Origin of the sequence: Proteus sp. FZP2095 (assembly GCF_023701425.1) — a bacterium.
GTDB classification, from domain to species: domain Bacteria; phylum Pseudomonadota; class Gammaproteobacteria; order Enterobacterales; family Enterobacteriaceae; genus Proteus; species Proteus cibarius.
Genome location: NZ_JAMQBJ010000001.1, coordinates 1,672,214 through 1,729,884, shown reverse-complemented (window position 1 = coordinate 1,729,884; position 57,671 = coordinate 1,672,214). Strand labels below are relative to the sequence as shown.

Genomic DNA, 57,671 nt, shown 5'->3' with positions numbered 1-57,671 from the left:
AGTGGCAAGGTAACGGTCAATATTTTGGGCATTGCCGCTTCCGCTGCGTCCATTATTGCGATGGCAGGGGATGAAATAAAAATGGGGCGCGGTGCCTTTTTGATGATCCATAACTGTTGGGCAATGGGGGTAGGAAATCGTCACGACTTTGCAAAACTTGCTCATGATCTCGCCCCTTTTGATGCCTCGATGACCGATATCTATGTTGCACGCAGTGGGCTATCGAGTGACGTGGTGAGTCAGATGATGGATAACGAAACATATATCAGTGCGAGTGAAGCGATAGAAAAGGGATTTGCGGACAGCCTACTTTCTGCCGATGTGATTGACGAAGGTGATGAAAGCCCCCAAGCCGCGATCCGAAAACTGGATGCGCTACTTGCCAAAACCAACACACCTCGTGCTGAACGACGAAAACTAATTAGTGCATTAACCCGAAGTACGCCGAGCGCTACTTCCCAATCTAATGGTATGCCAAGCGCTACCTGCGATATTAATCCTGAAATCCTGTCAAAATTGGAGGAGGCGGTGACCGCCTTTGCCTGCGTTAAGTAATTGGAGTGACTATGTCAGAGACAAATGAATTATTAAAAAACCTATCGGCAAAAATTGAAGAAGCCAATCAACATTTTAATGCCAAAGCTGAAGAAGCGTTAAAAGAAGCGCAGAAAGTGGGTGGATTAAATGAAGAAACGAAACATGCCGTAGACAAAATGGCAACCGAGCTAAATGCGCTACGCGAATCTGAAAAAACACTGAAAGCCGCATTAGGGGATTTAGAACAACATGTTGCGCAAATGCCACTCAATAATGCGGTGCAGGTTGTAAAAAGTGTTGGTCAACAAGTGATTTCGGCTGAAGTATTAAAAGAGATCAATTCCAGCATTCAAGGGGGCAAACGTGTTTCAATTCCTGTTCAAGCAGCATTAACATCTACGGGCGTTGCCGAAGGCGTGGTTGAACCACAACGTTTGTCGGGTATCGATGTTGCACCGAAACAACGACTTTTTATTCGTGACTTAATTGCATCAGGTAAAACGCAATCTCCCGCCATTTTCTGGGTTCAGCAAACGGGGTTTACCAACAAGGCGGCGGTTGCGCCTGAAAATACCACTAAGCCGTATAGTGACATTGCCTTTGCGACCAAAATCACGCCAGTGACGACGATTGCTCATATGTTTAAAGCGTCTAAACAAATCTTAGATGATTTTGCGCAGTTGCAGTCGTTGATTGATGCGGAAATGCGTTATGGATTGAAGTTTGTTGAAGAGCAAGAAATTTTATTTGGTGATGGCTCTGGGGCTCATTTGCACGGCATTATCCCACAAGCCACTCAATATAAAGCCTCCTTTACGGTTGAAAAACAAAACGGTATCGATGATTTACGGCTTGCCATGCTTCAAGCTCAATTGGCGCGTTTCCCTGCTTCTGGTCACGTTTTACACTTTATTGACTGGGCGAAAATTGAACTAACCAAAGACGCTTTGGGGCGCTATATTTTGGCTAATCCTTCCGCATTAACAGGGCCGACTTTATGGGGATTACCAGTTGTGGCAACAGAAACCCCCGCGTTTAAAGGGAAATTCTTAACAGGGGCATTTAATGCGGGTGCACAGCTCTTTGATCGCGAAGAAACGAATGTGGTGATTTCAACGGAAAACGCCGATGATTTTGAGAAAAACATGATCTCTATCCGTTGTGAAGAGCGTCTTGCTTTGGCGATCAAACGCCCAGAAGCCTTTGTTTACGGTGATTTTACGGTAGCAACGTCAAGTGATTAATGTAACTAAGGCGGTCTTTATGGCCGCTTTTTCTTTGGAGGTGATATGAAATTAGTCATCTTACGAGCCATTTATTTTGAGGGACGAGTGGTGCTTGAAGGTGAGCAGATTGATACCTTAGAGCAACATGGACGGGAGTTAATTCAAAAAGGCTATGCCAAAGAACAGGAAGAAGCACATCTTGTTATTGAACCTGAACCGAAAAGAAATATTAAGGCGAAAAAGGAGAAATAATGCTTTCTCTCGAATTGGTGAAGCAGCATTGCAATATCGATCCTGATTTTACGGATGACGATAATTTATTGACGCTGTATATCGGTTCCGCCGTGAAATATGTTGAAAATTACACGCGTCGAACATTACATAAAACTCAGGAGATGGATAAAGCACAAGAAGATCCTGAAGCCTTGTTCTTAACGGATGATGTGATTGCGGCAATGCTCTTATTAATTGCGCAATGGTATGAAAATCGTGAGGGGGTAATTTCGGGGCAAGCTTTTTCTACACAACCTTTTGCGGTCACCGCACTACTTCAACCTTACCGGATTTATGGGTTGTAGGAGGTTTTATGCGTGCAGGACGATTACGCCACACTATTCATATTCAAAAATCAGTATTAGCGCCCGATGCCATCAGTGGCAGTGATGTGATTTGGACGGATCATGCGACAAAAGTACGTGCAGCGATCATGCCTTATCAAGGGCGAGAATATTTTCAAGCTCAGCAAGTACAAAGTGAGGCCACAACGCGAATTCTTATTCGCTATATTGCTGATATTGATACCTCGATGCGTATTGTATGGGGTAAGCGACTATTTAATATTATTTCGATTATTGACCCTTATGAGCGTCATCGTGAGCTTCAATTAATGTGCAAAGAGGGCGTGAATGATGGGTGAGATTAAAATCAGTGGATTGTCTGAACTCGCTCAACGAATGCAAGATATCGCCCGTAAAACCAGAAATCAAAGTGCGCGTAAGGCGATGAATGCAGGGGCTTCGGCGTTAAAGCAGGAAATCAAACATCGAGTGCCTATCCTTAAGGAAACGGTGCCGCATCGACGCAAAGGCACTATCAAGCGCAATATTCGTTCTAAAACGAAAGTACAACGCAATGGACAAGTTAAAACGCGTATTTGGGTGAAATCATTATCGGGTAAAAAGGTGTCTGCCTTTAAACAGGTAACGGGAAAAAGTGCGGCATTGAACCCGAATGATCCGTTTTATTGGTGGTTTGTCGAGTTTGGTACCGCCAAGATGCCCGCACAACCGTTTATGCGCCCCAGCTTTGAAGCAAAAAAGGAAGCGACGGCCAAAGTGATTGTTCAAACACTCAAAGAGGATATTGAAAAAGCAAGGTAGAGATCATGATACAGCAATTAAAAGAGACCCTTTCACCGCTGGTCGATGGAAGGGTTTTTTTTCAGGTATTACCTGAAGGCAAAGGGCATTATCCCGCCATTGTGATCCAGTTTGCCAGCATCACGCCTAACAGTGCGCTGGAGGATGCGGATTTAGATAACTATCGCGTGCAACTCGATGTGTATGCGCCCCAGCCACAATCCCTGATGGTCTTGCGTAAAAAAATAGAGGCTCAGATTATCGAGGCAATCCCATTTGCACAACGGGTGAATACTGTCTTTGGGTATGAAGCGGATGTCAAATTACATCGGCTTGTTCTTGAATTGATGATTTCATCAGATAAATAAGGAATGGATATGACAAAGCCAAAGAACCATAAAGCGACGCCTTTCCTCGGCACGAAGATCTTTGTGCAAACAGGCTTAGGAGAGGCGATGACGGTGACGGAAGTGACGTTATCACCCGCAACCATTACTATCGCCAATAATAAGCTGAAAGCCGATGACATGATTATGTTATCGGGACTCGGGGAGTTAGATGGGCGTTTTCCTGTTGCACAGGTTGATGGCAATAAAGTGACCCTGTGCGACGAAGTGGATTGGAGTGATAAAACGCTACCCACGGATTTTGTAAACGCCAAAGCACAACGTATTCAATGGTCTAATAATTTCTGTGCGGTAAAAAGTTTCAGCAAAGACGGTTCGACGACTGAACAAATTGATGTCACCACCATTTGCAGTGATGGCAAGGAATATGAATCCGGTGATACGGAATACGGTTCAATTAAATTGACCTTTTTCTTACGGTATAGCTCCAGTGAGGTGCAACGACTCTTGCGTAAATATGAAAACAGCAAAGAAAAATTTGCGGTGAAAATGGTATTAACACGAGATGAAGGTTCCATGTTTTATTACGGCTCCGTCGAAACGGGCATGAACATTGATGGCAGTGTGGGACAAATGATGGATTCGGGGATCTCGATTAAATTGTCTGGCCGTGATTATTTGAATACGAAGAAATAACCCTTAACTCATCTCTTTCATTATTTCTCTTCTCCCTTTTCGATAAAAATTTTAGGAGTGATTATGTCTAACGCGTTATTGCGTGAATTAGTGTTAAACCAAGCACTAAAAGTGACGCCTTTTACCTATTTAGACAACACCTTTTATGTCAAAGAGCTGGATGTTGGCACCATGAATTACATTCAGCGCAAACTTCGTCAAATTAAAATCAAGCTCGCCGAAGCGCAAGACATTTATTTAGACGAAGACGATCCTGAACAATTTAATGAGGCGATAAATCGTGTCTACGATGAATATGATGTCGCCAGAATGTTGGCCTTTAAGTTGTGTGATGAAAAAGGGGAACTGCTTTTTGATGCTGAAAATGAAGAAGACTTAAAAGGTCTTAATCGTTTAGGACAAGGGTTTTCTAATGCGGTGTTTACGGCCGAAGCGGGGAACAGCGAAAAAAACTTGGAGAACGACGACAATTCCAACTGATATTGTCGTTGGCACTGGGAAAAACGCTCGCAGAAATCGAGCAAATGCCTGAAAGCCACTTGTGTGAATATGAGGCCTTTTATCGCAAACAGCCCTTTGGTTTATGGCGAGAGGATTATCGGATGGCACAAGTGGCACATCTTTTAGCGATGATAAATCGTGATCCGAAAACGTCTCCGCCTGAATTGGTGGATTTTATGCCGATGTGGCAGAAAAAGCCCACAGAAGCTGAAGAGTGGGATAGTGTTACTCAGAATGTATTGGCTCATCGATAGCCCCTTTGTTGGGGCTTTTTTATTGTTTTAAGGAGTTTTTATGGCTGGCGCATTAGGTAGATTAAATATTGATTTGACGCTGAATACGGCAAATTTCACAAATGCGATCAACCGTAGCCAGCGCCAAACAGAACAATTTGGGCAAAGTATTCGCGTCAGCCTTCAAGCTATCACCGTACAACAAGAGCGAATGGTATCGCAAACCGCAAAATCCTCGGCGCTTTTTGCCCGTTTTGCGAGTGTCACCGCAAGTGCATTATCCATTCATCAAGTCATTAATTATGCTGATAGTTGGACGGAATTACAGAACCGCTTAAAACTGGTGACAGAAAGTTCTGTCGAGTTAAATAAAGCCACACAAGCGGTCTATGATATTGCCCAAAAAACCTATCAATCATTGGATGCGACAGCACAGGTTTATCAGCGTTTTGCGGATAATGCCGATCGTCTAGGATTAAGTCAGCAGAAAGCCGCTGAACTTACGGAAACCGTCTCTAAAGCGGTTTCTCTTTCAGGAGCCAGTGCTGCCTCTGCTGCAATGGGGTTAACTCAGTTTGGACAAGCATTAGCAGCAGGTCAGTTACGTGGGCAAGATTTAAATTCTGTTATCGAGCAAATCCCTGGTTTAGCACAGGCCATCGCAGAAGGCATGGGGATCTCCATGGGGGATTTAAAAAAGAAAGCCCAAGACGGTGAAATGGCGATTGATAAAATCATTCAGGCATTGGAGAAAGTCAAAAATTCTGTTGATCAGAAGTTTGCTTCCAGTGTGACAACCGTTAGTCAAGGTTTTACTAATTTACAATCAGCAATGACGAGGTTTGTTGGTGAAGCCAATCAAGGTACAGGTGCGACTCAGCTTTTAACGTCGGGTTTAGCGGGACTTTCTAATCACTTATCGACGGTGGCTAAAATCGCAGAAGGACTTGCGGTTACAGCTTTAGTCGCCAAGCTCTCTCAATGGACAAAAGCCACTTACTTAAAAAATCAAGCCACATTGAATGAAGCCAAAGCCACATTACAGAGTGCAGAGGCAAACAGTGTGGCAGCAACCAGTGCCGTGAGGAAGGCATGGGCGGATAAAGAGGCGGCATTATCGGCATTGAATTCTGCAAAAATGAGTTATCAAGTGGCGAAAGGAACCGTGGCAGAAGGTTATGCCTTAGAGAAAGTGATTGCGACAAAATCGTTAGCGACGGAAGCCTCTTTAAGATACAAAAAAGCACTGATAGCAGAAACGGCGACACAGCGGGCATTAACGACGGCACGCCGTCAAGCCACGGTCGCAGGAAGAGCGTTAAGTGGGACATTGGCATTAGTTGGTGGCCCTGTTGGACTGGCGTTAACGGCAATAACGGCTGTTGGAATGGGCGTCTATGAATATAGCGAACATATCAAACAAGCTAAAAGAGAATCGATCGAATTTGCCAATGCTCTAGATACATCAACAGAAGCCTTAAAAGCAATGAATAATCAAGTATTGCTGACGAATATAGGCAAATTATCTGAAGGTATTGATGCTCAGATTGAAAAATTCGAAGGATCGTTAGAAAAAGCTAAAAAATTGGCAGCAGACTCGAAGTCCGGTTGGAGCTTAAATGCCTCGAGTTACTTGAGTTTTACGGGTGACCATGAAGGTTATAAAGAGATAATCGCGCAAAATCAAAGAGAAGCAAAAATCGGACTTGATGCAGCGATGGGGGAGGTGGCTTCACAGTTGACGATATTAGAGCGTCAGCGAGCCAGTATGCGACAAATGCTGGCATTGGTTGAAGAAAAACACGGTAAGCAAAGTGATGAATATCAGCGTTATGCATCGAAAGTAAAGGAGGCTGAGAGTGTCATTAACCAATTTAGGGTGACATTAAAAAACTTGGGTTATGATTTCGATGCGTTAATTAATAAGACAGATGAAGCGGCAAATAGTCAAGCCAATATGAGCGAGGTCATCGCAAAAAAAATAGAGGATTCTATTGCTGAATCTCGGCGTACTATCATGAAAGCTAAGGCTTCTCCTGCTGAGCTGGCTAAGTTGAATGCGGAAGATGTGCTGAAAAGACGGGGAATTAAACCTGAAGAAAAAGGTTATGAAGACGCTTTGACCGAAGAAATTAAAGCACAAAATGCGTTATTGGCTCAAAGAAATAAGCCAAAGAAATCCACCATTGATTATGCCAAGCAATACACCAAAATCTTAACGGAATTAGAGGAAAAACAAGCCTCACTGATTGCGGATGGACAAAGTATTCAGCTGTATGGTACTACCTCTTCCTTTAATGAATACACATCCGCCTTAGCCGATATCAAACAGAATAAAGATAAGTTTGATGCCATCTTAAAAATCGATCCCAAAGCGATTGAGACGATCAAAGAAAAAGCGAAAGCCATTGATGATCTAGCGCGTGCCAACTCGGTTGCGCAATTTGCTTATGATCGCGGTAAAGAAATTGAGCAGATGCAATTTGAAACTTCCTTAATAGGAAAATCACGCGCAGAGCAAGAAAAGCTTAATGCCCTTCGTCAGATTGATGTGCTGTATCAGCAAGCCAGTGTGGATTTAGGCGAGAAAGAGCTGGCGAACTTACAACGCAATGTCGAACTCACTAAACAGCAGATTGAGGAAGAGCTGAGGAAGCGAGAGGCCATGAAAGGTGATCCGATGGCGGGATTAAAACAAGGCTTATCGGATTTCAGTGAGTCAGCCATGGATGTGATGGAGAACGTCAGAAATGTTACCACCAATGCGCTTAATAATATGTCTGATGCATTAGCCGATTTTGCTTTAACGGGTAAAGGAAGCTTTAAAGATTTTGCTAATGCGGTGATCTCCGATATTACTCGAATGGTGATGAAAATGCTGGTTTTCAAAGCCATTGAAGCAGGTGGGCAGGCAATGGGCTTTGATATGGGATGGATGAGCAAAGGACATGCTTACGGTGGTTATACGGGGCACGGCGGGAAATTTGAGCCTAAAGGGATTGTGCATGGTGGTGAGTTTGTTTTTACCAAAGAAGCGACGGCTAAATTGGGTGTCGGCAATCTCTATCGCTTAATGCATGCGGCGCAAGGTTATGCTTCAGGTGGCTTTGTGGGGGCGGTCGCAGGGCGAATACCGGTTACACCGCAACCGACGTTAGCCCGTGCGAGTGGTGTACAAATGACGGTCGTTAATCATATTACGGTGACGGGAAATGGTGACGCTGTACTTGCGCAGGCAATGAAGGAAGCCGCACAACAAGGGACAGAAGCCGGCGCACAGAAAGCTCACGCGATGATGTTACAAGACTTTCAAAGTAATGGTGCAGCACGCAGAACATTAGGAGTTTAAATGTCTATTCTTGAATGGCCAAAAGAGGTGAGCCCCACGCAGGAAAACTGGCAATTATTGAGTAACAGCAAAACCTTTACCTCACCATTTAATGGAAGTAGTCAAACGGTACGCTTTCCGGGAAGTCGTTGGCGTTGCGAGCTGACATTTAATAATTTAAATGAAGCAAAATCGCGCCAGTTAGAAGCGCTGGTGGCTTCATTGGATGGCATGTCAGGAAGAGTGAGAATATCGAGTTGGATCAGAAAAGGGCGTTATGGGTATGGTTCGCCTCGCATTGCAATACCGAGCCAATTGGGTAATCAGTTAGAAACAAAGGACTGGAAGCGCAATATGCGCGTGTTACAGCAAGGGGATCGCTTAACTGTGGGCAATGAACTCAAAATGGTGGTGGCAGATGTGGTCAGTGACAATAATGGGCGTGCAAATATTCCTATTTCACCGATGTTAAGAACGTCGCCTACTGTTAATGAAGTGCTCGAGGTTGAGCGTCCTTTTGGAGTTTTTCGGCTCGTTGATAATGAACAGGGTAAATTTCAGCATCGTCGCTTGGGGTATACCCATATCACGTTATCTTTTGAGGAGGTGTTGTACTAATGCAATATCATCCATTTTCTGATGCCATGGTCAATGCGATTAATGAGGGGGCTTATATTGTCTTAGCCGCCAGACTCGATTTGAAATCAGGCGTCACTTGTGCGCATACCGGTGTTGGGCAACTGATTATTGCGGGGGAAACTTATTTGGGTGTGGGTAGTTTAGGCGAAATCAGTCAGCTGAAAGAAAATAAGACAACCAGCCCTCCACAATTACAGCTTAAATTAGCGGGTTTTGATAAATCGCTGGTGGGAATGGTGATGAATGAGCAAAGTCGAGGACGAGAAGTGCGGTTGATGATGGTTGCCATCGGTGAAGAGGGAAAACCGCTTCTTGCTGAGGTCTTATTTGTCGGACAAATCACATCGATTAATGTGGTGTCTGGCGAAGAAAATGCCGTATGTGTTAATGTTTCTAATCGATTCGAGCGATGGTCAATCGGGTTACCCGATAGATTCACCGATGAATCTTGGTCGTCAAGAAGGCAAGGGGATCGCATCTTTCGTTATGTCGCTCAAATGGCTGAACGGGCGATTTATTGGGGCAGTAAGAAAGATGCACCTGCATTTATTTATAAGTAATTGCGAAGGGGATAACATGGCTAAATCGTTATTCATAATCTGTTTTTCAATAATCTTATCTGGTTGCTCAGTGAAAAAAGAAATAGTACCTATCGGTGGTAGTAAAGCTGATGGTACGGTTCGTATGGGGTATACATATGGTGATAAATTCGGTGCTTTTGAAGTTCCTGTTGTTGATATAGAACGTGCAAACGAATTAGCAACAAAAAAATGTAAAACTTGGGGATATGAAGGCGCTGAAGCATTTGGTGGGAAAACTGAAAATTGTGGTATGAGTAATGGATTTGCATGTACAAGAATGAATGTTGCTATTGAATATCAATGCATCGGTGGTAAATCAGCACAATATTAGATAATACAATTAGTTAATGATTTTTGCTTGATGTGAGAAGTAGATGATAGTTCATATTATAAGCGAAAAGGATGGTGAATGAAACAACAAAACTGGACACTCCAGTTACCAGAAACGATAAGGGCGGCGATGAGTCGCCCTTTTTCATGGGGTGAATTTGATTGTTGTATTTTTGCCTCTGAATGTATTTACGCACAATGCGGTTTCTCTCCAATAAAGCCTTATCTCAATCACTATAAAACCAAAGCCGAAGCCTTCAACCTGCTCAAATCTAAATTTGGCTCCTTAGAGAAAGCCGTATCACGCTATTTCAAATCCATTGAGATTGAGCGCGTTCAGCGTGGCGACCTTGTACTGTTCAAAGGTGAGGACGGTGACAGTTTAGCGGTGGTCTGGGCGAGGCATTATTGGGGCGTAACCCCACAAGGCGTGAAGCCGGTGCAGATTAACCCAATCAAAGCGTGGAGAGTGGAATAATGGGTGGGAGTGGTGGATTAATTTCAAAAGTCGTGGGTGCGGGCTTAATGATTGCGGGGCTATTTACCGGAGGCGTCACCTCAGCGATAGGCATGGCGCTGATGGCAGCAGGCGTCGCGGTTCAAGTCGCAGGTTCGCTTATCTTTAAGCCAAAACTTCCGTCAATGAATTATCGAGATACCGGTGAACGCAAACAGATGTTACGTTCATCGTCTGCCCCTGAAACCGTGATCGTCGGAAAAACAGTGATATCGGGTTTGCTTTTCTTCGCCGAAGAAGAAGCGGGGGAGCAAGATGAAAATGAAAAAATCACACTGGCATTGGCGCTGGCAGGGCACCCCATAGAAAAAATCGGGAAGATTTGGTTAGGGGACGATTTAATTGAGACGTTTGGTGAATATACCGTTCATGAAGTTAAACACCTTTGGTTGAGGAGTTTAAAAATCACGGCACCTGTTGTTGAAGTGGAGTTACATAATAGCAGAGAAGATGTCGATCCCTTTATGCTAAAAAATTGCCCGTCATGGAAAGAGGATATGATTGGTCGAGGTCTGGCGTGGTTACGTGTGACACTCACGTTTGACCAAGAAAAATTCCCTTATGGATTACCCAATGTGAAATGTGAAGTTTGGGGAAAACATCTGTTTGATCCTCGCACTGGGCAAACCGAGTGGAGTAATAATGGGGCTTTAGTCATTTTGGATTATTACCGCCATTATTTAAAAGTACCTGATACAGATATTGATTTTGACAGCTTTAAACAGGCGGCCGATTTATGTGATGAAAAAGTGAGTCTACCAGAAGGTGGATTTGAGTCGCGATATACCCTTAATGGTGCCTATGACTTAAATGAGAGTCCATCGAGTGTCTTGGAAGCGATGCACAAATGCATCAACGCGGAACCGACATTCACCGCAGGAAAACACGGTATTCAAATCGGTGCTTATTATGGGCCGGCAATAAAAACTATCACCGAATCACAATTGATTGGCACTGTCACGTGTACCCCTGAAACAGGTTTAAAAGACGCGACCAATGCGGTGTATGGCACGTTTATTGATGCTGAACAGTTATACACAAAAACGGATTTCACGCCTGTGATTGTAGACGAATGGGTGAAAGAGGATGGCTTAGAAATTCGGGAGAATATCGACTATCGTTTTGTCACCAGCCCTTATCAAGCCCAACGATTAGCTCGCCAATATCTCCGTAAAAAGAAAGCGGGAAGACGGGTTCAACTCACGATGAACTTAGACGGCTATGCTTATCGTCCGGGGGAAGTTGTGCTTTTAGCATTACCTTCTTTGGGGATTAGTGGGCTGGAATTCCGTATTGCCGAATGGTCTTTCCATGCATTAGACGGTGTGGCTTTAACGTTGGAAGAGGATGGTGCCTATTTATATGAAGATGTGATTGGTAAACCGTTTGAGCGTCCGCCGTTTGTGAGTTTACCCACTGGCGGTGTTGCTTCCCCTATTAATCTTGCTTTTGTTCCACTTGCCGTCAGTGACATTGTTCAAGGTATGCTTTCTTGGCAGAATGTGGCGTCTGATGTGCGCTACAACACGGTTAATATCCTTCAAAACGGTAGAGTGATTCAATCTATTCAGGTGCCGGGTGAGCGCGTTGATATTAACGGATTAGCACGAGGAACTTATCGTGTTGAAGTTAGAGCGACGAATATGGCGGGGGCAATGTCGGCACCCGCTATCAGTGATTTTGCTATCCAAGCACCGCCAGCTCCCATTAAGGTTGATGTTACTTCGGGAATGTTCAGCCTCACCGTCTCGCCAAAACAAGGTGATAGTGCTGTCTTGGGTTATACCTTTGAGTTTTGGTTTAGTGAGGAAAAACTCGCTAATCTTTCTGAAAATGAAGTGATCACCAAAACAAACAAAGTTGGCCAAGGGAATTTCTGGACGCAAGAGAATTTAAAAGCAGGACATACGTATTATTTTTATGTTCGAACAATCAACAGCTATGGCAAATCACCTTTTGTGGAGGCTTCTGGTGTTTGCTCAGCTCAAACGGAGTTGCTTCTTGATGAATTAGCGGGGCAAATTAGTCGAGAGCAACTTGCACAAGACTTATTGGGTGAGATAAATAGCAAAGCTGACCTATCAGCCGTTGTTGAGTTAAACACGCAAGTGAAAGCAAACCATGATGCGATTTTAGCGGAGCAAGTTGCACGAGGAGCAGTAATTAACCAAGAACAACAAGCTCGCGCTGAAGCTGATAAAGCGGAGGCTCAACAACGCCAATTCTTAGCCACTCAACTTCGTGGTGATTATACCGGTAATGATTTATCTAAAGTCACCGCAGGGCTCATTTCCGCCGAGAAACAAGCGCGGGTCTCGGGTGACCAAGCGGAAGCGAAAGCCAGACAATCATTGGAAACACGGATGAATGGGAATGTTTCCGCGATTAATAAATCATTAGAAACCCTCACCTCGAAACAGCAAGCCCAAACGCAAGAGATTTCAACGCTCAATTCAAATCTTAAGGGGAAAGCTGATAGCAGTGTGGTGAATGCGTTAAATACGCGAGTATCTAATATTGATGGCAAAGTGACGTCTGCAACCTCTCAGGTACAAACGTTATCCAGCAAATTAGAGACGGTAAAAGCTGATTTAACTGAATCAGTCGTGGTGGATTTAGATTTATCTAAACTCAATGAAAACACCTATTATCCGGTTATTTTGCCTTTAGTAACCTCTCGACGTTATGCCTTTAAGGTTTTTAGAACCTTAGGGCAATATTCAGATAATAAACCCAGTTATGCGACTCACAGCACTAAAGGCTTTGCCATGATTGTGGAGTGGCAAGTGAGTGGTTCTGGATGGGGAACACAATCTGAAAACCGCATCATTGATAATTTTGATTGGAAATGGACAAATCAATCTCCTGTGATGGGACCAGCTCAATTAACGAATGGCTCTGTGGAATATATCTATTTACGGGGAGGCGCTAAATACCAACTCACTAAGCATAAAAGTGTTAACCATCAAATCATCACCAGCACTTACACTAATAACAAACAATCGGTGGCACCAAAAGGATTTGTGATGAATGAAGTGCCTAAGTCCAGCGAACAGAAAGCCAATGCAACGGCGAATGCGGTAAACCAACTTGAAACTAAGGTAACTGAGGTCTCAGGAAAGGTGACCTCGACCGCCCAACAAGTGACTCGTTTAGAAAGCCAAGTGGGTACAAGTTCAGCCAAAATCGAACAAACGTCTAAAGTGGTCACTGATTTAAATGGCAAAATCTCCGCATCATGGACAATGAAAGTCCAGCAGGATAGCAAAGGGAATAAAGTCATTACCGGCATTGGCTTAGGATTTAATGCGCAAGGAAATAGCCAATTTCTGGTTAATGCCCAAAACTTTGCGGTGATATCGTCATTAAATGGCAAAGTGGTGACACCGTTTGTCGTGAAGAATGGACAGGTGGTTATTCATGAAGCCTTAATGGATAAAGCGTGGATACAGAAACTAGTGGTACTCAATTATTTTAAATCATCGGGATTTGATAAAGGGAATGGCTTTTTATTGGATGCAAAAAACAATATTTTCCGCTTTACGGGTGGTAATGGGGCATTAAATATCACCAATAATCAATTGGTCGTCAAAGATGAGAAAAAACGCCTTGTGATGAAAATCGGTTACCTAGGGAATTGATTTATGTATGGTCTTGAAATTTTTCCTGTTGAAGGCGGTAAACCTTACCGTTTAACGCGTGATACGCAAATTCTCTGTTATTTAACCTCTTATCCGATAGGGCCAGAAGATTGGCCCCATTATCGACAACCGAAAAAAACACGGAGCAAAGTCATTCATGAAGCCATGGGGTATGAGGCGTTCGCCATCCCGAGAGTGGCTTCTGTGTATATGGCGGTGAATGATTATGCGTATTTTCAGGGAATAACGCATATCCGAATGGAAGGGCCTGTATTACGTTATGAGTATGTTTATGACAATGTTCAGGTTCAAGACCCACAGATGGCCAAAAGAGCCAATATGGTGGTCGATATTTATGGTATCCCGTTACCGGATAGTACAAAACCAACGTATGGTGTGGAGTGGTATGGGGCCTTTCAGGGATTTCGAAGTGCGATTACACGTAATACACAAATGACTTATTGTGTGTCTCGACAAAAAATCCACCTTGAAGGCGGGCGCTATTGGTCTTTGCCAACAACATTACCGCATTTAGATAAGTGTGTTGTGTTTTATCATGCCACCAACCCTCAAGCGGAAGTGAGCTATTTAGCGCATAAAAAGCAATTATACAGTTCAGCCCAAACAGACATTTATGTGTGTGTTTTCGTTTCAGGAATGGTTTTGACCCCGAAGAGACGTTGGGGGTTATCACTGTACAGTGAAGATGGAACACTGGTCTTTAATACGGACTATCTGCCTTTTACCCGAGGACAATCAATGGCATTGTTATTACGGGAGGGGAGTGTAGAGACTCCATATAGCTTGCCTTTAGTCTGTGCAACCAGTCAGTTTGTGAATGCGTCTTATCAGGATGATAATATTGATTGGGCCAAGCGCAATACAGGGATACGTTTTCGGGGAAAACAGATTTTTGTGAGTGAACGGATACGTGATGCTCATCGGCAACATCATGTAGAGCAACGTATCCCCTTTTATGTCCTTAATGGTTCACATTATTTTTAGTCAAAAAATGCAATATTTGTGTGTGATCATCCATCTGTAGATCTCTGTACACCTATATGCTATCGATTTAGCCTTGGGATGGCAGCCTTACCTATACAGAATGATGTATGTACTTGGTATTATAAACAAAATGAACATATACAGAATGCTTGTAAAGTACACTGATAATAATTGCGTGATATTTGTTAGTTTAGCAATTACTGAAATTTCGCAATAATGGTTTTTTTATTGTTTTTTGATTTTCTTGTGAAGATTAGCTATCACATTTTCATTTTTAAAATACCAGATGGTATAGTTTTCCTCTATCATTTCAAGTGTGCTGAATTTTAGCTCGGCAAGATTGTTTTTATATTCCCCATTTGAAGTTAATAAATAATCATAGGGTTCGCTGCGTATCTTTGATAATTGTGAAGCTGTAATAAGATTGATGTTTATTTTTCTCTCTAAGTGATTGAGGTGTAGCTCAATAATAGATATTCTTCCACTAATAAAATCATCAAGCTCACTTTCTTTTAATGTTCGTAATTTTATTTTTTCTTCAAGTGTATCGAAAAAAATCTCAGTCAAAGATGCTATTTTATCCTTTAGTTTTGATGTTTCAGCCCTTCTAAAGGCTCTTGTGTTTATATACGAGGAAAATAGCCATCCGAGGACGGCTATAATTGAAGAAATTATTACTGCTACATATTTAGGGTCTAAGGTGTTATCTGTCATGAGTTGTGTCATAATCAGCTTTCTCTATCCGTTCTTTTATTAAGAGTTCAAAGCTTTTTAGCTCATCATGATGGTATTCTAATTTGTCGTTTAACTCTTTTTTTGTGAAGTTTTCTGCCCTTATTAATCCACCGAAAGCCTCATCAATAAAGGAACGACCATAACGATTATACCCTGTTAAATCCACTATCACTTTATCGAAGCATCGTAAAGCAGGAACAAGGTGTAACTTACGAAATTTTTCACCATTTCCTGGACCGTCAGAAGGATATCGTCCATATGGTTTCTTATTAAAGTCATTGATTACACTTATTTTTTTTGTTTTTTTAATGCTCATCTAAATCAACCTTAATATTCCATTGTATCAATGTGCCAGGCATACGTTTTGGTAAGTCTATTGTTTCAACGCTACCTGATTTTAGCTTATATAGTCCATTATTGCTATAAATCCAGAGCGTTCCTATATCGTTATCAGTTACAAGACCTTTGATACTTTTACTGCCTTGACCATGCTTACTGGAGTTAGTTCCGGTAACATCACCGACCATTGAAATGGCAATTTTCATTGCGTCTGTAACTTTACCGTATTTATAGCGAAATCCTCCTATGATTACACCTTCTTTTTCCAATTCTTCTTGAATTTTATCATAGATTTTAGGATAGGTTTGTTGCAAAATATTGCCATACCATGCTCGTTTCATCACTGTTTCTGGGATTCCAACACCTAGATCATAAATTGCTAGAAATAACTGATTTCCAGCAAGATCACATTTTGCCCACCATTTCTTATCATTATTATCATGAATATTGGGGTAAGCATGATATGAAACATTATTTATAGCCTCTTGTATAGCCCCACCATATATACTTTCAGTATGCGCTGACATTTGGTTGTTATATATTTTGCTCTGGATGAAATCTACGATTTCATCCCGGTAATCACCTCCTATTCCGCTTATCACAGGGATGAAGTCCTTATTAAAATCAGGTGTTGAAATTCCATCCCGACATAATTTATCCAGCCCAGAGCGTTTTATTGCAGTTGTTGCTTTGAACTCTCTAGGGAATGATATTATTTTAAAATTGACGCCATTTTTGATAGCTAATTCAATTGCAGCGTAGAGAACTAGTAGTGATGCCACTTTGATATTTTTTGTTTGAGAAAAATCTAAATGAACTTTTTTTGTGATGTTTTGATTGCATCGAGATATAGCTGACACAATATTCATTGTGTCACTATATGAGGAATCTTTATCTGCTGAATAAATACTGAAATTAGCTGGAAAACGAATGTATTCGATATCCTTTTTCTTAGGTCCTTTTTTTCGAGGCCTACATGGGTCATAACAAATTGTTTTTCGATCTAGCTCATTCCTCCATCTTTTTTGTGCAATGTAAAATTTTATTTTTTCTTTAGATATGGCCATTTAGTTATCCTTTTTTAATAATTCATAGCTTTAGTGACATATTTCTCTGACTAATTCAGTAAGTTAACGAATTGCGCAATTAGATGGGGCTGTTATGTGCTCCTTATACTTAATTTTTGTCACAGTGAGTCAATGTCACTTCAACTATATCAGAATTAAAACAGGTTTCATTGTCTCCAAAATCTCTAATACCTGATGTGATAAAGGAACTGTGTGTTATCGCTTTCCTCTCATTTGTTCAATAAGTATTGACCAAAGCTTTAATTTCTTCCCATTGAGTTTCAGAATCTTCAGAAAGTAGGATAAACGTCGTAATTTGCTATTCGAATAGGTAACGAGTTAGTACAGATAAATTCTACATAACCAAAGATTACATAAACAGTGGCAATATATAATTATTAGAATGAATAAAAATACTTTTAATCAAGTGGTGATAAAAGGAGGGATTCACTATCTTTTGAGTTAAGCAAGAGTGAATACCTTTTAATAATGACCGCATACATAATGCTACATCATATAAGGTGAATTTAAATTACAGTATAAGTGTTTTATTTTTATGAATAAAAACCACTATTTATAATTTTCGGTAGAAAATAGAAAAGCCCACCGAAGTGAGCTTTTTTGAACTTTCAAATGCACGTGCATTTCACGTGCACTTTCAAGTCCTTTTGTTGTCAGTGTGTAGTCTTGGTGATTTCGCTAACTTCTTGTTTTTGAAACCGTTGTCCTATCACTGACCCACCAAATTTGGTGGAGCTGGCGGGAGTTGAACCCGCGTCCGAAATTTCTACATCCGCGGCACTACATGCTTAGTCTAGTCTTTAATTTCACTTACCCACTGCGGACAGACACGCCATGAATAAGCTAGCTTGATTAAATTTAACGCTTCAACCCCAAGCTAGGCATCCACGCGATCTCTTTTGGGTTTGACCTCTCTTGATCCCCGTCTTAAGAGCGGAAGCTAGGGAGAGAGGGCGCTAAGCAGGTTATTAAGCTGCTAGTGCTAGTTTGTTTTCGTCGTTTGCGACTATTTTTTTGCGGCTTTTTACGAGGCCAACCGCCCCTCGGCATGCACCTTGGGTTTCGCAAATCCCGTCGAATCCAGAATCAGCCCCAAGTTGTTGAAAGCGAGTATATCAGAAAAATACTTGTAATTGCTAGTACTTAACGCAATTTAGCGATTGGCATTTTTCATAATACGTGCTTTGTCTAATTTCCACTCACGATCTTTAATGGTATCGCGTTTATCGTGATCTTTCTTACCCTTTGCAACGCCAATTTTGATTTTGCACCAAGCGTTTTTCCAATAAAGGGAAAGAGCAACAACGGTATAACCATCACGGTTGATTTGACCATAAAGATTATCAAGTTCACGTTGTTTTAATAATAATTTACGGGTACGTGTCGGATCACAAACCACATGAGTTGATGCAACATTTAAAGGGGTAATAGTTGCACCAAAAAGATAAGCTTCGCCATCACGCATGACAACGTAGCTATCACTGATGTTGGCTTTTCCTGCACGCAGTGATTTAACTTCCCAGCCTTGAAGCGCCAAGCCCGCTTCTATCTCATCTTCGATGAAATATTCATGGCGAGCACGTTTGTTTAACGCAATGGTCGCGGAACCAGGTTTGTGTGATTTTTTCTTTGTCATAATGTCCACATTATACTGTATGAGCAATAGAAAGAAATCATTTAACCGACTGTTTTCTTTTCAATTGCATAAAACTTAAGCTATATTCCATTAGATTTTTAATTAGTCACTGTTCAATGATATGATCACACACAGTGTTGTCGTACAGGAATAACTATGCCTCAGATTAGTCGATCTGCTCTTGTCCCTTTTAGCACAGAGCAAATGTTTAAACTGGTTAATGATGTTCTTACTTATCCTGATTTTCTACCAGGATGCGTTGGAAGTAAACTGATCAAAAGCACACCAGAAGAAATGATTGCATCAATAAATGTCTCTAAAGCGGGAATTAGTAAAACATTTACTACCCATAACTTTTTAAAGACTAATGAGCGTGTTGATATGCGTCTTGTTGATGGCCCCTTTCGTAAATTAACAGGGGGATGGGTGTTTACCGCACTTGATGATAATGCGTGTAAAATAGAATTTCAGCTAGACTTTGAGTTCACTAATAAATTAATTGAGTTAGCTTTTGGCCGTATTTTTAAAGATTTAACGAACAATATGGTTCAAGCATTTACTCACAGAGCGAAAGAGATCTATCGTGACTAAAATATGGGTAGAGGTAACCTATGCGTTGCCCGATAAGCAGTATCTTATCCCTGTTGAACTAACGTTAGGGGACACGGTTGAACAAGCTATTATTGCTTCAAATATCTTAACAATTTGTAGTGATATTGATTTGACTAAAAATAAAGTAGGTATTTATAGTCGGCCAACAAAATTAAGCGATAATGTGCGAGATGGCGATAGAATTGAAATTTATCGACCTTTAATTGCTGATCCTAAAGAAATGCGTCGTAAACGCGCTGAAAAAGCACGACAAAAAGCGGATTGATATTATACTTTTCTGTCTAATAGGTGGGAGTTTTATATACTGCATTGATAGGCCATTTGATTACAGACAGATACAAGAAAGACAACACTGTTATAAAGCATTTTCTCCTTATAAAAACACACCCCAACGTCAAATTTAACGTATGGGGTGCAATTCGTTTTTGCCAATCTTATACAAAACTAAGTTTTTTTAGCACTGCAATCGCATTACGATTTTGTTTCAGGTGCTGAGAAGCTAGGCATATTGCCTTGTTTATCAATCTTAGTCAGTATGCCATTGCTATCAAAAGTCAGAGTGAGAGTCTCTTGACGTACTTTTTGATGACCAGGCTCTTCACGGAAAACATAATACCAAGTCTGGCTTCCGAAAGGATCTTTAAGCATTGGCGTACCAAGGGCAAATTGGACTTGCTGCTGTGTCATTCCTTGCTGAACTTTTGCGACTTCGGCTGGCGTTAAATAATTTCCCTGATTGATATCTGGGTGATAAACCAGTCTCTCGAACATAGAGCAACCTGAAGTCATTACGACTAAAGATAAGGCGGCAACTTTTAACAGTTTAAAACGCATGGTTATTACATTCCTTTTAGGGTCATAGTGACGATGATAATCGACAACGCAGCAATTGAAAACCTTTCACGCTCTGCCTATGACCCTAAATATCAATAAAAGTTTGTTAATCGTTATGCAGCCAACAAATCTTTCGCATTTGCTAAGGTATTTTTAGTGACTTCACTACCTGCTAATAAGCGAGCGAGCTCTTGTAGACGTTCTTTTTTCGATAACAGTTTCATGGTTGTTTCTGTTTCTTCACCATTTGTCTCTTTATTGACGAAATAGTGTTGGTGGCCACAACCTGCAACTTGAGGTAAGTGAGTGACACACATGACTTGAGTTGACTCGCCTAACTCACGTAGTAATTTACCCACAATAGCAGCTGTTGGACCACTGATACCCACATCAACTTCATCAAAAATAAGTGCTGGGGTATCCATTTTTTTTGCTGTGATCACTTGGATTGCGAGTGCAATACGTGATAACTCACCCCCTGAAGCGACTTTAGAAAGTGCTTGATGAGGTTGCCCTGGATTAGTGGTGACATTAAATTCAACTTTTGTGGCACCATCGATTTGTAGTGAGTTGTCATCAAAATGGGTATCAACAGTAAAATAACCATGTGGCATTGATAACTGATGCATACTATTAGTGATAAGTTGGCTTAATTCATTCGCATATTGTTGGCGAACTTGGTGCAGTTGTTTTGCGACATCTAATGCCATTAAATGATCAGCTTTGACTTGTTCTATTAAAGCCTCACAATCATCATTTTGACGAAGTAGGGCATTTTTCTCTTCAATTAATTGCTGATGAAGATCATAGAGTTCTTCGGGTGCGACGCGGTGTTTACGTGACAAATTAATGTACTTAGACATGCGTTTTTCTACTTCAAATAAGCGATTAGGGTCCATCTCTAAACGATCGCCATAGTGACGAAGTTCATCGCTCACTTCACTAATTTGGATAGTGGCTTCTTCTAACATCTCTAATAATGAGTTGAACTGGCTTTCCATTGAGGTTAGCTCAGTAATTTCATGTTTAGCCACATTGAGCATACTTAAAATATTTTGCTCTTCGTTGTCACTTAAAATTTGTAAGCTATTTTGACTTAGTGTTAAAAACTGACCGCAGTTAGAAAGACGTTTATATTCTTGATCTAATTCTGGGTACTCACCTTGTACTGGTTGAAATTCATTGAGCTCTTTTAAGTGGTAATCAACCAGCTGCTGTCTTGCTTCTCGTTCTAAAGAGAGCTGTTGAAAAGTAGCTAAAGTTTGGCAACTTTGATGCCATGTTTGATAAGCTGACTTCATGCTTTTTAATAAAGCAGGTTCATGGGCATAGATATCAAGAAGTTGTTTTTGATAGCGAGGCTCTAGAAGTTGTTGGTGAGCATGTTGCCCATGAATTTGAATAAGTAATGAACCAAGCTCTCTTAATTGTGAAAGAGGTACAGAAGTGCCGTTGATAAAACCACGAGAACGCCCATCAGTAGAGATAGTTCTTCTTAATAGGCATTCGTTATGATCATCAAGATGATGTTCTTCAAGCCAACGTTGTGCTGATGGTGTATCAGAGAGTGAGAATCGTGCACATAAATCGGCTCTAGTTGCACCTGGGCGCACCATATTGGCATCACCACGGTTACCTAAGCATAAACCTAGAGCATCAATTGCAATAGACTTACCTGCGCCAGTTTCGCCTGTAATGGTGGTCATGCCACCAGAAAAATCGATTTCAAGTTCACGGACTATGGCAAAATGACTAATGGTTAATTGAGTCAGCATAGTGCCTCTCCTGTGTATAAAAACATATCTGTAATTACATACAGTATAAACTGGTTTTTTATACAGTAAAGTAGAGAGACACAAAAATTAGAACATTTTTTTCGACCAACCCAATTTTGAGCTGAGTGTATTAAAATAGTTGTAATCAGTTGGGTGAACTAAATTGAGCTTTTGACGACTTCTCTTAATAATAACTTCATCACCTTCTTTAATCGGTAACACTAATTGGCTATCGCAACTGACTTCATAATCGATATTTGTTTGTGAGAATTTTAAGCGAATTTGGCTATCACTGCTGATAACTAAAGGACGTGCTGATAATGTATGTGGAAACATAGGCACAAGCGCAATAGCATCAAGGTTTGGCGTTAAAATAGGACCACCTGCAGATAGTGAATAGGCGGTTGATCCCGTTGGTGTTGCGATAATTAAGCCATCAGAACGTTGAGAGAAAGCAAAGCGATCATCAATGTAAACTTCAAACTCAATCATATGAGCGACTTTACCGGGATGAAGCACGACTTCATTGATTGCGGTACCAATACGTGTTCTTTGACCTTCAGCACAGACTCGAGCTTCAAGTAAGAACCGTTTTTCTTCACGATAGTGTCCTGCCAATACATTGGTTAATTGCTGTAAGGCATTATCAGGATCAAGATCTGTAAGAAAACCTAAATTCCCCCGGTTAACACCAATTACTTTGATATTATAACGAGATAAAACGCGTGCAGCGCCAAGCATATTACCATCACCACCAACAACAATGACAAGATCGGCAACTTTGCCAACTTGTGTTAAATCACCTGTTTGTGCATTTTCTAGTTTTAGTTCTTGAGCAACTTGTGTATCAATAATAACGTCATAGCCTTGAGCCAATAGCCAATGATAGAGCATTTCATGAGTTGAAATTGCTTCAGGGTGGCGTGGATGACCAACAATGCCAATGCATTTAAAGTGTTTTTCTTCCGTTACGGTATTATCTGGCATTTTTTTACCCTCGTTTTACGCCAATTCCTTGAAACCCGTTTATTGATCCCCATAATAAACTAAATATGAAGATGAATACCAAAACTACGCGGAGATGTTCATGAGTAGTAAAGAACAAAATGTACATGAAGAGCAAGTCTCAAAAGAAAAAGAAGGAATGGGATCTGTAATGGATGAATCTCAAGAGCAAGTAATGACCGAAGAAACAACAGCGGACTTTAATGCTCAAGCTGAGTTAGTGGAAGCATTAGCGCGTATCGATTCTCTTGAAAAACAACTGGAGCAATCACAAAAAACAGAGCGTGAAGCGATGGCTCGTGCTCTCGCTGAAGTTGAAAATGTGCGTCGCCGTACTCAGCAAGATATTGAGAAAGCGCATAAATTTGCACTTGAGAAGTTTTCTAATGAGTTATTGCCTGTGCTCGATAATTTAGAGCGTGCTTTATCTGCGGCAGATCATGAAAATGAAACGATGAAACCGATGATTGAAGGGTTAGAGTTAACTTTGAAATCCTTCTTAGATGCTGTTCGTAAGTTTGGCATTGAAGTGGTTGAAGAAAAAAATGTGGTATTTAACCCTGAAGTTCACCAAGCCATGACTTTAATTGATAGTCCTGAACATGAATCCAATCATGTGGTTGATGTTATGCAAAAAGGTTATACCTTGAATGGTCGTTTATTACGTCCAGCTATGGTTATCGTTTCTAAATAATACCGATAAAGCATCTGTTATCACATGTGTTATTACATGTAGATAAAGTAAACCGCACAATACGAAGATTATTTAATATTCTTGTTATTGTGCGGTTTTATGTTTTATGGGGCGATATTATTCAATAGGATCAAGATGCCAATTAATAGGTGTACGACCTTGCTGCTGTAAAATATCATTGGCTTGTTTGAAATGACCACAACCTAAAAAGCCTCTGTGGGCAGAGAGTGGTGATGGATGAGGTGCTTTTAAAATAACGTGTTTATTGGTATCAATAAAACGCCCTTTTTTCTGAGCATGGGCACCCCAAAGTAAGAAAATAACCCCATCCCTACGCTGATTGATTTGTTCAATTACTGCATCAGTAAAGATTTCCCAACCATAGTTAGCATGAGAATGTGCTTGGCCTTTCTCTACTGTTAATACTGTATTAAGCAATAAAACACCTTGTTTTGCCCAGCTTTCTAAATAGCCGTGGTTGGGGCGTTTAAAATCAGGGTATTCTTTTTCAAGCTCTTTATACATATTGACTAACGAAGGTGGCGCTGGCACGCCCGGTCGTACTGAAAAAGAGAGTCCATGTGCTTGATTAGGGCCATGATAAGGATCTTGCCCTAAAATAACTACATTCACATTATCAAAAGGTGTAAAACGAAAAGCATTAAAAATATCTTCTTGAGGTGGATAAACGATTTTACCTGCGGCTCTTTGTTGTGCGACTTGAGACATAATTTGATGAAAGTAAGGCTTTTCTTTTTCAGCGCCTATCACATCATGCCAAGTTAATGGTGTAGTCATAACCTAAAATCCTTGTTGATATCTTATAGTGCCTAAGCTTACCGATTTCATAATGGGAATGAAAATATTACGACCTAAAAATAAGAATTAATTGTTCCCTCAACTTTTATTTGAAAATTTACAAAAAAATTGCAAATAAGCTATAAGTGATTATTGATTTAAAACAACACTTTGCACCTTTCTGGCTAAGGTGCTTATGAATTTTATTGATATTTATCAAAGAATGACGCCATTTATACTGGTATATAAGTAGACAGAAACATTGGTTAGACCAAATACCCAAGTTCTGATATGAGATTGGAATTTGATTTTGTGCCCACATTGGAGGTCGAAATGATTACTGGTATCCAAATTACTAAAGCTGATAACGACGATTTATTACATTCTTTCTGGTTATTGGATGATGAAAACGGCGAAGCTCGTTGCATCTGTGCTAAAAAAGGCTTTGAAGAAGGCCAAGTGATTAACCGTAAAGAGTTAGGCAATATCGAATACCGAGAAGTACCTGTAGAATCAAAACCGGTTGTTCGTGTAGAAGGTGGCCAACACCTTAACGTTAACGTATTAAGCCGTGAAACACTGGAAGATGCTGTTAACAATCCTGAGAAATATCCTCAATTAACTATTCGTGTTTCTGGCTATGCAGTACGTTTTAACTCTCTGACTCCAGAACAACAACGTGATGTTATTACTCGTACTTTCACAGAAAGCCTGTAATTTTCACTAAAGTAATAAGTTAATAATAAGCTCGATATGAAAATATCGGGCTTTTTTTATTTATGGCTTTAGCCAGTTTAAGTCGCGCTAGCGTCTTAAACATAAAACCACCTGCTTTGCGGGTGGCGTTCAAGGGTTATACCAAGAAAAACACCTTTCCGTTACGATATAGATGTTCAAGCTAATATTCGTAACTTAAATAAGGAAAGGTGTTTATGGGCATTAAAGCACAAAGCTCAGCGCATACAAAGTGGCTGTGTAAATACCATATCGTCTTTTCGCCGAAATATAGACGGAAAGTAATTTTTAATAATATTCGTTCAAGTATAGGTGAGATCCTGAGAGACCTTTGTAAGTATAAAGGTGTGGAAATAATCGAAGGTCACCTCATGCCAGGTCATGTCCATATGTTAGTGAGTATTCCACCGAAGATAAGTGTTTCAAGCTTTATGGGATATCTGAAGGGTAAAAGCTCGCTAATGATCTTTGATAGACATGCCAATCTAAAATATAAATTTGGCAACAGAAAGTTTTGGGCGGAAGGGTTCTATGTCACAACAGTGGGGCTAAACGAAGCCACAATTCAAAAGTATATCAGAGAACAAGAAAAGTCGGATTTAATCTCGGATAAATTGAGTAGTAAAGAATATGAGAACCCCTTCAAGGGGTAAGCCAAAGTAGCAAAGACACTTAGCTTGAACGAAGAGAAAGCAGCGTCATTTAGGCGCAGTCGGTAATAAGCCCTTATAGGGCAAGAGCAAACCACCCGTTTTACGGGTGGTTATGATTTTTCTATATAAGATTTTTTCTATATAAAATAAGAAAGAAAAGAGAACAATAAAAAACCGTAACTACCTTATATAGATACGGTTTTTTTATAAGTTCAGAAAGAGTACAGATTATTCGTTATCAGTGTTCGTTTTTTTTGCTGGTGCAGCAGGAGCCACATTCTTTTCTGTATGTTCAGCAACTGCTTTGCGACGTTTACCGATATTTTTACGATCACGAGTCCGCACTTTTTCTTTAACCGCTTTTTTCTCTTCTTCTTTTTTCGCCTTGCGTTTAGCGAGCACTTTTTTAGAAGGTTTGAATGTTGCTTTCAGGCTTGGCGCTTTGGTTTCTGGACGTAGTTCGGCAACAACACGATATTTAATAGGCTCTTGAACGTAACGACCAATTTTCCCTAATAATGGATGATCGTGAGCTTCAACTAATGAAATCGCGATACCTTTACGACCTGCGCGTCCTGTACGACCAATACGGTGCAAGTAAACATCCGCAGTACGAGGTAAGTCAAAGTTGAAAACGTGTGTGATGTCATCTAGATCAAGGCCACGTGAAGCAACGTCTGTGGCAACAAGCACATTCATTTTGCCTGATTCTAAACGTTTGATCGCATCGTTACGCTGTGTCTGCGCCATTTCACCTTCAAGGTAGCTACATTTAATACCTTGTTTTTCTAGCGCAGTGACAAGTTCTCTTACACGCTCTCTTTTGCGAACAAAGACAATTGATTTTTTAACATCTTCTTGCTTCAATAGTGCAGCAAGCAACGCTGTTTTATGTTCGAGATTATCAGCATGATAATAGAACTGCTGAATTTTTTTACGTTCCCGGCGAGATGGATCAGCATTAAGTTCAACAGGTTCATTGAGAATGCGCTGTGCAAAATCAATAACCGCATTACCTTCTAGTGTTGCGGAGAACAGTAATGTCTGTTTGCGCCAGCGAGTTTCGCCTGCAATCGTTTCGATGTCGTTAGCAAAACCCATATCTAGCATGCGGTCTGCTTCATCTAAAATCAGCATTTCTACCGCACGGCAGTCAAAGTTTTCTTCTTTGATGTACTGTAATAAACGACCTGTTGTTGCAACAACAATATCTTGGTTCTCGCTGAAGACTTCAGCGTGATTCATATAAGCAACACCGCCTGTGATAGTGGCGATATCTAAATGTGTATGCGCACATAATTCTTTTGCCTGCTCAGCAACTTGCATAGCAAGTTCGCGAGTTGGTGTTAGGATAAGAATACGTGGTGGGCCTGATTTTTTACGTGGATAATCAAGCAAGTGTTGAATTGCCGGAAGCAAAAAGGCCGCAGTTTTCCCTGTGCCTGTTGGCGCAGAGCCTAAAATATCGCGTCCATCCATTGCGGCAGGAATTGCATCTGCTTGAATAGCAGTAGGACGTTGATATCCTTTTTCTTCTAATGCGGTCAATAAACTGTCATCAAGTTCAAGACTGGAAAATGTCGTGGCTGTCATTGTATACCTCTGTTTAGGGCGCGGATTTTGACATTATCCCCCGCTAAAAGCCAGAGGATTTACCGCTATCACATTATATATTACCGATAGACGAAGGTATTCGTTGTTTTTAGGCTTAATCTAAATAAGCGAGCATCGTATACAAATAGTTTAATGTTAAGATAGGGTAGGCAGACGCGTTATCATACCATATATCTCTTTTTCAATGACATGAATGATAATTAATAAAAGAGATAGTAATACGAATTAATAGAGCCAATAGATGAATCAAAAGAAAGTGAAGAAAGTGGGATTACGTAAAGGTGGTTTTACATTTAAACAATTTTTTGTTGCTCATGATAAGTGTGAAATGAAAGTGGGGACAGATGGTGTTTTATTAGGTGCTTGGGCACCTATCGATAATGTAAAAAGTGCGCTTGATATTGGTACAGGGAGTGGATTAATTGCATTAATGTTAGCTCAGCGAGCGAATCAAATTGAACGCCTAGATGGTATTGAACTCGATGAAAAGGCTGCATCACAAGCTACGGAAAATGCTCAAGAGTCACAATGGCGCTCACTTATTCATATTCATCATGATGATATTTATCATTATGCTGAAAAAGCGCAAAATAAGTATGATTTGATTGTAAGTAATCCTCCTTATTTTGAACCAGCAATTGCTTGCCGTAATGATGCTCGTGAGCAAGCACGTTATACTAAAACCTTAACGCATGAGGGATTGCTGGATAGTGCACAATCACTTATCACCGAAGATGGATTGTTCTGTGTTGTATTACCTTACTCTATTGGTGAGCAATTTATTGAAATCGCAGAAAAAAAAGAGTGGAATATTGCAAGACGCGTTAATATTAAAGATAGTGCAGATAAACCTTATCATCGAATTTTGTTAGCATTTCAAAGACAAAATCAAAGCAGTGTTGAATGTAGTATAGATGAACTTATTATTCGTAATAATGGAGGGCATTACACTGATAAGTTTCGCTCTTGGGTGACTGACTTTTATTTATATTATTAAATCTATATTTAATAATACATTGTTTAAGATAATATATATTGTTGTAAGTAATCGTATATATTTAAATAATATCATTGTGTTATCGTTTTTTTATTGGCAAATTGCATTTTGGTTGGGTGATCACCATGATGATTTTTTTGTGATTCATCTCTTAAAATAATGATTGAATTGAACTTCATGCTATTTTTGCACTCCAAGTCTTGTAGCTCATAAAACGAGAAGGAATAACGAGAGTAAATATGACGGAGTCATTTAAAAATAGTGCGAAGCTTGACTTCGGGAGAGTCCATCTCTAATGAGCGAGCAGTTAACGGACCAAATGTTGGTTGAAAAGGTACAAAATGGTGACCAGAAAGCCTTTAATTTGCTGGTTATCCGCTATCAACACAAGGTAGCAAGCCTGATTTCCCGTTATGTACCACAGGGCGATGTGCCAGATGTTTCGCAAGAGGCCTTTATTAAAGCTTATCGCGCCATTGGTTCTTTCCGTGGAGATAGTGCGTTTTATACATGGCTTTATCGCATTGCTGTGAATACAGCAAAAAATTATCTGGTCGCACAGGGGCGACGTCCGCCTTCGAATGATTTAGATGCGAGTGATGTTGAAAATTTCGAATCACCTAATGCACTAAAAGAAATTTCGAACCCTGAGAATTTAATGTTGTCTGAAGAGTTACGGAGAGTGGTTTTTCACACCATAGAGTCATTACCTGAAGATTTAAGGGTTGCTATTACACTTCGGGAACTTGACGGGCTAAGCTATGAAGAGATAGCGGTCATTATGGACTGCCCTGTCGGAACAGTACGTTCACGTATTTTTAGGGCGCGAGAAGCTATTGATAATAAGGTTCAACCATTAATACAAGAGTTTTAATTGTGGGTGAACCATCATTGACTGAAGGGTACTTTTACATGCAAAAAGAAAAACTTTCTGCATTTATGGATGGCGAAATTCTTGATAAAGAATTAATGGGTACAATTGCTCGTGATGACTCTATGAAAGAGACATGGCAACACTACCATTTAATTCGTGACACAATGCGTGGTGATGTAGGTGAAGTAGTCCACTTCGATATCGCAAGTCGCGTTGCGCTCGCTTTAGAGAATGAACCTGTTCGCATAAGTCCTGAACAACAACAAGAGCAGCAACCTGCGCCATCACAATGGCGTCAGCACTCTTTCTTACAAACGTTACGTCCTTGGGCAAGTCAGTTAACTCAAATCGGTGTCGCGGCTTGTGTTTCATTAGCTGTTATTGTTGGTGTTCAGCAATATAATGGAAAAAGTGGTTCTGAAGATTTTCAAGTAGATACACCTGTATTTAATACTCAACCTATTATGGGTTCAGGTTCGCCTGTAAGTTTAAATCTTCAAAACGATACTTTAGGTAAAGACCAGCAAACACGTTTACAAGAGCGTAATCAGCGCCTTGGATTAATGCTGCAACAGTATGAGTTAGATCGTCGTATCTATAATGCACCACAAAATGAAGCGCCAATCAGCGCTCAAGGTGAAACTCAACCTGTAGTAGCACAGTAATAATAGATGTGAATGTATAAATAACGTGTGGGAATGAAACAGTCGTAATGAAAAAATCATGGTTATCCACCTTATTGCTGGTGGGGAGCCTGTCAATGCCGATACAAGCCTTGGCGCAACCTCAAACAGGTAGTGTCGAGGCTTTGTTGCAAAAGATGGGTCAGATAAGTCAAAGCTCTACCTATGAATTATCTTTTATCAATATCAATTCTCAAGGTATTGTTCCTATTCGCTACCGTCACACTCTGATTGATGGCAAACCACTTGCACAATTAATGCAAATGGATAGTACTCGCCGTGAAATTGTTCAACGTGGTGATGAAATCAGTTATTTTGAACCCGGTTTAGATGCCTTTAGCTTAAGAAATGATCATATCGTTGATTATATCCCTTCTATCATTTACCAAAATTTCAATGAGTTATCGGGGTATTATAATTTTATTGATGCAGGTAGAACGCATATTGGTGATATTCCGAGCCGAGTTGTTCGTGTGCTATCGAAAAACAATGACCGCTACGATTATGTCTTGTTTATTGATGAGGAAAGATATCTGCCTTTAAGAGTCGATCTGTTAGATAAGAATAATGACATCATTGAGCAATTTCGAGTGATCACCGTTAATGAAGGAAGTGAAGTTAAAGATGCACTTAATTCATTACGTACTGTCAATATGCCTCCTTTATTACTTGTGCCAAAATCTAAGCCATTGGTTTATAACTGGTCAGTTAGTCAATTACCTGAAGGTTTTAAAGAGGTAAAACGCAGTAACCATCAGATTTCTGAAACAGAGTTTAGTCAGTCGATTTTATTTAGCGATGGCTTATTTGACTTCTCTATTTATGTTAATAAAAGTGGTCAACAGGTTAATTCGCCCGAACGCGATAAAATGTTAAGGTATGGTCGTAATACAATTTATACCTATGACAAAGAAGGTAATGAAATTACCTTTATTGGTCAGTTACCGTTTCCTACGGCACAAGCAATAGTTAATAGTGTTGTATTTACGAAAAAGTAAAGGGTATAAGTTATGGTTAAAGAGTGGGCAACAGTTATACATTGGCATGAAGGTCGAGCGTTATTACGCTACGGCTCTTCTTCTGGCTGTGGTAGTTGCCAAGCTCGTGCTGCCTGCGGCTCTTATTTATTAAATAAAATAGGGCCAGAGACAGTTCATCAACTTGAACTTCCTGTTGCACAAACTTTAGTCGAGGGGCAAAAAGTGGAAGTGGGTATTCCTGAAAATAATCTACTTCTTTCTGCAATGCTTGTGTATTTAACGCCACTTATTGGTCTATTTATTGTCGCAGGCATTGCGAGCCTTTGGTTTTCTAGTGAGTTTGCTATTTTTTGCAGTGGGCTTGTAGGTGGTATCCTTGGTTTCTTATTTGCAAAAAAAGTGGCGACTTGGTGGAGTAAAGACGAAGGTTTTGAGCCTGTTATATTGCAAATAGGGCTTCCACCTCATGAACTTAAAGTTCAATTTCAAGAATAATGAGCAGATTAAAGAGATGGGGCATTTGCCCCATTATTTTTATCATGCCGCTTTTGTAATAATACTCATCTTAAATTAACGCATTTCTTTATCTAGAAAATACTCGCAAAAAATTACAAATAAATGCAAGTCTTAGCATAAATGTTTGTGTTTGATGAACGTTTCTTTGAGTATAATGTCTCTAATGTGTAGAATGCGTCATCAATCATAACTCCTGCAATATAGAGTTTTCGCTTTGTGTCCATGAATGACTCCAAAGCCAGATTTATAGAGCAAAGCAATAGAGAAAAATAATTTCAGAATGAAAAACATACGTAACTTTTCCATTATCGCACATATTGACCACGGTAAATCGACGTTATCTGATCGAATTATTCAAATTTGTGGTGGCTTAACAGATCGTGAAATGGCTGCGCAGGTTCTTGATTCTATGGATCTTGAGCGTGAACGTGGTATTACAATCAAAGCGCAAAGCGTAACTTTAAATTACACCGCTGATGACGGTGAAGTTTATCAGCTTAACTTTATCGATACCCCAGGACACGTTGACTTCTCTTATGAAGTATCTCGTTCACTCGCAGCGTGTGAAGGCGCCTTATTGGTCGTAGATGCCGGGCAAGGGGTTGAAGCGCAAACATTAGCTAACTGCTATACAGCGATGGATATGGATCTCACCGTCGTTCCTGTTTTAAATAAAATAGATTTACCAGCAGCAGAGCCTGAGCGTGTTGCTGAAGAGATTGAAGACATTGTGGGGATCGATGCCACAGATGCAGTGCGTTGCTCTGCAAAAACAGGTATTGGTGTTAAAGAAGTTATCGAGCGTCTTGTTAAAGAAATCCCAGCGCCTGAAGGCGATCCTGAGGCACCATTACAAGCACTGATTATTGACTCTTGGTTTGATAATTACTTGGGTGTTGTTTCACTTATTCGTGTTAAAAACGGTAAAGTAAGTAAAGGCGATAAAATCAAGGTAATGAGTACGGGACAAGTTTATAATATTGACCGTATTGGTATTTTTACACCCAAACAAATTGATACAACATCATTAAATTGTGGCGAAGTTGGTTGGGTTGTTTGTGGTATTAAAGATATTTTAGGTGCACCTGTTGGGGATACCTTAACAGCATCCCAAAAACCAGCAGATAAACCATTACCTGGCTTTAAAAAAGTTAAGCCACAGGTTTATGCCGGTTTATTCCCAATTAGTTCTGACGACTATGAATCATTCCGTGATGCATTAGGTAAATTGAGCTTAAACGATGCTTCATTATTCTATGAACCAGAGAGTTCATCTGCATTAGGTTTTGGTTTCCGTTGCGGTTTCTTGGGTCTTCTGCACATGGAGATCATTCAAGAACGTTTAGAACGTGAATATGACCTTGACCTGATTACAACGGCCCCAACCGTAGTTTATGAAGTTGAAATGACTAACGGTGATATTGTATTAGTGGATAGCCCGTCTAAATTACCACCACTGAATAATATTGAAGAAATCAGAGAGCCTATTGCTGAGTGTCATATGCTATTACCGCAAGAATACTTAGGTAATGTAATTACTTTATGTATCGAAAAACGCGGTGTTCAAACCAATATGGTCTATCATGGTAATCAGGTTTCATTAACTTATGAAATTCCGATGGCTGAAGTGGTATTAGATTTCTTTGACCGATTAAAATCAACATCACGCGGTTATGCTTCTTTAGACTATAACTTTATCCGCTTCCAAGGCTCTAACATGGTTCGTGTAGATGTCTTGATTAATGGTGAGCGTGTTGATGCTTTAGCATTGATTACACATAACGATAATGCACCTTATCGTGGTCGTGAATTGGTGGAAAAAATGAAAGAATTTATTCCACGCCAACAGTTTGATATCGCCATCCAAGCAGCAATTGGTAACCACATTATTGCTCGTTCAACTGTTAAACAGTTACGTAAAAACGTATTAGCCAAATGTTATGGCGGTGACGTTAGCCGTAAGAAGAAACTGTTACAGAAACAGAAAGATGGTAAAAAACGTATGAAGCAAATTGGTAACGTAGAGCTACCACAAGAAGCGTTTTTAGCCATCCTTCATGTTGGTAAAGATAAATAATTTAAGGAGAAAACATGGCTAACACGTTTGCCTTGATCCTAACGCTGGCAACGCTAATAACGGGAATTTTTTGGGGAATTGAGCGCTTTAAGCTCAAGCCTGCCCGAAAAGCAAAACTAAAGCGTCTTCAAGAGATGACGCAAGGGACCGAGGATCAGCAAGAGTTAGCAAAATCAATTAATAAGCCAAGCTGGGCGGAGACATTAGGCTCTTTATTTCCAGTCTTGATTATTGTTTTGGTTCTGCGTTCATTTGTGTATGAGCCGTTTCAAATACCTTCTCGCTCCATGATGCCAACCTTGTTGGTTGGCGATTTTATCTTGGTTGAAAAATTTGCTTATGGATTAAAAGATCCAATTACACAGACAACGTTAATTAATACAGGGAAGCCAAAACGAGGTGATATTGCAGTATTTAAATATCCTCGTGATCCTTCTACTGATTTTATTAAACGTGTTATTGGATTACCGGGCGATAAAATTGTTTATGATATGATGTCGAAAAAACTTCATATCTATCCAAATTGTGATAAAGCTATTTGCAATGAAGAAATATCAGTAAATTACGGTACTGCTTATCCAAGTGAATGGACGTTGTTATTACAAAATGTACCGGGTGGTCAGCGTATTAATGGTATGAAATCTATTCCAATTGAGGAGCCTATTTCAACAGCAACTCAATTACGTGAAGAAGAAAGGGTAGAAACTATTGATAAAGTCTCTCACCGTATTATGACAATACCTGGTGATATGACGATGCCTGAGTTTATTCAACCTGGATTACCTGTCGGTACGTGGATTGTTCCTGAAGGCCATTACTTTATGATGGGTGATAATCGAGACGGTAGCTCTGATAGTCGATTCTGGGGCTTTGTTCCAGAGAAGAACTTAGTCGGTAAAGCGACAACAATCTGGATGAGCTTTGAAAAAGTAGAGAATGAATGGCCAACAGGCGTTCGTTTTAGCCGTATTGGTGGCATTAAGTAATAATTAACAAAATAGCGACAGCATTCCTTCTTATCTAAGTGTAGAATATGTCGCTTCTTTAAATATGATTGGCCCCTGTTATTGACAGGGGCCAGTGCAAACGCAACAGTTCTGTTATCCAACTCGATAATTTCTCGTTGTCTTAAACAGATTTGTTGCGTGTGCTTCAAATTAAGTTATGGAAATTGATCGCACATGAATACTTTATTAATAAACCAGTTACAAAAGAAACTGGGCTATACTTTTACGCAAAATGAATTATTACTACAGGCTTTAACGCATCGTAGTGCCAGCAGTAAACATAATGAACGTTTAGAATTTTTAGGTGATTCAATTCTAAGCTATGTGATTGCTAACGCACTTTATCATCGCTTTCCTCGTGTTGATGAAGGTGATATGAGTCGAATGAGAGCAACACTTGTTCGTGGAAATACACTCGCTGAGCTAGCGCGTGAATTTGAACTAGGCGAATGTCTACGTTTAGGCCCAGGGGAATTAAAAAGCGGCGGTTTTCGTCGCGAATCAATTTTAGCAGATACGGTGGAAGCTTTAATTGGTGCTATTTTCCTCGATAGTGATATTCAAAATATCGAAAAAATTATTTTAAATTGGTATGAGAATCGTTTGGCTGAAATCAGCCCGGGCGATAAGCAAAAAGATCCTAAAACTCGTTTGCAAGAGTATCTGCAAGGCCGTCATTTACCATTACCTTCTTATATTGTGGTACAGGTTCGTGGTGAAGCCCATGATCAAGAGTTTACGATCCATTGTCAGATAAGCGGTATCGAACAACCTGTCAAAGGGATGGGTACAAGCCGTCGTAAAGCTGAACAGGCCGCTGCTGAACAGGCATTAATACAACTGGAGCTTGAATGAGCGAAGAACAAACCTATTGCGGATTTATTGCGATAGTCGGTCGCCCAAATGTGGGAAAATCAACACTACTGAACCAATTACTGGGGCAGAAAGTTTCTATTACATCACGTAAACCGCAAACTACGCGTCACCGTATCATGGGTATTGATACAGATGGCGCTTACCAAGCTATTTATGTGGATACACCGGGCTTGCATATTGAAGAAAAGCGAGCCATCAACAGATTGATGAACCGTGCAGCAAGCAGTTCAATTGGTGATGTTGAATTGGTTATTTTCGTTGTCGAAGGCACCAACTGGACGCCTGACGATGAAATGGTATTAAATAAATTAAAATCATTACGTTGCCCTGTTTTATTAGCAATTAATAAAGTGGATAACGTGACTGATAAAACCAAGTTACTTCCACACATTGGCTTTTTAAGTCAACAAATGGATTTTCTTGATGTTGTACCAATCAGTGCTGAAAAAGACATGAATATCGATACGATTGCGAAAATCGTACGTAAGTGTTTACCAGAAGCGACTCATCATTTCCCAGAAGATTATATTACTGATCGCTCTCAGCGTTTTATGGCGTCAGAAATTATTCGTGAGAAACTGATGCGCTTTTTAGGTGAAGAATTGCCTTATTCTGTCACGGTTGAAATCGAACAATTCGTTACCAATGAGCGTGGTGGTTATGATATCCACGGATTAATTCTGGTTGAGCGTGAAGGCCAGAAGAAGATGGTTATTGGTAATAAAGGTGCGAAAATCAAGAAAATTGGTACTGAAGCCCGTATGGATATGGAAGACTTATTTGAAAACAAAGTTCACTTAGAACTTTGGGTGAAAGTCAAAGCGGGTTGGGCTGATGATGAACGTGCTTTACGTAGCCTTGGCTATGTGGACGATTTAAAGTAGGTAACTGAAGTGGATGGCTGGCAACGTGCATTTGTTATCCATGCTCGACCTTACAGTGAAACGAGTCTGTTACTCGATTTTTTCACTGAAAATGAAGGACGAGTACGCATATTGTCAAAAGGTGCGCGAGGCCGTCGTTCACCCTTAAAAGGGGCGCTTCAACCTTTTACTCCTTTGCTCATTCGTTGGAGTGGGCGAGGAGAAGTTAAAACACTTCGTGATGCTGAACCTATCTCTTTAGCATTACCGCTGACAGGCTCTGTCCTATACAGTGGGTTGTATCTCAATGAGTTATTATCTCGCGTTTTAGAAAATGGTACGTCTTATAGTGTACTTTTTTTTGAATACCTTTCCTGTTTGCAAATTCTTGCTGCTAGCGATACTACACCTGAAGCTGCACTGAGACGCTTTGAACTCGCGTTATTAACACAACTTGGCTATGGCTTAGATTTTCTGCATTGTGCGGGAAGTGGAGAGCCAGTTTCAGATTCGATGACTTATCGTTATCGAGAAGAGAAAGGCTTTATTGCGAGTTTAGTGGTTGATCATAATAGTTTTACTGGATTTGAATTAAAATCCTTAGCTAGTCGTGAATTTCCTACTGTTGAAACATTAAAAGCGGCTAAAAGGTTTACTCGAATGGCATTGAAGCCCTATTTAGGCGGAAAGCCATTAAAAAGTAGAGAACTTTTTAGACAATTTGCCATTAAAAAAGCCCCAAAGAAAAGAGCATTGATGGCAGAACAGTAATATTGTCTTTTTCTTCTCTATGGAATGTGTAAACTAAGGTAATGCAACGTTATTTTTCAGGAGAAGAGCATGTCTGATATTCTACTTGGCGTTAATATTGACCATATCGCCACCCTTCGTAATGCCCGTGGCACAACTTATCCCGATCCTGTTCAAGCGGCTTTTATTGCAGAACAAGCTGGTGCTGATGGTATTACTATCCATTTACGTGAAGATAGACGTCATATCACTGATCGCGATTTAATGCTGATAAGCCAAACGGTTCAGACAAGATTAAATCTGGAAATGGCAGTCACTGAAGAGATGATCGAGATAGCTTGTCAAACTCAGCCTGATTTTTGCTGTTTAGTACCTGAAAAACGCCAAGAAGTGACAACAGAAGGTGGCTTAGACGTTGTTGGCAATGAAGCTAAAGTTGCTGATGCAATTAAACGCTTATCTTTAGCGGGTATCAAAGTTTCTCTATTTATTGATCCTGACCATGAGCAAATTAACGCAGCCGACCGTGTTGGTGCTCCTTTTATTGAGATCCACACTGGCGCTTATGCTGACGCTGAAGATGAAATGGCTCAAGAAAAAGAGTTTGTCCGTATTCGTGATGCAGTCACTTATGCTGCATCTAAAGGTTTAAAAGTGAATGCAGGACATGGTCTGCACTATCACAACGTGCAACGTATTGCTGCATTACCTGAACTGTATGAACTGAATATTGGTCACGCTATTATTGGTAGAGCGGTATTTAGTGGATTAGCACCAGCGGTTGAAGAAATGAAACGCTTAATGCGAGAAGCGCGTCGCTAATGGCTATTGTTGGTTTAGGTATGGATATTGTCGAGATATCACGTATCGAAGAAATTATAGGGCGTTCTGGTGAACGCCTTGCTCGTCGCATTCTTACTGATACTGAATGGGAAATTTATCGATCACATAAACAGCCAGTACGTTTTTTAGCTAAGCGGTTTGCAGTAAAAGAGGCAGCGGCAAAAGCATTAGGAACAGGTATTCGTTTAGGATTGGCTTTCAACCATTTTGAAGTGCGTAATGATGAATTAGGCAAACCTACATTGCATTTTTTAGCGGTTGCAAAAGAGATGGCAGAGAAAGCGGGGATAAACTCTATTCACGTAACACTTGCTGATGAACAGCGTTATGCTTGTGCGACAGTTATTTTAGAAAAATAGCTCTCTTAGATTTATCACCCACAAAATCCATCGATTAAGGTTTAGATCTTATCTGCGTGGTGGATCAACACAAATTTTTCCCATAATTCATCTTGAGATTCAGTATGAGCAGGATCAGTGATGATCGTGTTAGTAATCGGACAAACCGATTGGCAAGTTGGTTTATCGTAATGTCCTACACATTCAGTGCAAAGATCAGGATTAATTTCATAAATTTCATCCCCCATTGAAATCGCATCATTTGGGCATTCAGGTTCACACATATCGCAGTTGATGCATTTCTTCGTAATTAGTAAAGCCATATCAGTCACTTAATATATAAATTATTAAATTTCAGTAACTTATATCTTGCACTTATATGTTACCATCTATCAGTTTTGGGTCGCTATATCCGATAAAGTAGTGTTTTATCATTCAAATAGGAATATTACCCCAATCTTTTGTTTAATAGGCACTAAGTAAGGGGGGAGTAAGGTTACCATTTATAGTGAATTTCCTAAAGTAGCATCGCTAAAATGCTTTATTAGCATACATAAATAAAAGATTAAATACTTATTAATGAAGAGAAATGAAAGCCAGTTGCACTAATAACATTACATAATGTTTTTTAATGTTGGGTTTTCTGTTGGCGATAATGTTCGATAAGTGTTTATCGAGATATCCTTGCTTTTTGGCAATAAATAAAAAACAAATAACAAAAAATAGTATTTTTTGTGTTATCCAGCACACCTAACACTCTGTTATTGATGTTAAATAATACAATAAAATAAGGGGTGTACTATGCCAACGCTGTTTAATATGTGGACGTTTGCACTTTTATCCTTGGGATTAGTGTTAACACCGGGTCCTAATATGATTTACCTGATTTCTCGTTCAATTTCTCAAGGGAAAAAAGCCGGATTTATTTCATTAGTTGGCGTGGCTGTCGGTTATATTTTTTATATGTTATTAGCGGCATTTGGTATTACCGCTATTTTTATGGCAGTACCTTATGCTTACGATACACTAAAAATTTGTGGTGTTATTTACCTTTTTTATATCGCTTGGCAATCTATTAAACCCGGCGGGCGTTCTATTTTTCATCCGAAAAAATTACTTTCAGGTAATACGACAAAACTCTTTGTAATGGGCTTTATCACTAATCTACTCAATCCTAAAATTGCGTTGATGTACTTATCACTGTTACCTCAATTTATTAGCCTTCAAAATGGCAGTGTTTTAAATCAATCATTAGTGTTAGGTAGTATTCAAATTATTATTAGCATTGTAGTAAATGCATTGATTGTTATTGCAGCGGGTTCTATTGCAGGGTTCTTTATGCAAAGGCCTCGTTGGGCATTGGTTCAACGGTGGTTTATGGCGACAATTTTAGGCACTTTAGCTGTCAAATTAGCCACAGAAGCGCGCGTAAACTAAAATTTCATCTTGCTATCTTTGTCATAAACAATTCAAGACAATCTCTTTAGTTATCAATAGAAAACAGGGTACAATATCTCGCTATATGATAATGAAGAGATATCCTTGTGAATAAAATTAAAGATGATATTTATTGGATGCATAAAGCGATTGAGCAAGCGCATAAAGCACAAGAAATCGGTGAAATACCGGTGGGTGCAGTATTAGTCGTTGATAATAAAATCATTGCTAAAGGATGGAATCATTCAATTATCGATAACGATCCCACTGCACACGCAGAGATTATGGCGTTACGCAAAGGGGGAAAGCATTTACAAAATTATCGTCTACTCGATGCGACTCTTTATATTACCCTTGAACCTTGTGTGATGTGTGCCGGAGCGATTGTGCATAGCCGGGTAAAACGCGTGGTTTATGGTGCCTCAGATTTAAAAACAGGTGCGGCTGGTTCATTTATTGATATCTTGCAGCATCCCGGAATGAACCATAAAGTTGAGATAACTTCAGGTGTATTAGGTGAAGAATGTTCGCAGCTTTTAAGTCAGTTTTTTAAAATGAGAAGGGCTGAAAAGAAACAGCTTAAAAAGCAAAAAGCCAGTCCAGCCATAATCAATACTGAACCAGCAATAAAAGAATAATATTTACTGATAATTAAGGGTATATGTTGCTTGGGCTTGGAAAGGGCCAGTTAGTAAAGTTTGATTTTTTAGTGCAGAGGACGATGCCTCAACATACGTCATAAAATTAAATTGAATACGTTTATTATTAAGAAGTCGAGTTGAGCTCGGCTTTTTTAATTGAATAACATTGCGTTGAACATCTGTAAATACAATCCCGATACTTTTAGGATCTTCAGATCCTGTGCCGACAACAGCAATGTGATTGGGCATTGTAGGATGTTCTTTCCCATCTAGCGTAATCGTGACGCTTTTATAAATGTCCTGACTGCAATTTTCTAAACTAATACTAAAAGCAACGGGTTCACTTTTTTGAAAGGTATAGAGATCTTTGGCAGATATCTGCTTAAAATCGATTACTTTATTTTCATCTCCAGCAACAATGGTACAACCATGTGCGACAACAACACCTTTAAACTCCATATCACCGCCAATAAGCTCTGTCACAGCATAGGCAGAAGGTGAAAGTAATAATAAAAGAGAAATAGCCGATTTTATTATTGAGTTTTTCATTACATAAACTCCGCAACTAATGTGGCATGTGCTGAAAACTCACCTTCTGTAATTTTGCTCCCTGCCTTTGCAATAGGAGCAGCAGTAACTTCCCAATTACCTTTAAAATTATTCAGCTTCCCAACAGAGAAATATTGATTAGGTGGCACAATCGTTCCTGATTTGTCTCTTAAAACAATACCTAGATTTGTTCTATCTACAGGTCCTGTTGTACCAAGGTAATTAGGATTAAAGCTAGCAACACCTGAGCTTCCTGTTTGAATTTTAAACATAATTCGACTGTTAGGATTAGTAAAACTACCACCTTCACATTTTATTGGAATATTGCGCGTGATCTTGTAATTTTGGCCATTTAAATAGTCAGAAGTATTACCAACATTGCCAAAATCAAAGGTAATTGGAGAGCCATTATTAAATGTGCATTTATCTTCAGTGGTCAGTATTCCTGAACTAATCACTAATTTTGAAATTGGTTCCGGGCCATACTCTTGATATAAGCCATTACCCACACGGGCATACATTTGAGCTACAGCTTGCCCTGTTAATGAAACACCATTAATAATCGGTTTTTTTAGACGAAACACTAATACACCGCTGCTTCCTGACGACATGTTGGGTTTTGGTGATTCAGGAATACGGCAACCTTGTTGCCCATTTCGATTGTTAGGTTTTTCAATAAAAGGAACTGTAGGTAGTGTTTCTGGGCCCCAAATAGAAAACTTGATCTGAACATCGACGTATTCATTAAGTTCATAGTAATTATTACCTAAATAGCGTAGGTCAGAATTCGCCATATAATAAGTGCGAGAATTAGGAACTAAGGGATCTTTAGGACAATAAACTGTTGCTAAATATCTATCAGGTAAAGAAAAATTTACTCTGGCAGTTTCACCAGGTCTGTTATTCGGAAATGTTGCGTTATTTAACTCTACTCTAAAGATATTAGGGCCACCAACGGTGCGAACCTCACCATGAATGTATGCGGAAGCAACAATTGGAGTACATAACATTGCGCCAGTAAAAAGTAATTTTAGCGTATTGAAATAAAAATTTGCTGTCGTTAATTTCATTTTATTCCTACCGGCGTCAAGTTAATTAGTATTTTGGTTGTTGTTCTTTCGGTGCCACTGTACAGCTATTTTTTTGGCAAACAAACTTCAATTCTGGATGTCCACCGTAGTCATTTACATACATCATGTAAAATTGATTGACGCCATTGGTTTTAACTGGAATTTCCAGTGATGATTTAGGTGCAACCATTAAACCAGGGAATGTGGTTAACTTATCGCTATCTTCACCATTCAGTTTATTGGAAAGCCCTATAATGGTGATGTAATAAGGTGTTGGGTTTTCAGCAATAAATTGATTACCTTGTTTTTTAAACACCAACTGGTCTTGCCAAATCATTCCTGGCTTTTCAGGAATAATGGCAGTTGGTCGGTAAAATAATTTAATGCGAGACTGCATTGCCATTTGTAACACGTTAGCTTGTTTGGGTGCTGGTGGAATTTCACGCACATTTAAATAGAACAGTGATTCTCTGTCTTGTGGTAAAAGTCCAATTTCTGCTGTTTTGGTTATTCTAACAACCCCTTTTTGGTCACCATCAAGACGTTGCAAAGGTGGCAACGCCACTAAAGGAGAGGCAATTTTTTGGCCGTGTTCATTTTCAACCCATGATTGAGCTAAAAAAGGAATGTCAGGGCTAGTATTTTTTAGGTTTACGCTAGCTGAATTCTCACTACCTGTTAATACAATACGAGTTCTATCTAATGACACGCCCGCTTGAGTTGTACTCACTATGCTGAGTGCAATTAATGAGCCACAAAAAAGCGTTTTGAGTGTGTTGAATGAGTTCATACAATTATCTCTAGTAATTCATTTTGTTCATTAAAATCCCTGACATAATAACAATTCACGTTTTAGTGGATCGTTAATTGCCGCTGGAATTGTAATCGTACACTGGGTTTTACCACCCCAGATCACGTTTAATGATTCATTAAGGTTAACACCGGCGATATAAACTAAACCATCTTCCATTACCATTCCCATATTTTCACCGTTTTTATTGGTGACTTCGGCACCAAATGGTGGGTATTTTTGATCGACAGTTTGTAAGATGGCCATTAGGCGCTCACCTTGGCGAACAGGGAATTTATAATAGCCAATCGCACCTTCTGTTAATGTTGCAGAAGTAATGGCTTTGTGTGTTTCAATATCTGAATCCATTTTATCAACATCAATACGGGCATCAACATTGTTATAACTAGTTAAGTCAGTTAATACACCGATACCAAATAGGTTTGTAGTGGTGCTTTGATTATTAAATGGCACGCCTGCAACCCCGTCTGTATCAACCATCATGCGGGCAGTACTTGATGTCATGCTACTACTATGTAATGCCGCACCATGGCGCGTTGCTGTAAATCCGCCTTTAACTGTTGCACCTACTGCAACATAATTATCTTGTTGATAACTTGCATTAGCATTAATTTCTGCATATTGCGAACGATGTTGATAATAACCATCAGTATTGGCTTTATTGTCGGAACTTAAACCAGCACGAACACGCCATAGATTATTATAATTGCTATTATCAGAATAAGAGGCCATTTGGTTCACTTTTCCATTACTGTCTTGCAGGCTATAACCAATGCTTTTGCCACTTCCTAATGGAACTGAAATATTAAAAGAAATACTATCATCTGTATTTCCTTTATGCTGAGTACGGAATGCAGATAAATTAGTATTAATCTGCTCTATACCCATAATAGAAAAATTACGACTTACCGTAACACCATATTGTTCTTGTGTATTTTTATCCCAATAGTTTTGGTGTCGATAAGAGAGGTAAAGTGTTGTCGATTTTTCAATATCATCAGCCCAAAAAGTTTTGTTGCCTGTAATGGTATACATCTCTTTTTCATAACCATTGTTATTAATATCGTTATAACGTTCATCTATATATTGAGAGAAAGACCGGAATGTTTTCTCTGAAAATCGGTAACCCGCAAAAGTAATCGTACTATGGTATTCATCGAATGTTTTAGCGTAGTTCAGTTTGAATGACATCCCGTTGATATTCTCATCATCATAAGTTTTGCTATAAGACTGAGTAATATCACCTGAAAGAGTACCTAAACGGCCCATATCGTGACCTAAGCCTAATGACCATGCATTGTAATCTTTAGCCGTCAACAAAACTCCGCCATACAATGACCATGTGTTGTTCATACCCCATGAAAAATCACCTTGATAAAAAATAGGGCCTTGCATTTTATGGTTGTTGAGCGATGACTGACCCATTGATGTGTTATAACGCACAGAGCCAGGACGAGTCATATAAGGTAGATTGGCGGTCTGTACTTGGAATTCGTTTACCTTACCGTTTTGTTCTTCAACTCTAACATTTAATTGACCTTGTACTGTGTCTTGTAAATGTTTAATAACAAAAGGGCCAGCAGGTACTGTGGTTTCATAAATTAAGCGACCATTTTGCGTTACAGTTACTTTCGCATTGGTGTTTGCAATGCCGTGGATTTCAGGTGCATAACCTTGCAAAGAAGGAGGTAACATTCTTTCATCACTTTTTATATTGGCACCTGTAAAACGAAAACTATCAAAGACTTGAGAGTTTAAATAAGTTTCACCCAGCGTTAGTTTTGCTGCTTGGTTAGGTAATGGTTTATAGGCGTAAAGCTGATTCCAATCAAAGCTATTATTTGATGAATATTCAGATGAATAGTTTCCTTGATATTCAGCACGTAGTCGCCATTCACCAAAATTAATTCCAGCTTGTCCATAACCTGTCAATGAGTTGTTATTATTGCCTTTATTCGGTCGAGTTGATGTACCTGTTAAGGTATAGTCAACTAATAGCCCGGAGACACCAGGATCCCACAATTCAGGAGGGGTCCAATCCGTATCTTCATATTTCATTAATGAGCGAGGCATAACAATATCAAGAATACCGCCATCATTTTTGATAGAGATACCCGGTAATTGACTAATATCGAAACAATCAGGTGAGATTTCTTCGATAAATTTTTGATTTTCTTCGTTAACTGTTAATTTTTTTAGAAGAGTAGGGTCAATACAAGCGATGGAGTAATTAGGTTTTACTTCAACATAATTAATGTTTTGGCGAGGGAAGTCACGACCATTTATACGGATATCTAAGTAGTACATACCCGGAAGAATGTAATTAGAAGTTGCAAAACGAGATAAATCGACATTATCTCTGTCTTCGGCATCTAACATGTGAATGTTAAATTCCACAGAATCATCTTGCTCGGCTTGAGCGAAAAACGCTAAGCACAATAGCAAAATGGCACAAATGTTTTTCCATATTGTGCTGTGAAAAAAAGAAATTAACATGAATAAACGCCTAATTATTAATTAAATAAAAACTAATTAAATAATGAATATTTATTTAATTACTTTTTATTTTATTTTTATTAAATTGAAGTGTTTTATCAAATTTAACGCAGAGGAAGTCCTCTGCGTTAATGCAGTAATTAATCTATTATTTAATTAATTTAAATAAATAAAACGATTACTGATAATCAACTTGGAAGTTGATAACGGCTTGGAATTCACCTGGAGTTACAGTAGCGTCTGCTGATTCAGCTTGAACGTAAGCAACGAATGGGATCTTAGAAACACCATTAACTAATTGTACTGGTGTTGTTGCTGTGTTCCATTTTACTGACTTGCTACCTGCATCCATTAAGCCAATACCTGCGCCAGAAGCTGAGCCAGATACGAAAGATGCTAAGTCTTTATTTGTTGCATTAACAACACTTGGTGTATAGCTAACAGTGGCTGTTTTTGCTACGGTAGTATCACAGTCTTGTAATTCGATATCTTTTTTAACGTTACCTGCTTTCTGCATATTTGCTAATGCAGAAGTTGGGATTTCACTGAAATCAACAATAACAGGACTTGAAGAAGCTGCTAATCCACAAGCTGAATTAACAATTTCACCTTTTAATTGAATTTCGCCTTTAGTTGCGCCAACTTTTGGTGCAGGAGTTTCAGCAGTTGCAACAGAATTAATACCAAATACTAAAGCAGCCGCTAAAGCAATTTTACTCAGTTTCATTATAGATAATCCCTTGAAGATCGTGCGTATTATTATTTATAGAAAAATAATATTAATGTCGGAATATAAAAATTGATTTGCATTATATTTCGAGTTGTTTCGAATAATGACTGGTTTATATGATATCAATAAAGGCTCTCTATTTGATATAACGTTTTGTTGATTTCCGCAATTTTCATATTTAATCTTGCTTATTCCATATTAATAGAGTTTTATGTAGGTTTATTCTTTTTATTACTCAGTTTATGGGTGAAAAATTTTATCAGGCAGATAAATTTAATAGACAATATAATTAACATTACTTTAACTTTACAAAAAGTAATGTTATTAACATTAGGTTAAGAAAATTAATAAAATCAATTATAGATTATAATAATATATATAATTCAATAGGTTGGATGTTAATAAAGGCATGTTTAAGTTAATTTTTATTGCAAAAAAAGTTTCTCCAAAAATAATAATCATAAAATGAATAATAACTAATGAGATAATTCCTACGTATTTAAGTTAATTTTTTCTTATATTTCACTTATTCTGACAGTCTTAAAATGACTACTTGGGTCATTTTAAATACGATTTACTCATTGGCTGAGTGTTTTAGCTAATGAGTGTTACATTTTTTAACACATGTGTTTTTCCTATTTTGGATAAAAAACAGGATGAAAAAATGTAACAATTTTTAATATTAAGAAAATATTAATTTGGGGGTTGCTTTAATGGTTGGTGTGATTTTTTGAATAGTAGAAAGGAAATAAATAAGCCTCTATAAAAGAGGCTATGTTGTTTAATAGACTGTTTTTAATTACAAAAATTATTGATAAGCCATATCTTGAGTTAATGACAATGATGATCTTTCTTGTTCTTCATCGTTATCACTCTCTTTATCTTTAGATAATATTTTGTTTTTGCTCTCTTTGGCTTGAAGGTAGCCGACAAGGCTGAGCTGATATCGTCGAATATTTTCAACGTAGCGATAAGCCTCATGGCCTCTGGCATAGCCGTAAGGGAGGTCAGTATAATATTTCTTTTGGCTAAGTAGTGGTAATCTTGATTTTACATCTAACCAACTGTCAGGATCGGCATTTTGTTGCTCAGTAAGCCTTCTGGCATCAAGCATATGACCAAATCCCATATTATATGCTGCTAATGCAAACCAAATTCTTTCATCTTCAGGGATAGAATCGGGTAAGCGCGAAAGAAGATGTTTAAGGTATTGCGCTCCTCCTCGAACACTCTCTTCAGGATCAAGCCTGTCAGTAACGCCCATACTTGATGCAGTAGGGCGAGTCAACATCATCAATCCTCTAACACCAGTTGGTGATGTAGCATGAGGATCCCAATGTGATTCTTGCCATGCCATCGCTGCCAATAAGCGCCAATCGAAGGTATCTGCATACTTTTCAAAAAGGGGCTGATAATTTGGCAAAATAGAATCTATCGCTGTAATAAAAGAGATAGTATCGAAGTAATCAAACGAGCCTACATGGCCAAAATACTTTTCTTCAAGTCTTGCTAATACATCTTCTTGAGATAATTGATTAAAGTAATCAAGCATCGCTGCATATAAGCTATTATCTTCGCCATCTGGCAGATACCATGTTAGTGGGCGGCTTTCAGTGACTTCAAATCCTACGGCAACATTAGGATGAATGCGCTGTTGTACAGCAACACTGATTGAGTCTGCTAATACATAGGTTATTTTGCCTTCCGATAATGCTTCTAGCAGTTGTGAGGTTGTCTGATTATCTGATTCTTCCCATTCAAGCTCGGGATATTGCGTCTCTTTTAATGTTCGCAATAAACTTGCATGAGCAGAGCCAGCAGTGACTACAAGGCGCCCATCTAACGCATCAAAGCTACGTGGTCTTAATGTTCCTTTACGGTAAATAAGCTGTTGAGAAACTGAAAAGTAAGCAGGGCCACTGCGTGTCGTTTCTAATCTTTCTTTATTGTAAAGTAATCCGGCAGCGATAAAGTCAGCTTTATTATTCTCCAGATCATCAAACATTTGGTTGATATTTGTCCGCATATTAACGACAAGTTTCACGCCTAGGTAATCTGCAAAGCGTTTCACTAATTCATAATCGAAACCTACGGGGTCCTTTTTATCGTTCATCGTTATCAATGGTGAAGGTATCGTACTAATTCTTAACTCACCACGAGATAAAATCTTATTTATCTGCGCTTTTTGCCTATCTGGCCATGTAATATTCAACGCGATAATAGCCGCTGAAAAGAGCGCTATGATAACGATAACGAAATAGTTTATCCTTATATTATTCAATAGGTTGGTTCTCGTTAACGTTGTTTGTTTTTGTGTGTAAAATCGTCATTTTAACATGGATAAATTTCCAGTAATCGAGCATTTTGCTTAACATATTGGCAAGACGCAACTTGATTACACCAATTAATCATTAAAACACTCTAAGTCAAATGCCGTTATTTTGTTCACGCAAACGGTTTCGTCTGAGCGGTTATTCTATTATACTAGGCGCGTTTCCCCTGAATGATTGATCAGGTTAGCTGCTAAAAGAGAGAACTCAATACTATGGAAATCCTGCGTGGCTCCCCCGCTTTATCCGCATTTCGTATTAATAAATTACTCACTCTATGTCAGGAACATGATCTTCCTGTACAAGGTATATACGCGGAATTTGTCCATTTCGCGAAAGTGGAAGGGCAGTTATCTGAAGATGATCAAATTAAATTACGTCAATTACTGCATTATGGGCCTTCATTAACAGAACATGAGCCTGTTGGGGAAATGCGAGTTGTTACGCCTCGCCCAGGAACAATTTCACCTTGGTCTTCTAAAGCGACAGATATTGCACATAACTGTGGTTTAGCCAAGGTGGTTAGAATTGAACGTGGTATCGCCTACTTTATTGAGTGCGGTACGATGACAGACACTCAATGGCAACAACTTTATGGTTTTATTCATGATCGAATGATGGAAACCATCTTCTTAAATTATCAAGATGTAAATGCACTTTTTGCCGAGCAAACTCCTGCACCACTAAAAACTATTGATGTGCTTGCAAAAGGCAAAGATGCATTAGTAAAAGCGAATATCGAAATGGGGTTAGCACTTGCAGACGATGAAGTTGATTACTTAGTTGATGCGTTTAGCCGCTTACACCGTAATCCAACAGATGTTGAGCTTTACATGTTTGCACAAGCTAACTCTGAACACTGTCGCCACAAAATATTTAATGCTGATTGGATTATTGATGGTAAGGCTCAAGATAAATCATTATTTAAAATGATTAAAAATACATTTGAGCAAACACCTGATTATGTCATGTCAGCTTATAAAGATAATGCAGCAGTAATGGAAGGCTCAGTGGCTGGACGTTTTTATCCTGATACAGAAAAAGGGCATTATCACTATCATCAAGAACCTGTACATATCTTGATGAAAGTAGAAACACACAACCATCCAACGGCTATTTCACCTTGGCCAGGTGCAGCAACAGGTTCTGGTGGTGAAATTCGAGATGAAGGTGCAACTGGGCGTGGTGCAAAACCTAAAGCAGGTCTAGTTGGATTTTCAGTTTCTAACCTGCGTATTCCCGGATTTGAGCAGCCTTGGGAAGAGGATTTTGGTAAGCCAGAGCGCATTGTTAATGCATTAGATATCATGACTGAAGGCCCATTAGGTGGTGCGGCATTTAATAATGAATTCGGTCGCCCTGCATTACTAGGCTATTTCAGAACCTATGAAGAACAAGTTAATAGCCACAATGGTGTTGAAATTCGCGGTTACCATAAACCTATTATGCTAGCTGGTGGTATTGGTAATATTCGTGAAGATCACGTACAAAAAGGTGAAATCACAGTTGGTGCTAAGTTGATTGTACTTGGCGGGCCTTCAATGAACATCGGTCTTGGTGGTGGTGCTGCTTCTTCTATGACATCAGGTCAATCAGATGCGGATTTAGATTTTGCCTCTGTTCAGCGTGATAACCCAGAAATGGAACGCCGTTGCCAAGAAGTTATCGACCGTTGTTGGCAATTAGGTGACGATAACCCGATCTTATTTATTCATGACGTTGGTGCTGGTGGTCTTTCTAATGCAATGCCTGAATTAGTTAATGATGGTGGTCGTGGTGGTCGTTTTGAATTACGTGATGTTCTTAATGATGAACCGGGTATGAGCCCACTTGAGATCTGGTGCAATGAATCTCAAGAACGTTATGTGTTAGCGGTATCGCCAGAAAAAATGCCTCTATTTGATGCATTATGTCAGCGTGAAAGAGCGCCTTATGCCGTTATAGGTGAAGCAACGCAAGAGCGTGAATTAGTCTTAAACGATACACACTTTGATAATAAACCGATTGATATGCCATTAGACATATTATTAGGTAAAGCACCTAAAATGTTGCGTGATGTAAAATCACTGAAAACAGAAGGTGAATATCTCTCTCGTAAAGATATCGATTTAAAAGATGCCGTTTATCGTGTTCTTCATTTACCTGCCGTTGCTGAAAAAACCTTCTTAATTACTATTGGTGACCGCACTGTAACGGGTATGGTAGCGCGTGATCAGATGGTTGGGCCTTGGCAAATTCCTGTTGCTAACTGTGCTGTTACCACAGCAACGTTAGATAGCTATTATGGCGAAGCAATGTCTATTGGTGAACGAGCACCGATCGCACTGTTAGATTTTGCAGCATCTGCACGTATGGCTGTTGGTGAAGCACTAACGAATATGGCAGGTTGTGATGTAGAAGCGCTTAATCGCATTAAGCTTTCCGCTAACTGGATGTCAGCAGCAGGTCATCCGGGTGAAGATGCGGGTTTATATGATGCAGTAAAAGCCATTGGTGAAGAGTTATGTCCAGAGTTAGGTATTACTATTCCTGTTGGTAAAGATTCGATGTCAATGAAGACACGCTGGCAAGATAAAGATGGAAAAACCAAAGAGGTTACTTCTCCGTTGTCTTTAGTTATTACGGCATTCTCTCGTGTTGAAGATGTGCGTAAAACAGTGACACCTGAATTATCAACACAAGCAGGAAACCGCTTGTATTTGATTGATTTGGGTAATGGTCATAACGCATTAGGTGCAACGGCACTAGCGCAAGTTTATCGTCAATTAGGCCAAAAAGCAGCAGACCTTCGTGATGTTGAGCAGTTGAAACAGTTTTTCAATGTGATGCAACAATTAGTTAATGATGGCAAATTGTTGGCCTATCACGATCGCTCTGATGGTGGATTATTTGTCACACTCGCTGAAATGGCATTTACAGGTCATTGTGGCTTACACGTTGATATTAGCGCTTATGACGAAGATATTTTAGCGGGACTCTTTAACGAAGAGCTAGGTGGTGTGATCCAAATTAGTGCTGAACATCAAGAGGCTGTAGAAGCATTATTTGCTGAATATGGTTTATCGGATTGTTTACATTATTTAGGTCAAGCAACAGAAAATGACGCCATTATTATCCAAAGCCGTGAAACCGAAGTTTACAATGAAAAGCGTAGCAAATTACGTCTTTGGTGGGCAGAAACAACATGGCAAATGCAACGCTTACGTGATAATCCAGAGTGTGCGGACGAAGAGCATCAGGCAAAACAAGATCTCAACGATCCAGGTTTAAATGTGAATTTAACCTTTGATCCAAATGAAGATATTGCAGCCCCTTATATTGCAACAGGGAGTCGTCCTCGTATTGCAGTATTAAGGGAGCAAGGTGTTAACTCTCATGTTGAAATGGCGGCTGCTTTTGACAGAGCTGGTTTTGATGCTATCGACGTTCATATGAGTGATTTGCATTCCGCTCGACGTTCATTGAGTGATTTTGATGTGTTGGTGGCTTGTGGTGGATTCTCTTACGGTGACGTATTAGGTGCCGGCGAAGGTTGGGCTAAGTCTATTTTATTTAATTCTCGTTTACGGGATGAGTTTGCTCAATTCTTTGAGCGCCAAGATACCTTATCTCTTGGTGTCTGTAATGGTTGCCAAATGATGTCAACATTATCAGAGCTTATTCCGGGCGCAGACTTATGGCCTCGTTTTGTTCGCAACCGCTCTGAGCGTTTTGAAGCGCGCTTTAGTTTAGTGAAAGTGACAGAGAGTCCATCATTGTTGTTACAAGGTATGGTGGGTTCACAAATGCCTATTGCTGTTTCTCATGGTGAAGGTTTTGCTGAATTCCGTAATGCTGAGCAATTAGCACAACTAGAAGCTCAAAATTTAGTGGGATTACGTTTTGTGGATCACTACGGTAATCCAACAGAACAATATCCATTAAATCCTAATGGCTCTGTAAAAGGGATCACTGCTGTCACTACAAAAGATGGTCGTTCAACCATTATGATGCCTCACCCAGAACGTGTGTTTAGAACTGTTAGTAATTCTTGGCATCCAGATAACTGGGGGGAAGACAGTCCTTGGATGCGTTTATTCCGCAATGCAAGAAAACAATTTGATTAATCAAATGTAAAACTATCTTAGTGATAAACACATAAAGCCTCTACACTGCTAGAGGCTTTATTTCATTGATAATAAAAGAATTATTTTTTGTTGTGTAAAAAAGACGACACATGTTGTTTTTGGTGTCTCTTTTTGGCGACATTTAATTGTTTGAAATATAAGTAATTATTAAATTTAGGGTAACTCTGTCTGGATATGGAGACAGCTTGGTTATTTTATAACTAGATAAAAAAGAGCTATAAATAAAATAGTAGAGGTTTGTTTTTATTTTTTATTATTTTTCAACTTGTTATATTTATTTTTTAAAAGTTGGCACGCCTTGTGCATTATATAAATCAGTTGCTCATTCAACTTTTTATGTCGGTCCACAATATGGGTGGGAACATACCACATAAGCCAGGAATGACGCCAGAGTAAGGTGCCTACCGTCCAACATCATGATACTCGTCTTCGGACCTTATCAAACACAGGGCGACACGTGGAGTGAGGCACCACCTTCATTATCTTTTAGAGAAAAAAGAGATGAAATATTGACGAGCGGAATATCTCAATAAGATATTCCGCTCTCCCACTTCTAGAGCCTGTCAAATTTCCTCGTTTGTGTTTGTTCTCTATGCCTGATTTTCCCAATGTCGGACTTTTTTCTTGTTATCAAGTCATGTAGCATCGCATTACTCTAATAGGTGTTGAGATGATTTCATTGAAAAAGTGGCGTATTTTCCCTCGTTCTTTAAGACAGCTTGTGATAATGGCATTTTGGATGGTGCTATTACCTTTACTTGTACTTGCTTATCAGGCCTATCAAAGTCTTGATCAACTAAGTAATCAGGCAGCTATTACTAATAAAAATGCACTTGCAGATACTGAACGTAGTGAAGTGATGCGAAATCTAGCGATTGAAATGGAAGGAAACTATCGTCGATATTGTGTTTTACGGGATAAAACCGATGATGATATGTATCAGCAACGCTACCAGCAATACACCAAACTCTTCTCGACATTACAACAAACCATTATTCCTCTTTCTGCCTCTAAAGAAGCGAATGTGCTTAATACCTCTCTTGAAAAACTAAAATCCATTCAATGCGAAAGTAGCGAACCCACAAAAGAGATGCAACAAGCCCTAGAGCAGTTCTCTTATGCCAATAACCGTATTGTTGTATTAACTAAAGAGATTATTTTTAGCCGTGGCGAACAACTCCAGATGGCAATTGCTGAGAAAGGGCGCTATTTCGGTTGGCAAAGTCTTATCGTTTTTGTTTTCAGCCTGATCCTCATTGCGCTATTTACTCGAATGATTATTGGCCCTGTTAAAGGGATTGAAAAGATGATCAATCGATTAGGTGAAGGTCGAACACTTAGTAATAATTTAGATACTTTCCAAGGGCCACGAGAACTACGTTCATTAGCACAACGTATTATTTGGTTAAGTGAGCGTTTAGCATGGCTTGAATCGCAACGTCATGAATTTTTGCGTCATATTTCTCATGAGTTGAAAACACCGTTAGCCAGTATGCGAGAAGGTACGGAATTATTAGCGGATGAAGTTGCGGGTCCTTTAACTCTAGATCAAAAAGAAGTCGTCTCAATTCTCGATAATAGCAGTAAGCAGTTACAGTTATTAATTGAACAACTACTTGATTATAATCGTAAACTTTCTGAAGTTCCTCAGCAAATTGAAGAAATTAACTTGACTCAATTAGTGAATGATGTGGTATTAGCCCACAGTTTACCTGCGAGAGCTAAAGATATTAAAACGATAATTTCACTTAATCTAACCACTTGTCGAGCAGAAGCAACATTATTATCACGAGTTATCGACAATCTCTACTCGAATGCGGTGCACTATGGTGCTGAATCAGGTAATATCTGGATCTCTAGTTATCAAGTTGAACAGAAAATAGTTATTGATATAGCCAATAAAGGAACACCTATTCCTGAATCTGAACAAAAAATGATTTTTGAACCCTTCTTCCAAGGATCTTTGCTACGCAAAGGGGCAGTAAAAGGAAGTGGTTTAGGTTTAAGTATTGCTCATGACTGTATCAAGAGAATGGAAGGTGAATTAAGTGTTGTTCCTTCTGACTATGCCGATGTCTGTTTTCGTATTGAATTACCGCTACTTTCTGAGATTAAATAATGCATATCAGGTCACAAAAACAAGCATCTCCTCATCATGAGTATAAAAAAATAAATAAGAAGATGCTTGGTATTGAATTGTTATCTATGGCCCCTGCATCAATTAGAAAAATCGCATTAAATTGGAAGCAGTGTTTCTTGTTTATTATGTTTCCACTGGTTCTTTCTGGATGTACACCAAAGTCACTAACTGAGGCACAAGAGCCAGAGCCAGAAATCCCTGTTGTTAAACAAAAAACGATTGATTATCGTTGGGCTGAATGTAAAACATTAAGCTCATTTTATGATGAAGGTATCAATAACGCACTTTATTGGTTACGAGCCATTGAATGTACAAACCGCATAATGACAACGGAAGCACAACGCCAAGCAAACAGTATTGTTGTTACTGGGTGGGATGATGCATTTTATAAAAGTATTTTATTAGAGCGTGCTGGAGTGACGATTGCCGATCGCCGAACACAATTAGTATTATTAGAAAGCTATAAATTACAATTTCCGAGTTCTATGCGAGTTCTATTATCGACATGGATTGAGAACCAAACGCTCATTCTTTCTTTAGCAGAAGAAAAGAATCGTTATCGTCGTTTAACTACAGAAACAGATAATAAAATTGATGCGCTAAAAAAAGAGAATAACGCATTACAGCATGAACTAAGTGTCACACTGAAAAAGCTTGAAAGCCTTACCCAAATTGAACGGCAGTTATCGAATAGAAAACAGAGTGGCTCTGTTGATTCGCTATCGCAAAATGAAGATTTAGCGGAAAGCGCGACAGCTGCATCTGCGGAAACAGAAAAAGTGAATACAGAAAAACCTGTTACCGAAAAAACTATTACTGAAAAATCAATTGTTGAAAAACCGGCTGAAAAACCCGTTTCGACGCAATCGATAACAGAGAAGCCCAAGGGTGAGGAAAAACAACCTTCTGTAACAGCGGTTAAACCAGAGCCTTCAAAATCAGAATCTACAAAACCTGAGGCGGTAAAACCAGAGCCAGTCAAAACTAACACTGACATACAAAGCTCAAAACCGACTGAAGCAGGATCTAAATAAGGAGAATGTGCATGGCTGGCCATAAATCAGCAAATCTTTTACTTGTCGATGACGATCCTGGGTTATTAAAGTTACTTGGTATGCGATTAACAAGTGAAGGTTTTCATATCTTCACCGCTGAAAGTGGGCAAGAAGCACTAAAACTTCTCTTAAAAGAAAAAATAGATCTTGTTATCAGTGATCTCCGAATGGATGAAATGGACGGTATGGCGCTGTTTGCTGAGATACAACGCCAACAGCCCGGCATGCCGGTGATCATTCTTACGGCTCATGGTTCTATTCCTGATGCCGTGGCTGCTACGCAACAAGGTGTATTTAGCTTCTTAACTAAACCCGTTGATAGAGACGCACTTTATAAAGCGATTGATGAAGCACTGGAACTTGTAACTATTGTTTCAGATGAAGAGTGGTCAAAAGGTATCGTGACACGTAGCCCGCAAATGCTACGTTTATTAGAGCAAGCAAAGCTAGTTGCTCAATCAGATGTCAGCGTGCTTATTAATGGCCAAAGTGGTACGGGTAAAGAAGTCCTTGCTCAAGCCATTCATCGCGCAAGCCCTAGGGCGAAAAAACCTTTTATTGCTATTAACTGTGGCGCCTTACCTGAGCAACTTTTAGAATCTGAACTATTTGGTCATGCGAAAGGTGCTTTTACAGGAGCTGTGAGTAGTCGTGAAGGATTATTTCAGGCAGCCGAAGGTGGCACACTATTTTTAGATGAAATTGGCGACATGCCAATGGCATTGCAAGTCAAATTATTGCGTGTTTTACAAGAGCGAAAAGTTCGTCCATTAGGCAGTAATCGCGATATTGATATTGATGTACGTATCCTTTCTGCAACGCATCGTGATTTACCTAAGGCGATGGAACGTAATGAATTTCGTGAAGATCTGTTCTATCGTTTAAATGTGGTTAATTTACGTATTCCAACATTAAGTGAGAGAGCTGAAGATATTCCTATTCTTGCTAATCACTTATTGAGAGAGTCTGCTAAACGCCACAAACCTTTTGTTCGAAGCTTTTCAACGGATGCGATGAAATGCTTAATGACAGCAAGCTGGCCGGGTAATGTGCGTCAATTGGTTAACGTTATTGAGCAATGTGTTGCGTTAACAACAGCCCCCGTGATTAGTGAAGCGCTTGTAACACAGGCCTTACAAGGTGAAAATACGGCGCTGCCCACATTTGCAGAAGCAAGAGGACATTTTGAAATGACCTATTTGAGAAAGCTTTTGCAAATGACAAAAGGCAATGTGACCCAAGCTGCACGTATGGCTGGGCGCAATCGAACTGAGTTTTATAAATTGTTATCTCGTCATGAGCTAGATGCTAATGATTTTAAAGAATAATCTTTTCAGATAACGAATATATTTTTAAACTAACTTTCTTTTTATGCGGAAGATAGCGGAGAGACTAATTTTTATGAGTCGTAAACTAAAACTCGCCATGGCTCAACTTAATTGGGTTGTTGGTGATATTGAAGGTAACTGCGAGCGCATGTTATCTACCGTTAAAGCACAAGAAGAGGCCGATCTGGTCATGTTTTCTGAATTGGCTTTATGCGGTTACTCTCCTGAAGATCTGCTATTTCGTCCTGATTTCCAACAGCGTTGTGAAACACAACTTACGCGTTTAGAACAAGCAAGCAAAAAAATAGCGATTGTTGTTGGACATCCTTGGTGGCAAAACGGCAAAATTTATAACGCACTTTCATTTTTCTATAAAGGTGAATTACAAGCGCGTTATTTCAAACAGCAATTACCTAATTATGGTGTGTTTGATGAGAAGCGTTATTTCCAACAAGGAAATGAGCGTTGTGTGATACCGTTTAAAGGTTATCACCTAGGTTTGTTAATTTGTGAAGATATCTGGATCAATGAACCTATTGATGCATTAAAACAAGCGGGTGCCGATCTCGTTCTATCTATTAATGCTTCACCTTATAATCGTGAAAAACCGCATGTTCGTACACAGCTAATTAAAGAACATTGCCAAAGAACACACCTTCCAGTGATTTATCTTAACCAAATTGGTGGTCAGGATGA

The 57,671-nt window shown here is 39.5% G+C and carries 57 protein-coding genes and 1 other RNA gene (2 of these 58 running past the window's edge); 41 read left to right on the top strand and 17 right to left on the bottom strand.

Annotated features, from left to right (window positions below):
• The 17 genes from NBG71_RS08410 to NBG71_RS08330 form a co-directional block, all read left to right on the top strand.
• Nucleotides 1–555 carry the 3' portion of a head maturation protease, ClpP-related gene (locus tag NBG71_RS08410; RefSeq protein ID WP_250916758.1) on the top strand. It extends 297 nt beyond the left edge of the window, so 555 of the gene's 852 nt are visible here — the last part of the coding sequence; the start codon falls outside the window, past its left edge; it ends in the stop codon at nt 553–555.
• 11 nt (nt 556–566) lie between these two features.
• Nucleotides 567–1,781 carry a phage major capsid protein gene (locus NBG71_RS08405; protein ID WP_250916757.1) on the top strand — a complete coding sequence of 405 codons (1,215 nt, stop codon included), beginning with the start codon at nt 567–569 and terminating at the stop codon, nt 1,779–1,781.
• A 45-nt stretch (nt 1,782–1,826) separates the two neighbouring features.
• On the top strand, nt 1,827–2,015 hold the full coding sequence (locus tag NBG71_RS08400; protein ID WP_099073699.1) for a DUF7210 family protein: 189 nt from the start codon (nt 1,827–1,829) through the stop codon (nt 2,013–2,015).
• Entirely contained in the window at nt 2,015–2,341 is a 327-nt protein-coding gene (locus NBG71_RS08395) for a head-tail connector protein (RefSeq protein WP_058336093.1), read from the top strand. Before NBG71_RS08400 ends, NBG71_RS08395 begins: the two co-directional genes overlap by 1 nt.
• 8 nt (nt 2,342–2,349) lie before the next feature.
• Nucleotides 2,350–2,679 carry a phage head closure protein gene (locus tag NBG71_RS08390; RefSeq protein ID WP_099073698.1) on the top strand — a complete coding sequence of 110 codons (330 nt, stop codon included), beginning with the start codon at nt 2,350–2,352 and terminating at the stop codon, nt 2,677–2,679.
• The gene (locus NBG71_RS08385; RefSeq protein WP_250916756.1) at nt 2,672–3,142 is read left to right on the top strand and encodes an HK97-gp10 family putative phage morphogenesis protein; all 471 of its coding nucleotides are present in this window, start codon (nt 2,672–2,674) and stop codon (nt 3,140–3,142) included. The genes NBG71_RS08390 and NBG71_RS08385 overlap by 8 nt, the downstream gene beginning before the upstream one ends.
• A 5-nt stretch (nt 3,143–3,147) precedes the next feature.
• The gene (gene gp17 / locus NBG71_RS08380) at nt 3,148–3,489 is read left to right on the top strand and encodes a tail completion protein gp17 (protein WP_196725843.1); all 342 of its coding nucleotides are present in this window, start codon (nt 3,148–3,150) and stop codon (nt 3,487–3,489) included.
• A gap of 102 nt (nt 3,490–3,591) precedes the next feature.
• The gene (locus NBG71_RS08375; RefSeq protein WP_250916755.1) at nt 3,592–4,164 is read left to right on the top strand and encodes a hypothetical protein; all 573 of its coding nucleotides are present in this window, start codon (nt 3,592–3,594) and stop codon (nt 4,162–4,164) included.
• A 63-nt stretch (nt 4,165–4,227) separates the two neighbouring features.
• Nucleotides 4,228–4,644, top strand: coding sequence for a hypothetical protein (locus NBG71_RS08370; RefSeq protein ID WP_196725842.1), 417 nt, complete (start codon nt 4,228–4,230; stop codon nt 4,642–4,644).
• A gap of 8 nt (nt 4,645–4,652) precedes the next feature.
• Nucleotides 4,653–4,919 (top strand): phage tail assembly protein T, encoded by a 267-nt coding sequence (locus tag NBG71_RS08365; protein ID WP_231135821.1) that lies wholly within the window; start codon nt 4,653–4,655, stop codon nt 4,917–4,919.
• Nucleotides 4,920–4,959: 40 nt separating this feature from the next.
• Entirely contained in the window at nt 4,960–8,247 is a 3,288-nt protein-coding gene (locus tag NBG71_RS08360) for a phage tail tape measure protein (protein WP_250916754.1), read from the top strand.
• Nucleotides 8,248–8,844 (top strand): hypothetical protein, encoded by a 597-nt coding sequence (locus NBG71_RS08355; protein WP_250916753.1) that lies wholly within the window; start codon nt 8,248–8,250, stop codon nt 8,842–8,844.
• Nucleotides 8,844–9,425, top strand: a complete 582-nt coding sequence (locus tag NBG71_RS08350; protein WP_012367795.1) for a hypothetical protein — start codon at nt 8,844–8,846, stop codon at nt 9,423–9,425. Before NBG71_RS08355 ends, NBG71_RS08350 begins: the two co-directional genes overlap by 1 nt.
• 70 nt (nt 9,426–9,495) lie before the next feature.
• Nucleotides 9,496–9,777, top strand: a complete 282-nt coding sequence (yecR, locus tag NBG71_RS08345; RefSeq protein ID WP_223878674.1) for a YecR family lipoprotein — start codon at nt 9,496–9,498, stop codon at nt 9,775–9,777.
• Between the two features lie 78 nt (nt 9,778–9,855).
• Complete coding sequence (locus NBG71_RS08340; protein ID WP_004251558.1) at nt 9,856–10,254, top strand: DUF6950 family protein; 399 nt, start codon at nt 9,856–9,858, stop codon at nt 10,252–10,254.
• Nucleotides 10,254–13,934: a phage tail tip protein J-related protein gene (locus NBG71_RS08335; RefSeq protein WP_250916752.1), complete on the top strand. Its 3,681-nt coding sequence runs from the start codon at nt 10,254–10,256 to the stop codon at nt 13,932–13,934. The genes NBG71_RS08340 and NBG71_RS08335 overlap by 1 nt, the downstream gene beginning before the upstream one ends.
• 3 nt (nt 13,935–13,937) lie before the next feature.
• On the top strand, nt 13,938–14,939 hold the full coding sequence (locus tag NBG71_RS08330; protein WP_250916751.1) for a DUF6453 family protein: 1,002 nt from the start codon (nt 13,938–13,940) through the stop codon (nt 14,937–14,939).
• 225 nt (nt 14,940–15,164) lie between these two features.
• Here NBG71_RS08330 and NBG71_RS08325 read toward each other — a convergent pair whose 3' ends face one another.
• From NBG71_RS08325 to smpB, 5 genes are all read right to left on the bottom strand, one after another.
• Entirely contained in the window at nt 15,165–15,665 is a 501-nt protein-coding gene (locus NBG71_RS08325; RefSeq protein ID WP_161748404.1) for a hypothetical protein, read from the bottom strand.
• Complete coding sequence (locus NBG71_RS08320; protein ID WP_161748403.1) at nt 15,643–15,990, bottom strand: STAS-like domain-containing protein; 348 nt, start codon at nt 15,988–15,990, stop codon at nt 15,643–15,645. Before NBG71_RS08320 ends, NBG71_RS08325 begins: the two co-directional genes overlap by 23 nt.
• Nucleotides 15,980–17,080: an ATP-binding protein gene (locus tag NBG71_RS08315; RefSeq protein ID WP_161748402.1), complete on the bottom strand. Its 1,101-nt coding sequence runs from the start codon at nt 17,078–17,080 to the stop codon at nt 15,980–15,982. Before NBG71_RS08315 ends, NBG71_RS08320 begins: the two co-directional genes overlap by 11 nt.
• Nucleotides 17,081–17,828: 748 nt before the next feature.
• Nucleotides 17,829–18,195: a transfer-messenger RNA gene (gene ssrA, locus NBG71_RS08310) on the bottom strand.
• A 59-nt stretch (nt 18,196–18,254) separates the two neighbouring features.
• On the bottom strand, nt 18,255–18,737 hold the full coding sequence (gene smpB / locus NBG71_RS08305) for an SsrA-binding protein SmpB (protein WP_075673655.1): 483 nt from the start codon (nt 18,735–18,737) through the stop codon (nt 18,255–18,257).
• Between the two features lie 156 nt (nt 18,738–18,893).
• On the opposite strand from smpB, the gene NBG71_RS08300 reads away from it, so the two are divergent.
• Nucleotides 18,894–19,328 (top strand): SRPBCC family protein, encoded by a 435-nt coding sequence (locus NBG71_RS08300; RefSeq protein ID WP_006533588.1) that lies wholly within the window; start codon nt 18,894–18,896, stop codon nt 19,326–19,328.
• On the top strand, nt 19,321–19,614 hold the full coding sequence (locus NBG71_RS08295) for an RnfH family protein (RefSeq protein ID WP_075673656.1): 294 nt from the start codon (nt 19,321–19,323) through the stop codon (nt 19,612–19,614). The genes NBG71_RS08300 and NBG71_RS08295 overlap by 8 nt, the downstream gene beginning before the upstream one ends.
• A gap of 206 nt (nt 19,615–19,820) precedes the next feature.
• On the opposite strand, the gene bamE is transcribed toward NBG71_RS08295, so the two are convergent.
• The 3 genes from bamE to nadK all read right to left on the bottom strand — a co-directional run bounded on the left by bamE (nt 19,821) and on the right by nadK (nt 22,945).
• Nucleotides 19,821–20,183, bottom strand: coding sequence for an outer membrane protein assembly factor BamE (gene bamE / locus NBG71_RS08290; RefSeq protein WP_075673657.1), 363 nt, complete (start codon nt 20,181–20,183; stop codon nt 19,821–19,823).
• A gap of 113 nt (nt 20,184–20,296) precedes the next feature.
• A complete protein-coding gene (recN, locus tag NBG71_RS08285; protein ID WP_250916750.1) occupies nt 20,297–21,958 on the bottom strand; it encodes a DNA repair protein RecN in 1,662 nt (553 codons plus the stop codon).
• Between the two features lie 87 nt (nt 21,959–22,045).
• Entirely contained in the window at nt 22,046–22,945 is a 900-nt protein-coding gene (gene nadK, locus NBG71_RS08280; protein WP_083629114.1) for an NAD(+) kinase, read from the bottom strand.
• A gap of 100 nt (nt 22,946–23,045) precedes the next feature.
• Between nadK and grpE the strand changes: the two genes are divergently transcribed.
• Nucleotides 23,046–23,657 carry a nucleotide exchange factor GrpE gene (gene grpE, locus NBG71_RS08275; protein WP_075673658.1) on the top strand — a complete coding sequence of 204 codons (612 nt, stop codon included), beginning with the start codon at nt 23,046–23,048 and terminating at the stop codon, nt 23,655–23,657.
• Nucleotides 23,658–23,774: 117 nt separating this feature from the next.
• Here the strand turns inward: grpE and ung are convergent, their stop codons facing one another.
• Nucleotides 23,775–24,455: a uracil-DNA glycosylase gene (gene ung, locus NBG71_RS08270; RefSeq protein ID WP_075673659.1), complete on the bottom strand. Its 681-nt coding sequence runs from the start codon at nt 24,453–24,455 to the stop codon at nt 23,775–23,777.
• A 333-nt stretch (nt 24,456–24,788) separates the two neighbouring features.
• On the opposite strand from ung, the gene grcA reads away from it, so the two are divergent.
• Nucleotides 24,789–25,172, top strand: coding sequence for an autonomous glycyl radical cofactor GrcA (grcA, locus tag NBG71_RS08265; RefSeq protein WP_023581591.1), 384 nt, complete (start codon nt 24,789–24,791; stop codon nt 25,170–25,172).
• Between the two features lie 215 nt (nt 25,173–25,387).
• Nucleotides 25,388–25,843 carry an IS200/IS605 family transposase gene (tnpA, locus tag NBG71_RS08260; RefSeq protein ID WP_250916749.1) on the top strand — a complete coding sequence of 152 codons (456 nt, stop codon included), beginning with the start codon at nt 25,388–25,390 and terminating at the stop codon, nt 25,841–25,843.
• A gap of 228 nt (nt 25,844–26,071) precedes the next feature.
• On the opposite strand, the gene srmB is transcribed toward tnpA, so the two are convergent.
• Nucleotides 26,072–27,436 carry an ATP-dependent RNA helicase SrmB gene (srmB, locus tag NBG71_RS08255; RefSeq protein ID WP_231133406.1) on the bottom strand — a complete coding sequence of 455 codons (1,365 nt, stop codon included), beginning with the start codon at nt 27,434–27,436 and terminating at the stop codon, nt 26,072–26,074.
• Nucleotides 27,437–27,698: 262 nt separating this feature from the next.
• On the opposite strand from srmB, the gene trmN reads away from it, so the two are divergent.
• From trmN to acpS, 12 genes are all read left to right on the top strand, one after another.
• Complete coding sequence (trmN, locus tag NBG71_RS08250; protein WP_075673662.1) at nt 27,699–28,454, top strand: tRNA(1)(Val) (adenine(37)-N(6))-methyltransferase TrmN; 756 nt, start codon at nt 27,699–27,701, stop codon at nt 28,452–28,454.
• Nucleotides 28,455–28,749: 295 nt separating this feature from the next.
• Nucleotides 28,750–29,328 (top strand): RNA polymerase sigma factor RpoE, encoded by a 579-nt coding sequence (gene rpoE / locus NBG71_RS08245; RefSeq protein ID WP_006533574.1) that lies wholly within the window; start codon nt 28,750–28,752, stop codon nt 29,326–29,328.
• Nucleotides 29,329–29,366: 38 nt separating this feature from the next.
• Complete coding sequence (rseA, locus tag NBG71_RS08240) at nt 29,367–29,993, top strand: anti-sigma-E factor RseA (RefSeq protein WP_229578322.1); 627 nt, start codon at nt 29,367–29,369, stop codon at nt 29,991–29,993.
• Between the two features lie 47 nt (nt 29,994–30,040).
• Nucleotides 30,041–31,009: a sigma-E factor regulatory protein RseB gene (rseB, locus tag NBG71_RS08235; protein WP_075673664.1), complete on the top strand. Its 969-nt coding sequence runs from the start codon at nt 30,041–30,043 to the stop codon at nt 31,007–31,009.
• A 12-nt stretch (nt 31,010–31,021) separates the two neighbouring features.
• Nucleotides 31,022–31,486 (top strand): SoxR-reducing system protein RseC, encoded by a 465-nt coding sequence (gene rseC / locus NBG71_RS08230; protein WP_099659371.1) that lies wholly within the window; start codon nt 31,022–31,024, stop codon nt 31,484–31,486.
• A gap of 301 nt (nt 31,487–31,787) precedes the next feature.
• The gene (lepA, locus tag NBG71_RS08225) at nt 31,788–33,584 is read left to right on the top strand and encodes a translation elongation factor 4 (protein ID WP_075673666.1); all 1,797 of its coding nucleotides are present in this window, start codon (nt 31,788–31,790) and stop codon (nt 33,582–33,584) included.
• 14 nt (nt 33,585–33,598) lie between these two features.
• A complete protein-coding gene (gene lepB, locus NBG71_RS08220; RefSeq protein WP_075673667.1) occupies nt 33,599–34,570 on the top strand; it encodes a signal peptidase I in 972 nt (323 codons plus the stop codon).
• 195 nt (nt 34,571–34,765) lie between these two features.
• Nucleotides 34,766–35,446: a ribonuclease III gene (rnc, locus tag NBG71_RS08215; protein WP_075673668.1), complete on the top strand. Its 681-nt coding sequence runs from the start codon at nt 34,766–34,768 to the stop codon at nt 35,444–35,446.
• Nucleotides 35,443–36,351: a GTPase Era gene (era, locus tag NBG71_RS08210; protein ID WP_023581601.1), complete on the top strand. Its 909-nt coding sequence runs from the start codon at nt 35,443–35,445 to the stop codon at nt 36,349–36,351. Before rnc ends, era begins: the two co-directional genes overlap by 4 nt.
• A 9-nt stretch (nt 36,352–36,360) precedes the next feature.
• Nucleotides 36,361–37,101: a DNA repair protein RecO gene (recO, locus tag NBG71_RS08205; protein ID WP_075673669.1), complete on the top strand. Its 741-nt coding sequence runs from the start codon at nt 36,361–36,363 to the stop codon at nt 37,099–37,101.
• A gap of 69 nt (nt 37,102–37,170) precedes the next feature.
• Nucleotides 37,171–37,902 carry a pyridoxine 5'-phosphate synthase gene (gene pdxJ / locus NBG71_RS08200; RefSeq protein ID WP_075673670.1) on the top strand — a complete coding sequence of 244 codons (732 nt, stop codon included), beginning with the start codon at nt 37,171–37,173 and terminating at the stop codon, nt 37,900–37,902.
• On the top strand, nt 37,902–38,282 hold the full coding sequence (gene acpS, locus NBG71_RS08195; RefSeq protein ID WP_099659373.1) for a holo-ACP synthase: 381 nt from the start codon (nt 37,902–37,904) through the stop codon (nt 38,280–38,282). Before pdxJ ends, acpS begins: the two co-directional genes overlap by 1 nt.
• Before the next feature lie 41 nt (nt 38,283–38,323).
• Here the strand turns inward: acpS and NBG71_RS08190 are convergent, their stop codons facing one another.
• Nucleotides 38,324–38,584: a YfhL family 4Fe-4S dicluster ferredoxin gene (locus tag NBG71_RS08190; protein WP_075673672.1), complete on the bottom strand. Its 261-nt coding sequence runs from the start codon at nt 38,582–38,584 to the stop codon at nt 38,324–38,326.
• A gap of 478 nt (nt 38,585–39,062) precedes the next feature.
• On the opposite strand from NBG71_RS08190, the gene NBG71_RS08185 reads away from it, so the two are divergent.
• Nucleotides 39,063–39,698: a LysE family translocator gene (locus NBG71_RS08185; protein ID WP_250916748.1), complete on the top strand. Its 636-nt coding sequence runs from the start codon at nt 39,063–39,065 to the stop codon at nt 39,696–39,698.
• Between the two features lie 107 nt (nt 39,699–39,805).
• Nucleotides 39,806–40,336 (top strand): tRNA adenosine(34) deaminase TadA, encoded by a 531-nt coding sequence (gene tadA / locus NBG71_RS08180; RefSeq protein WP_075673674.1) that lies wholly within the window; start codon nt 39,806–39,808, stop codon nt 40,334–40,336.
• Nucleotides 40,337–40,339: 3 nt separating this feature from the next.
• Here tadA and NBG71_RS08175 read toward each other — a convergent pair whose 3' ends face one another.
• The 6 genes from NBG71_RS08175 to mltF form a co-directional block, all read right to left on the bottom strand.
• Entirely contained in the window at nt 40,340–40,888 is a 549-nt protein-coding gene (locus NBG71_RS08175) for a fimbrial protein (protein WP_156733764.1), read from the bottom strand.
• The gene (locus NBG71_RS08170) at nt 40,888–41,958 is read right to left on the bottom strand and encodes a fimbrial protein (RefSeq protein WP_109419114.1); all 1,071 of its coding nucleotides are present in this window, start codon (nt 41,956–41,958) and stop codon (nt 40,888–40,890) included. Before NBG71_RS08170 ends, NBG71_RS08175 begins: the two co-directional genes overlap by 1 nt.
• Nucleotides 41,959–41,983: 25 nt before the next feature.
• Nucleotides 41,984–42,748: a fimbrial biogenesis chaperone gene (locus NBG71_RS08165; protein WP_075673677.1), complete on the bottom strand. Its 765-nt coding sequence runs from the start codon at nt 42,746–42,748 to the stop codon at nt 41,984–41,986.
• Between the two features lie 30 nt (nt 42,749–42,778).
• Nucleotides 42,779–45,265, bottom strand: a complete 2,487-nt coding sequence (locus NBG71_RS08160; protein ID WP_075673678.1) for a fimbria/pilus outer membrane usher protein — start codon at nt 45,263–45,265, stop codon at nt 42,779–42,781.
• Between the two features lie 178 nt (nt 45,266–45,443).
• Complete coding sequence (locus NBG71_RS08155) at nt 45,444–45,992, bottom strand: fimbrial protein (protein ID WP_075670446.1); 549 nt, start codon at nt 45,990–45,992, stop codon at nt 45,444–45,446.
• A gap of 811 nt (nt 45,993–46,803) precedes the next feature.
• The gene (gene mltF / locus NBG71_RS08150) at nt 46,804–48,276 is read right to left on the bottom strand and encodes a membrane-bound lytic murein transglycosylase MltF (protein ID WP_250916747.1); all 1,473 of its coding nucleotides are present in this window, start codon (nt 48,274–48,276) and stop codon (nt 46,804–46,806) included.
• 264 nt (nt 48,277–48,540) lie between these two features.
• Here mltF and purL point away from each other — a divergent pair, with 264 nt between their 5' ends.
• From purL to NBG71_RS08125, 5 genes are all read left to right on the top strand, one after another.
• Nucleotides 48,541–52,431: a phosphoribosylformylglycinamidine synthase gene (purL, locus tag NBG71_RS08145; RefSeq protein ID WP_164530600.1), complete on the top strand. Its 3,891-nt coding sequence runs from the start codon at nt 48,541–48,543 to the stop codon at nt 52,429–52,431.
• Nucleotides 52,432–53,122: 691 nt separating this feature from the next.
• Entirely contained in the window at nt 53,123–54,571 is a 1,449-nt protein-coding gene (locus tag NBG71_RS08140; RefSeq protein WP_075670452.1) for a sensor histidine kinase, read from the top strand.
• Nucleotides 54,571–55,626: a two-component system QseEF-associated lipoprotein QseG gene (gene qseG / locus NBG71_RS08135; RefSeq protein WP_238795193.1), complete on the top strand. Its 1,056-nt coding sequence runs from the start codon at nt 54,571–54,573 to the stop codon at nt 55,624–55,626. The genes NBG71_RS08140 and qseG overlap by 1 nt, the downstream gene beginning before the upstream one ends.
• Nucleotides 55,627–55,637: 11 nt before the next feature.
• Nucleotides 55,638–56,975: a two-component system response regulator GlrR gene (gene glrR / locus NBG71_RS08130; RefSeq protein ID WP_075670456.1), complete on the top strand. Its 1,338-nt coding sequence runs from the start codon at nt 55,638–55,640 to the stop codon at nt 56,973–56,975.
• Nucleotides 56,976–57,048: 73 nt separating this feature from the next.
• Nucleotides 57,049–57,671, top strand: the 5' portion of a protein-coding gene (locus NBG71_RS08125) for an NAD+ synthase (protein WP_156733757.1). Its footprint extends 994 nt past the window's final position; the window shows 623 of its 1,617 coding nt (coding positions 1–623); the start codon lies at nt 57,049–57,051; the stop codon falls past the right edge of the window.

What these genes read in the sequence shown, in the direction of transcription:
- NBG71_RS08325 (WP_161748404.1), bottom strand. Translation starts at nt 15,665, where the DNA reads ATGACACAACTCATGACAGATAACACCTTAGACCCTAAATATGTAGCA.
- NBG71_RS08300 (WP_006533588.1), top strand. Translation starts at nt 18,894, where the DNA reads ATGCCTCAGATTAGTCGATCTGCTCTTGTCCCTTTTAGCACAGAGCAA.
- NBG71_RS08165 (WP_075673677.1), bottom strand. Translation starts at nt 42,748, where the DNA reads ATGAACTCATTCAACACACTCAAAACGCTTTTTTGTGGCTCATTAATT.
- NBG71_RS08405 (WP_250916757.1), top strand. Translation starts at nt 567, where the DNA reads ATGTCAGAGACAAATGAATTATTAAAAAACCTATCGGCAAAAATTGAA.
- NBG71_RS08140 (WP_075670452.1), top strand. Translation starts at nt 53,123, where the DNA reads ATGATTTCATTGAAAAAGTGGCGTATTTTCCCTCGTTCTTTAAGACAG.
- NBG71_RS08155 (WP_075670446.1), bottom strand. Translation starts at nt 45,992, where the DNA reads ATGAAACTGAGTAAAATTGCTTTAGCGGCTGCTTTAGTATTTGGTATT.
- smpB (WP_075673655.1), bottom strand. Translation starts at nt 18,737, where the DNA reads ATGACAAAGAAAAAATCACACAAACCTGGTTCCGCGACCATTGCGTTA.
- NBG71_RS08335 (WP_250916752.1), top strand. Translation starts at nt 10,254, where the DNA reads ATGGGTGGGAGTGGTGGATTAATTTCAAAAGTCGTGGGTGCGGGCTTA.
- NBG71_RS08170 (WP_109419114.1), bottom strand. Translation starts at nt 41,958, where the DNA reads ATGAAATTAACGACAGCAAATTTTTATTTCAATACGCTAAAATTACTT.
- recN (WP_250916750.1), bottom strand. Translation starts at nt 21,958, where the DNA reads ATGCTGACTCAATTAACCATTAGTCATTTTGCCATAGTCCGTGAACTT.
- purL (WP_164530600.1), top strand. Translation starts at nt 48,541, where the DNA reads ATGGAAATCCTGCGTGGCTCCCCCGCTTTATCCGCATTTCGTATTAAT.
- trmN (WP_075673662.1), top strand. Translation starts at nt 27,699, where the DNA reads ATGAATCAAAAGAAAGTGAAGAAAGTGGGATTACGTAAAGGTGGTTTT.
- NBG71_RS08185 (WP_250916748.1), top strand. Translation starts at nt 39,063, where the DNA reads ATGCCAACGCTGTTTAATATGTGGACGTTTGCACTTTTATCCTTGGGA.
- rnc (WP_075673668.1), top strand. Translation starts at nt 34,766, where the DNA reads ATGAATACTTTATTAATAAACCAGTTACAAAAGAAACTGGGCTATACT.
- era (WP_023581601.1), top strand. Translation starts at nt 35,443, where the DNA reads ATGAGCGAAGAACAAACCTATTGCGGATTTATTGCGATAGTCGGTCGC.
- NBG71_RS08175 (WP_156733764.1), bottom strand. Translation starts at nt 40,888, where the DNA reads ATGAAAAACTCAATAATAAAATCGGCTATTTCTCTTTTATTATTACTT.
- ung (WP_075673659.1), bottom strand. Translation starts at nt 24,455, where the DNA reads ATGACTACACCATTAACTTGGCATGATGTGATAGGCGCTGAAAAAGAA.
- NBG71_RS08370 (WP_196725842.1), top strand. Translation starts at nt 4,228, where the DNA reads ATGTCTAACGCGTTATTGCGTGAATTAGTGTTAAACCAAGCACTAAAA.
- acpS (WP_099659373.1), top strand. Translation starts at nt 37,902, where the DNA reads ATGGCTATTGTTGGTTTAGGTATGGATATTGTCGAGATATCACGTATC.
- NBG71_RS08360 (WP_250916754.1), top strand. Translation starts at nt 4,960, where the DNA reads ATGGCTGGCGCATTAGGTAGATTAAATATTGATTTGACGCTGAATACG.
- NBG71_RS08320 (WP_161748403.1), bottom strand. Translation starts at nt 15,990, where the DNA reads ATGAGCATTAAAAAAACAAAAAAAATAAGTGTAATCAATGACTTTAAT.
- NBG71_RS08400 (WP_099073699.1), top strand. Translation starts at nt 1,827, where the DNA reads ATGAAATTAGTCATCTTACGAGCCATTTATTTTGAGGGACGAGTGGTG.
- qseG (WP_238795193.1), top strand. Translation starts at nt 54,571, where the DNA reads ATGCATATCAGGTCACAAAAACAAGCATCTCCTCATCATGAGTATAAA.
- NBG71_RS08190 (WP_075673672.1), bottom strand. Translation starts at nt 38,584, where the DNA reads ATGGCTTTACTAATTACGAAGAAATGCATCAACTGCGATATGTGTGAA.
- NBG71_RS08385 (WP_250916756.1), top strand. Translation starts at nt 2,672, where the DNA reads ATGGGTGAGATTAAAATCAGTGGATTGTCTGAACTCGCTCAACGAATG.
- tnpA (WP_250916749.1), top strand. Translation starts at nt 25,388, where the DNA reads ATGGGCATTAAAGCACAAAGCTCAGCGCATACAAAGTGGCTGTGTAAA.
- rseC (WP_099659371.1), top strand. Translation starts at nt 31,022, where the DNA reads ATGGTTAAAGAGTGGGCAACAGTTATACATTGGCATGAAGGTCGAGCG.
- NBG71_RS08315 (WP_161748402.1), bottom strand. Translation starts at nt 17,080, where the DNA reads ATGGCCATATCTAAAGAAAAAATAAAATTTTACATTGCACAAAAAAGA.
- glrR (WP_075670456.1), top strand. Translation starts at nt 55,638, where the DNA reads ATGGCTGGCCATAAATCAGCAAATCTTTTACTTGTCGATGACGATCCT.
- pdxJ (WP_075673670.1), top strand. Translation starts at nt 37,171, where the DNA reads ATGTCTGATATTCTACTTGGCGTTAATATTGACCATATCGCCACCCTT.
- NBG71_RS08390 (WP_099073698.1), top strand. Translation starts at nt 2,350, where the DNA reads ATGCGTGCAGGACGATTACGCCACACTATTCATATTCAAAAATCAGTA.
- NBG71_RS08350 (WP_012367795.1), top strand. Translation starts at nt 8,844, where the DNA reads ATGCAATATCATCCATTTTCTGATGCCATGGTCAATGCGATTAATGAG.
- NBG71_RS08395 (WP_058336093.1), top strand. Translation starts at nt 2,015, where the DNA reads ATGCTTTCTCTCGAATTGGTGAAGCAGCATTGCAATATCGATCCTGAT.
- NBG71_RS08330 (WP_250916751.1), top strand. Translation starts at nt 13,938, where the DNA reads ATGTATGGTCTTGAAATTTTTCCTGTTGAAGGCGGTAAACCTTACCGT.
- gp17 (WP_196725843.1), top strand. Translation starts at nt 3,148, where the DNA reads ATGATACAGCAATTAAAAGAGACCCTTTCACCGCTGGTCGATGGAAGG.
- srmB (WP_231133406.1), bottom strand. Translation starts at nt 27,436, where the DNA reads ATGACAGCCACGACATTTTCCAGTCTTGAACTTGATGACAGTTTATTG.
- lepA (WP_075673666.1), top strand. Translation starts at nt 31,788, where the DNA reads ATGAAAAACATACGTAACTTTTCCATTATCGCACATATTGACCACGGT.
- rpoE (WP_006533574.1), top strand. Translation starts at nt 28,750, where the DNA reads ATGAGCGAGCAGTTAACGGACCAAATGTTGGTTGAAAAGGTACAAAAT.
- grcA (WP_023581591.1), top strand. Translation starts at nt 24,789, where the DNA reads ATGATTACTGGTATCCAAATTACTAAAGCTGATAACGACGATTTATTA.
- lepB (WP_075673667.1), top strand. Translation starts at nt 33,599, where the DNA reads ATGGCTAACACGTTTGCCTTGATCCTAACGCTGGCAACGCTAATAACG.
- rseB (WP_075673664.1), top strand. Translation starts at nt 30,041, where the DNA reads ATGAAAAAATCATGGTTATCCACCTTATTGCTGGTGGGGAGCCTGTCA.
- NBG71_RS08355 (WP_250916753.1), top strand. Translation starts at nt 8,248, where the DNA reads ATGTCTATTCTTGAATGGCCAAAAGAGGTGAGCCCCACGCAGGAAAAC.
- rseA (WP_229578322.1), top strand. Translation starts at nt 29,367, where the DNA reads ATGCAAAAAGAAAAACTTTCTGCATTTATGGATGGCGAAATTCTTGAT.
- NBG71_RS08340 (WP_004251558.1), top strand. Translation starts at nt 9,856, where the DNA reads ATGAAACAACAAAACTGGACACTCCAGTTACCAGAAACGATAAGGGCG.
- nadK (WP_083629114.1), bottom strand. Translation starts at nt 22,945, where the DNA reads ATGCCAGATAATACCGTAACGGAAGAAAAACACTTTAAATGCATTGGC.
- NBG71_RS08160 (WP_075673678.1), bottom strand. Translation starts at nt 45,265, where the DNA reads ATGTTAATTTCTTTTTTTCACAGCACAATATGGAAAAACATTTGTGCC.
- bamE (WP_075673657.1), bottom strand. Translation starts at nt 20,183, where the DNA reads ATGCGTTTTAAACTGTTAAAAGTTGCCGCCTTATCTTTAGTCGTAATG.
- grpE (WP_075673658.1), top strand. Translation starts at nt 23,046, where the DNA reads ATGAGTAGTAAAGAACAAAATGTACATGAAGAGCAAGTCTCAAAAGAA.